This window comes from Mycobacterium sp. IS-1590 (genome assembly GCF_001500025.1).
In the GTDB taxonomy this organism is placed as follows: Bacteria; Actinomycetota; Actinomycetes; order Mycobacteriales; family Mycobacteriaceae; genus Mycobacterium.
On record NZ_LQIW01000023.1, the window covers coordinates 286526 to 341976 of the forward strand.

Annotated in this window: 59 protein-coding genes, 1 pseudogene and 1 riboswitch (2 of these 61 running past the window's edge); of the genes and pseudogenes, 29 read left to right on the top strand and 31 right to left on the bottom strand. The window is 67.5% G+C overall.

What is annotated here, in order from left to right:
- Positions 1 to 448 carry the 3' portion of an alpha/beta fold hydrolase gene (locus AU197_RS16090; RefSeq protein WP_064403660.1) on the top strand. It extends 338 nt beyond the left edge of the window, so 448 of the gene's 786 nt are visible here — the last part of the coding sequence; the start codon falls outside the window, past its left edge; the stop codon is at positions 446 to 448.
- Here the strand turns inward: AU197_RS16090 and AU197_RS26070 are convergent.
- A complete protein-coding gene (locus AU197_RS26070; RefSeq protein WP_082696704.1) occupies positions 422 to 676 on the bottom strand; it encodes a hypothetical protein in 255 nt (84 codons plus the stop codon). The two genes, AU197_RS16090 and AU197_RS26070, sit on opposite strands and share 27 nt — an antisense overlap.
- A 71-nt stretch (positions 677 to 747) precedes the next feature.
- Between AU197_RS26070 and AU197_RS16100 the strand changes: the two genes are divergently transcribed.
- Positions 748 to 1743, top strand: a complete 996-nt coding sequence (locus AU197_RS16100) for a GlxA family transcriptional regulator (protein WP_064403662.1) — start codon at positions 748 to 750, stop codon at positions 1741 to 1743.
- A gap of 17 nt (positions 1744 to 1760) precedes the next feature.
- On the opposite strand, the gene AU197_RS16105 is transcribed toward AU197_RS16100, so the two are convergent.
- Positions 1761 to 2636 carry an iron-sulfur binding domain-containing protein gene (locus tag AU197_RS16105; RefSeq protein ID WP_064403663.1) on the bottom strand — a complete coding sequence of 292 codons (876 nt, stop codon included), beginning with the start codon at positions 2634 to 2636 and terminating at the stop codon, positions 1761 to 1763.
- Here AU197_RS16105 and AU197_RS16110 point away from each other — a divergent pair.
- Together AU197_RS16110 and AU197_RS16115 are read left to right on the top strand one after the other, a co-directional pair.
- On the top strand, positions 2635 to 3255 hold the full coding sequence (locus AU197_RS16110; protein WP_064403833.1) for a carbonic anhydrase: 621 nt from the start codon (positions 2635 to 2637) through the stop codon (positions 3253 to 3255). The genes AU197_RS16105 and AU197_RS16110 overlap by 2 nt on opposite strands.
- 84 nt (positions 3256 to 3339) lie before the next feature.
- Positions 3340 to 4101 carry a hypothetical protein gene (locus tag AU197_RS16115; RefSeq protein ID WP_064403664.1) on the top strand — a complete coding sequence of 254 codons (762 nt, stop codon included), beginning with the start codon at positions 3340 to 3342 and terminating at the stop codon, positions 4099 to 4101.
- A 14-nt stretch (positions 4102 to 4115) separates the two neighbouring features.
- Here AU197_RS16115 and disA read toward each other — a convergent pair whose 3' ends face one another.
- The 3 genes from disA to AU197_RS16130 all read right to left on the bottom strand — a co-directional run bounded on the left by disA (position 4116) and on the right by AU197_RS16130 (position 7288).
- Entirely contained in the window at positions 4116 to 5234 is a 1119-nt protein-coding gene (gene disA / locus AU197_RS16120; protein WP_064403665.1) for a DNA integrity scanning diadenylate cyclase DisA, read from the bottom strand.
- Positions 5235 to 5264: 30 nt separating this feature from the next.
- Complete coding sequence (radA, locus tag AU197_RS16125; protein WP_064403666.1) at positions 5265 to 6656, bottom strand: DNA repair protein RadA; 1392 nt, start codon at positions 6654 to 6656, stop codon at positions 5265 to 5267.
- A gap of 65 nt (positions 6657 to 6721) precedes the next feature.
- A complete protein-coding gene (locus AU197_RS16130; protein WP_064403667.1) occupies positions 6722 to 7288 on the bottom strand; it encodes a copper chaperone PCu(A)C domain-containing protein in 567 nt (188 codons plus the stop codon).
- A 263-nt stretch (positions 7289 to 7551) separates the two neighbouring features.
- On the opposite strand from AU197_RS16130, the gene carD reads away from it, so the two are divergent.
- The 4 genes from carD to rlmB all read left to right on the top strand — a co-directional run bounded on the left by carD (position 7552) and on the right by rlmB (position 10973).
- Positions 7552 to 8040 (top strand): RNA polymerase-binding transcription factor CarD, encoded by a 489-nt coding sequence (gene carD / locus AU197_RS16135; RefSeq protein ID WP_003888533.1) that lies wholly within the window; start codon positions 7552 to 7554, stop codon positions 8038 to 8040.
- A gap of 5 nt (positions 8041 to 8045) precedes the next feature.
- On the top strand, positions 8046 to 8525 hold the full coding sequence (gene ispF, locus AU197_RS16140) for a 2-C-methyl-D-erythritol 2,4-cyclodiphosphate synthase (protein WP_064403668.1): 480 nt from the start codon (positions 8046 to 8048) through the stop codon (positions 8523 to 8525).
- Positions 8526 to 8627: 102 nt separating this feature from the next.
- Positions 8628 to 10028: a cysteine--tRNA ligase gene (cysS, locus tag AU197_RS16145; RefSeq protein WP_064403669.1), complete on the top strand. Its 1401-nt coding sequence runs from the start codon at positions 8628 to 8630 to the stop codon at positions 10026 to 10028.
- The gene (gene rlmB / locus AU197_RS16150; RefSeq protein WP_064403670.1) at positions 10029 to 10973 is read left to right on the top strand and encodes a 23S rRNA (guanosine(2251)-2'-O)-methyltransferase RlmB; all 945 of its coding nucleotides are present in this window, start codon (positions 10029 to 10031) and stop codon (positions 10971 to 10973) included.
- On the opposite strand, the gene AU197_RS16155 is transcribed toward rlmB, so the two are convergent.
- From AU197_RS16155 to mrf, 3 genes are all read right to left on the bottom strand, one after another.
- Entirely contained in the window at positions 10970 to 12208 is a 1239-nt protein-coding gene (locus tag AU197_RS16155; RefSeq protein WP_064403671.1) for an SLC13 family permease, read from the bottom strand. The genes rlmB and AU197_RS16155 overlap by 4 nt on opposite strands.
- Positions 12199 to 13119 (bottom strand): MBL fold metallo-hydrolase, encoded by a 921-nt coding sequence (locus tag AU197_RS16160; protein ID WP_064403672.1) that lies wholly within the window; start codon positions 13117 to 13119, stop codon positions 12199 to 12201. The genes AU197_RS16155 and AU197_RS16160 overlap by 10 nt, the downstream gene beginning before the upstream one ends.
- Before the next feature lie 110 nt (positions 13120 to 13229).
- Positions 13230 to 14411, bottom strand: coding sequence for a ribosome hibernation factor-recruiting GTPase MRF (gene mrf / locus AU197_RS16165; RefSeq protein WP_064403673.1), 1182 nt, complete (start codon positions 14409 to 14411; stop codon positions 13230 to 13232).
- A gap of 223 nt (positions 14412 to 14634) precedes the next feature.
- On the opposite strand from mrf, the pseudogene AU197_RS26075 reads away from it, so the two are divergent.
- The 5 genes and pseudogenes from AU197_RS26075 to AU197_RS16185 form a co-directional block, all read left to right on the top strand.
- Positions 14635 to 14874: pseudogene (locus AU197_RS26075) on the top strand (WhiB family transcriptional regulator); the annotation flags it as partial.
- Positions 14865 to 14988: riboswitch (cobalamin riboswitch) on the top strand. (Overlaps the previous pseudogene by 10 nt.)
- 21 nt (positions 14989 to 15009) lie before the next feature.
- A complete protein-coding gene (locus tag AU197_RS16170) occupies positions 15010 to 16056 on the top strand; it encodes an ABC transporter substrate-binding protein (RefSeq protein WP_231744962.1) in 1047 nt (348 codons plus the stop codon).
- Positions 16053 to 17123, top strand: a complete 1071-nt coding sequence (locus AU197_RS16175; protein WP_064403675.1) for a FecCD family ABC transporter permease — start codon at positions 16053 to 16055, stop codon at positions 17121 to 17123. Before AU197_RS16170 ends, AU197_RS16175 begins: the two co-directional genes overlap by 4 nt.
- Positions 17120 to 17902 (top strand): ABC transporter ATP-binding protein, encoded by a 783-nt coding sequence (locus AU197_RS16180; RefSeq protein ID WP_064403676.1) that lies wholly within the window; start codon positions 17120 to 17122, stop codon positions 17900 to 17902. The genes AU197_RS16175 and AU197_RS16180 overlap by 4 nt, the downstream gene beginning before the upstream one ends.
- On the top strand, positions 17899 to 18549 hold the full coding sequence (locus tag AU197_RS16185; protein ID WP_064403677.1) for a (2Fe-2S)-binding protein: 651 nt from the start codon (positions 17899 to 17901) through the stop codon (positions 18547 to 18549). Before AU197_RS16180 ends, AU197_RS16185 begins: the two co-directional genes overlap by 4 nt.
- Position 18550: 1 nt before the next feature.
- Here the strand turns inward: AU197_RS16185 and AU197_RS16190 are convergent, their stop codons facing one another.
- Entirely contained in the window at positions 18551 to 19309 is a 759-nt protein-coding gene (locus AU197_RS16190; protein ID WP_064403834.1) for a LamB/YcsF family protein, read from the bottom strand.
- On the bottom strand, positions 19306 to 19977 hold the full coding sequence (gene bluB / locus AU197_RS16195; protein WP_064403678.1) for a 5,6-dimethylbenzimidazole synthase: 672 nt from the start codon (positions 19975 to 19977) through the stop codon (positions 19306 to 19308). Before bluB ends, AU197_RS16190 begins: the two co-directional genes overlap by 4 nt.
- Positions 19978 to 20084: 107 nt before the next feature.
- Here bluB and AU197_RS16200 point away from each other — a divergent pair, with 107 nt between their 5' ends.
- Genes AU197_RS16200 through AU197_RS16215 form a run of 4 tightly spaced genes read left to right on the top strand, consistent with a single transcriptional unit; the run spans position 20085 to position 23815 of the window.
- Positions 20085 to 21026 (top strand): metal ABC transporter solute-binding protein, Zn/Mn family, encoded by a 942-nt coding sequence (locus tag AU197_RS16200; protein ID WP_064403679.1) that lies wholly within the window; start codon positions 20085 to 20087, stop codon positions 21024 to 21026.
- The gene (locus AU197_RS16205) at positions 21013 to 21816 is read left to right on the top strand and encodes a metal ABC transporter ATP-binding protein (protein WP_064403680.1); all 804 of its coding nucleotides are present in this window, start codon (positions 21013 to 21015) and stop codon (positions 21814 to 21816) included. Before AU197_RS16200 ends, AU197_RS16205 begins: the two co-directional genes overlap by 14 nt.
- A complete protein-coding gene (locus tag AU197_RS16210) occupies positions 21816 to 22682 on the top strand; it encodes a metal ABC transporter permease (RefSeq protein WP_064403681.1) in 867 nt (288 codons plus the stop codon). Before AU197_RS16205 ends, AU197_RS16210 begins: the two co-directional genes overlap by 1 nt.
- 32 nt (positions 22683 to 22714) lie before the next feature.
- On the top strand, positions 22715 to 23815 hold the full coding sequence (locus AU197_RS16215; RefSeq protein ID WP_064403682.1) for an Rv3575c family transcriptional regulator: 1101 nt from the start codon (positions 22715 to 22717) through the stop codon (positions 23813 to 23815).
- Here AU197_RS16215 and AU197_RS16220 read toward each other — a convergent pair.
- The 3 genes from AU197_RS16220 to kstR are packed head-to-tail and all read right to left on the bottom strand — an operon-like array spanning position 23812 to position 26151.
- A complete protein-coding gene (locus tag AU197_RS16220; protein WP_064403683.1) occupies positions 23812 to 24750 on the bottom strand; it encodes an aminoglycoside phosphotransferase/kinase family protein in 939 nt (312 codons plus the stop codon). The genes AU197_RS16215 and AU197_RS16220 overlap by 4 nt on opposite strands.
- 2 nt (positions 24751 to 24752) lie before the next feature.
- A complete protein-coding gene (otsB, locus tag AU197_RS16225; RefSeq protein ID WP_064403684.1) occupies positions 24753 to 25505 on the bottom strand; it encodes a trehalose-phosphatase in 753 nt (250 codons plus the stop codon).
- Between the two features lie 40 nt (positions 25506 to 25545).
- Positions 25546 to 26151 carry a cholesterol catabolism transcriptional regulator KstR gene (kstR, locus tag AU197_RS16230; protein WP_197415570.1) on the bottom strand — a complete coding sequence of 202 codons (606 nt, stop codon included), beginning with the start codon at positions 26149 to 26151 and terminating at the stop codon, positions 25546 to 25548.
- Between the two features lie 272 nt (positions 26152 to 26423).
- On the opposite strand from kstR, the gene AU197_RS16235 reads away from it, so the two are divergent.
- Positions 26424 to 28586, top strand: a complete 2163-nt coding sequence (locus tag AU197_RS16235; protein ID WP_064403686.1) for an acyl-CoA dehydrogenase family protein — start codon at positions 26424 to 26426, stop codon at positions 28584 to 28586.
- Between the two features lie 83 nt (positions 28587 to 28669).
- Here the strand turns inward: AU197_RS16235 and AU197_RS16240 are convergent, their stop codons facing one another.
- Together AU197_RS16240 and AU197_RS16245 are read right to left on the bottom strand one after the other, a co-directional pair.
- The gene (locus AU197_RS16240; protein WP_197415557.1) at positions 28670 to 29215 is read right to left on the bottom strand and encodes a hypothetical protein; all 546 of its coding nucleotides are present in this window, start codon (positions 29213 to 29215) and stop codon (positions 28670 to 28672) included.
- 40 nt (positions 29216 to 29255) lie between these two features.
- Positions 29256 to 30314 carry a ferredoxin--NADP reductase gene (locus AU197_RS16245; RefSeq protein ID WP_064403836.1) on the bottom strand — a complete coding sequence of 353 codons (1059 nt, stop codon included), beginning with the start codon at positions 30312 to 30314 and terminating at the stop codon, positions 29256 to 29258.
- A 233-nt stretch (positions 30315 to 30547) separates the two neighbouring features.
- Between AU197_RS16245 and hsaA the strand changes: the two genes are divergently transcribed.
- From hsaA to hsaB, 4 genes are read left to right on the top strand one after another with little or no spacing between them, the layout of a single operon-like run.
- Entirely contained in the window at positions 30548 to 31732 is a 1185-nt protein-coding gene (gene hsaA / locus AU197_RS16250) for a 3-hydroxy-9,10-secoandrosta-1,3,5(10)-triene-9,17-dione monooxygenase oxygenase subunit (RefSeq protein ID WP_064403687.1), read from the top strand.
- 12 nt (positions 31733 to 31744) lie between these two features.
- Positions 31745 to 32659, top strand: coding sequence for a 4,5:9,10-diseco-3-hydroxy-5,9,17-trioxoandrosta-1(10),2-diene-4-oate hydrolase (gene hsaD / locus AU197_RS16255; RefSeq protein ID WP_064403688.1), 915 nt, complete (start codon positions 31745 to 31747; stop codon positions 32657 to 32659).
- Positions 32656 to 33555, top strand: coding sequence for an iron-dependent extradiol dioxygenase HsaC (gene hsaC / locus AU197_RS16260; RefSeq protein WP_064403689.1), 900 nt, complete (start codon positions 32656 to 32658; stop codon positions 33553 to 33555). Before hsaD ends, hsaC begins: the two co-directional genes overlap by 4 nt.
- Positions 33556 to 33574: 19 nt before the next feature.
- Positions 33575 to 34141: a 3-hydroxy-9,10-secoandrosta-1,3,5(10)-triene-9,17-dione monooxygenase reductase subunit gene (gene hsaB / locus AU197_RS16265; protein ID WP_064403690.1), complete on the top strand. Its 567-nt coding sequence runs from the start codon at positions 33575 to 33577 to the stop codon at positions 34139 to 34141.
- Between the two features lie 2 nt (positions 34142 to 34143).
- Here the strand turns inward: hsaB and AU197_RS16270 are convergent, their stop codons facing one another.
- On the bottom strand, positions 34144 to 34911 hold the full coding sequence (locus AU197_RS16270) for an alpha/beta fold hydrolase (protein ID WP_064403691.1): 768 nt from the start codon (positions 34909 to 34911) through the stop codon (positions 34144 to 34146).
- 10 nt (positions 34912 to 34921) lie between these two features.
- Complete coding sequence (locus AU197_RS16275) at positions 34922 to 35878, bottom strand: LysR family transcriptional regulator (protein ID WP_064403692.1); 957 nt, start codon at positions 35876 to 35878, stop codon at positions 34922 to 34924.
- 70 nt (positions 35879 to 35948) lie between these two features.
- On the opposite strand from AU197_RS16275, the gene AU197_RS16280 reads away from it, so the two are divergent.
- The 3 genes from AU197_RS16280 to AU197_RS16290 are packed head-to-tail and all read left to right on the top strand — an operon-like array spanning position 35949 to position 39951.
- Complete coding sequence (locus AU197_RS16280; protein ID WP_064403693.1) at positions 35949 to 37313, top strand: MFS transporter; 1365 nt, start codon at positions 35949 to 35951, stop codon at positions 37311 to 37313.
- A complete protein-coding gene (locus AU197_RS16285; protein ID WP_064403694.1) occupies positions 37310 to 38056 on the top strand; it encodes a 3-hydroxybutyrate dehydrogenase in 747 nt (248 codons plus the stop codon). The genes AU197_RS16280 and AU197_RS16285 overlap by 4 nt, the downstream gene beginning before the upstream one ends.
- On the top strand, positions 38053 to 39951 hold the full coding sequence (locus tag AU197_RS16290; RefSeq protein ID WP_064403695.1) for an acetoacetate--CoA ligase: 1899 nt from the start codon (positions 38053 to 38055) through the stop codon (positions 39949 to 39951). Before AU197_RS16285 ends, AU197_RS16290 begins: the two co-directional genes overlap by 4 nt.
- On the opposite strand, the gene AU197_RS16295 is transcribed toward AU197_RS16290, so the two are convergent.
- From AU197_RS16295 to fadD3, 8 genes are read right to left on the bottom strand one after another with little or no spacing between them, the layout of a single operon-like run.
- Positions 39932 to 41212, bottom strand: a complete 1281-nt coding sequence (locus AU197_RS16295) for an HNH endonuclease (RefSeq protein WP_064403696.1) — start codon at positions 41210 to 41212, stop codon at positions 39932 to 39934. The genes AU197_RS16290 and AU197_RS16295 overlap by 20 nt on opposite strands.
- A 46-nt stretch (positions 41213 to 41258) precedes the next feature.
- Positions 41259 to 42425, bottom strand: a complete 1167-nt coding sequence (locus AU197_RS16300; RefSeq protein WP_064403697.1) for an MFS transporter — start codon at positions 42423 to 42425, stop codon at positions 41259 to 41261.
- A gap of 14 nt (positions 42426 to 42439) precedes the next feature.
- Positions 42440 to 43594 (bottom strand): pyridoxal phosphate-dependent aminotransferase, encoded by a 1155-nt coding sequence (locus AU197_RS16305; RefSeq protein WP_064403698.1) that lies wholly within the window; start codon positions 43592 to 43594, stop codon positions 42440 to 42442.
- Complete coding sequence (locus AU197_RS16310; protein ID WP_064403699.1) at positions 43591 to 44322, bottom strand: PhnD/SsuA/transferrin family substrate-binding protein; 732 nt, start codon at positions 44320 to 44322, stop codon at positions 43591 to 43593. The genes AU197_RS16305 and AU197_RS16310 overlap by 4 nt, the downstream gene beginning before the upstream one ends.
- Before the next feature lie 36 nt (positions 44323 to 44358).
- A complete protein-coding gene (gene ipdE2, locus AU197_RS16315) occupies positions 44359 to 45300 on the bottom strand; it encodes an acyl-CoA dehydrogenase IpdE2 (protein WP_064403700.1) in 942 nt (313 codons plus the stop codon).
- Positions 45297 to 46253 carry an acyl-CoA dehydrogenase family protein gene (locus tag AU197_RS16320; protein ID WP_064403701.1) on the bottom strand — a complete coding sequence of 319 codons (957 nt, stop codon included), beginning with the start codon at positions 46251 to 46253 and terminating at the stop codon, positions 45297 to 45299. The genes ipdE2 and AU197_RS16320 overlap by 4 nt, the downstream gene beginning before the upstream one ends.
- 4 nt (positions 46254 to 46257) lie before the next feature.
- A complete protein-coding gene (locus AU197_RS16325; protein ID WP_064403702.1) occupies positions 46258 to 47382 on the bottom strand; it encodes an acyl-CoA dehydrogenase family protein in 1125 nt (374 codons plus the stop codon).
- Positions 47382 to 48950 (bottom strand): 3-((3aS,4S,7aS)-7a-methyl-1,5-dioxo-octahydro-1H-inden-4-yl)propanoate--CoA ligase FadD3, encoded by a 1569-nt coding sequence (gene fadD3 / locus AU197_RS16330; RefSeq protein WP_064403703.1) that lies wholly within the window; start codon positions 48948 to 48950, stop codon positions 47382 to 47384. The genes AU197_RS16325 and fadD3 overlap by 1 nt, the downstream gene beginning before the upstream one ends.
- A 47-nt stretch (positions 48951 to 48997) precedes the next feature.
- Here fadD3 and ipdE1 point away from each other — a divergent pair, with 47 nt between their 5' ends.
- Positions 48998 to 50146, top strand: a complete 1149-nt coding sequence (gene ipdE1 / locus AU197_RS16335; protein WP_064403704.1) for an acyl-CoA dehydrogenase IpdE1 — start codon at positions 48998 to 49000, stop codon at positions 50144 to 50146.
- Entirely contained in the window at positions 50143 to 50937 is a 795-nt protein-coding gene (gene ipdF, locus AU197_RS16340; protein ID WP_064403705.1) for a (5R,7aS)-5-hydroxy-7a-methyl-1-oxo-2,3,5,6,7,7a-hexahydro-1H-indene-carboxyl-CoA reductase, read from the top strand. The genes ipdE1 and ipdF overlap by 4 nt, the downstream gene beginning before the upstream one ends.
- Here the strand turns inward: ipdF and AU197_RS16345 are convergent.
- The 5 genes from AU197_RS16345 to AU197_RS16365 are packed head-to-tail and all read right to left on the bottom strand — an operon-like array spanning position 50934 to position 53110.
- Positions 50934 to 51530 (bottom strand): hypothetical protein, encoded by a 597-nt coding sequence (locus AU197_RS16345; protein ID WP_064403706.1) that lies wholly within the window; start codon positions 51528 to 51530, stop codon positions 50934 to 50936. The genes ipdF and AU197_RS16345 overlap by 4 nt on opposite strands.
- Positions 51530 to 52021, bottom strand: a complete 492-nt coding sequence (locus AU197_RS16350; protein ID WP_064403707.1) for a hypothetical protein — start codon at positions 52019 to 52021, stop codon at positions 51530 to 51532. The genes AU197_RS16345 and AU197_RS16350 overlap by 1 nt, the downstream gene beginning before the upstream one ends.
- On the bottom strand, positions 52021 to 52479 hold the full coding sequence (locus AU197_RS16355; protein WP_064403708.1) for a hypothetical protein: 459 nt from the start codon (positions 52477 to 52479) through the stop codon (positions 52021 to 52023). Before AU197_RS16355 ends, AU197_RS16350 begins: the two co-directional genes overlap by 1 nt.
- Before the next feature lie 6 nt (positions 52480 to 52485).
- The gene (locus tag AU197_RS16360) at positions 52486 to 52797 is read right to left on the bottom strand and encodes a DUF2563 family protein (RefSeq protein WP_064403709.1); all 312 of its coding nucleotides are present in this window, start codon (positions 52795 to 52797) and stop codon (positions 52486 to 52488) included.
- 49 nt (positions 52798 to 52846) lie between these two features.
- Positions 52847 to 53110, bottom strand: a complete 264-nt coding sequence (locus AU197_RS16365) for a hypothetical protein (protein WP_156434439.1) — start codon at positions 53108 to 53110, stop codon at positions 52847 to 52849.
- A 354-nt stretch (positions 53111 to 53464) separates the two neighbouring features.
- On the opposite strand from AU197_RS16365, the gene kstR2 reads away from it, so the two are divergent.
- Positions 53465 to 54049: a TetR family transcriptional regulator KstR2 gene (gene kstR2, locus AU197_RS16370; RefSeq protein WP_064403837.1), complete on the top strand. Its 585-nt coding sequence runs from the start codon at positions 53465 to 53467 to the stop codon at positions 54047 to 54049.
- A 7-nt stretch (positions 54050 to 54056) separates the two neighbouring features.
- Entirely contained in the window at positions 54057 to 55214 is a 1158-nt protein-coding gene (gene fadA6 / locus AU197_RS16375; protein WP_064403711.1) for a steroid 3-ketoacyl-CoA thiolase FadA6, read from the top strand.
- Here the strand turns inward: fadA6 and AU197_RS16380 are convergent.
- On the bottom strand, positions 55211 to 55451 hold the 3' end of the coding sequence (locus tag AU197_RS16380) for a hypothetical protein (protein ID WP_064403712.1). It continues 647 nt past the right edge of the window; 241 of the gene's 888 nt are visible here — the last part of the coding sequence; its start codon lies beyond the right edge, outside the window; it ends in the stop codon at positions 55211 to 55213. The genes fadA6 and AU197_RS16380 overlap by 4 nt on opposite strands.

Consider the following 55451-nt stretch of genomic DNA (forward strand, 5'->3'; position numbering starts at 1 on the left):
GGTCGAGGACATGGCACCGGACTTTCGCGGCCGCACCACCGGCCCCTGGGAACCCTGGCTGCACGCGTTACCGGTCGAATTCGACTCGGCACAGCGGGTTTACGACGAGTTCGGCCCGGTGGCGGGCCAGTATTTCCTCGAAGCATTCGACCGCATTCCCGGCGGCTGGCGGTTGCACGGCCGTACGGATGTCTGGATCGAGATCGCCGCGGAGTGGGGCACTCGCGACTACTGGCGCGAGTGGCGGGCCGTCCGCGTGCCCGCGTTGTTGATCGAAGCGGGCAACTCGGTCACCCCGCCGGGGCAGATGGCCCGGATGGCGGAGTCCGGACCCCACACGACCTACCTGCGGGTGCCCGATGCCGGTCACCTCGTCCACGACGATGCTCCGCAGGACTATCGGCGGGCGGTCGAGTCGTTCCTAGCGACGCTCTCCCACCGCACCTGACGAGGGCCAGACGGGGTGGCGCTCGAAGCGGGTGCGGATCGCGTCGAGGTCGTGTTCGAGGCGCAACAGGTCGCGGTCGTCTTCGAAAACCCGGCCTGCCATCGGCGCGGCCATGCGGAATTGGTCACGGTGCAACCGCAGGTGCCCGGAGCGGCTGGCGGCCCAGGCGAGCGCGGCCGCCACCGCGGCCGGGGAAACGAGAACCAGAAGTGCCAGTAAAGTGCTCATGGCAGTAACTATTCGTCAGATAAAATTCCGCCAACAGTGGCAGCAATGACACTTTGCGATAAAATACTGCCATGCCAATCAAGAGCGTATCGACTCTCGTCCTGGACGGACTGGCGATCTTCGAGTTCGGCGTCATCTGCGAGGTCTTCGGCATCGACCGCTCCGGCGACGGGGTCCCCAACTTCGACTTCAAGGTGTGCGGTCCGGTTCCGGGGAAGCCGCTTCGCACCTCGGTCGGTGCGACACTGACCCCCGAGCACGGCCTCGACGACCTCATCGGGGCGGACCTGGTCGCCATCCCCGCAATCGGAGGGTCGCAGTACCTGCCCGAGGCGCTGGCAGCCATCCGGGCCGCCGCCGAGTCGGGATCGATCATCCTGACCGTGTGTTCCGGCGCGTTCGTCGCCGGTGCCGCCGGGCTCCTCGACGGCAGACCGTGCACGACGCACTGGATGCACGCCGAGGAACTCGCGCGCAAGTATCCGACGGCCAAGGTTGACCGCAACGTGCTGTTCGTCGACGACGGAAACCTGATCACCAGCGCGGGCACCGCGGCGGGCATCGACGCGTGCCTGCACCTGGTCCGACGCGAACTGGGCAGCGAGGTGACCAACAAGATCGCACGCCGCATGGTGGTGCCGCCCCAACGTGACGGCGGTCAGCGCCAGTACATCGACCAGCCGATCCCGGTTCGGTGTTCGGAACGCTTTGCGCCGCATCTGGATTGGATACTGGCCAATCTCGACAAGCCGCACACGGTCGCCACGCTGGCCGCCCGCGCCCACATGTCGGCGCGCACGTTCGCTCGGCGGTTCGTGGAGGAGACGGGTCGCACGCCCATGCAGTGGGTGACCGATCAACGCGTGTTGTACGCCCGAACCCTGCTGGAGGAGACCGACCTCGACGTCGACCGCATCGCCGAGCGCAGCGGCTTCGGGACAGCGACTCTGTTGCGGCACCACTTCCGCAGGATCATCGGGGTGACACCGTCGGACTACCGGCGCCGGTTCGCTTGTGCCACGTGTGAACCCGAGCCCGACGCCGACTCCGAAATGGCCTCGGCCTGACCTCATGCCGTGCGCGCTCAGCCGCCCTCTCCGGCGAGCGCGAACCGGCCGTCGGCGGTCTGCTCGATGAGGCCGTCCACCAGAAGCGAGTCCAGCGCACGGTCGCGTTGCGCCGTGTCGGACAGCCACACGACGTCCAGCTGCGCCCGGGTGACGGGAGAGTCGTTGTCCCGCAGCACATCGAGTAGCTTGCCGCGGACCTGACGGTCGGTGCCCGCATAGCGTTGGACGCGCCGCGCGGGCGAGCCCGACACGGGAAAGCCTAGGGACCGCCACGCGCACGTGCTCAGCGGGCACACCCCGCACCGGGGCGCACGCGCGGTACAAACCGTCGCGCCCAACTCCATCAGGGCGATCGAGAATGTCGGTGCCAGAGCGTGTTCGGGCAGTAGTGCCTCGACATCGGCGAGGTCGCGCAGCGTCGACGATGCGGCCGCGTCCGCGCGCCCGTGTACGACCCGGGCCACCACCCGCCGAACGTTGGTGTCGACCACCGGCACTCGACGCCCGTACGCGAAGCAGGCGATGGCCCGCGCGGTGTAGGCCCCGACGCCGGGCAGCGTCAGCAGCGTCTCGACGTCGGACGGGACGACATCGTCGTACTGGCCGGCGATCACCGTCGCGCATTCGTGTAACCGCTTGGCGCGGCGTGGATAGCCGAGCTTGCCCCATGCCCGCAGGATGTCTGCGGCGCCGGCCGCCGCGGTCGCCGACGGCGTCGGCCATCGCTGTACCCACGCGAGCCAGACCGGCTCGACCCGAGCGACCGGCGTCTGCTGCAGCATGAACTCGCTGACCAGGATCTGCCACGGGGTGATTCCCGGCCGGCGCCACGGCAGATCTCGCTGTTCGCGGTCATACCAATCGACCACCTGGTGCACAATGTCGGTCATGCCCAACACCAGCCCAGTGACCGCTTGGAAAGCACTCAAAGAGGGTAACGAGCGCTTCGTCGCCGGAAAGCCCCAACATCCGAGCCAGGGGGTTCAGCATCGCGCAAGTCTGACCGGCGGGCAGAAGCCGACCGCGGTCGTGTTCGGCTGCGGAGACAGCCGGGTGGCGGCCGAACTGATCTTCGACCAGGGCCTGGGCGACATGTTCGTGGTGCGCACCGCCGGTCATGTCATCGACTCGGCGGTGCTGGGTTCCATCGAGTTCGCGGTCTCGGTGCTCAACGTGCCGTTGATCGTCGTGCTGGGCCACGACAGCTGCGGCGCCATCAAGGCCTCACTGTCCGCTCTCGACGAAGGTGTGGTGCCCGGTGGTTACGTGCGCGACATCGTCGAGCGGGTGATGCCGTCGATACTGCAGGGACGCCGCGAAGGGTTGGGCAGGGTCGACGAATTCGAGGCCCGCCATGTCACCGAGACCGGCACGCAGCTGATGGCCCGCTCGACGGCGATTGCCGAGCAGGTGGCGGCCGGCGACCTCGCGATCGTCGGCGCGACCTATCGCCTCGCCGACGGCCGGGTGATGTTGCGGGACCACATCGGCGACATCGGCGAAGGCTGACCTGGCCCCGTTGCTGTCCGCTCATTGGGCGACACGCCGAGCGACCTCGACCGATAAGGCGTGACCTGGCCTTACCGTGAGGTTGTGCTGGATCTGGAACCGCATGGCCCGCTACCGACGCAGATTTACTGGCGTCGCAGGGCATTGGCGTTGGGCATAGCGGTCCTCGTGATCGGCGTGATCGCGGCCATCGTGGTCGTGGTCGTGAAGAACACCGGGGGCTCCGACACGGAGGGTGCCGAGGCGTCCGCTCCCGCCGCGGCCGGCGCGCCGACGCCGCTGCCGGGGGAGAACCCCGAGGTGAAGACGCCGGTGATGCCGCCGGCGCAGGACGCACCGCCACCTACCCCGACGCCCACCGCGGCCGTCACGCCGCCGCCGGTGCTCAACGAGGGCGACGACTGCCCCGACTCGACGCTGGCGGTCAAGGGCATCACCAACCAACCGCAGTACGTCGTCGGTGAGCAGCCCAAGTTCACGATGGTCGTCACCAACATCGGGCTGGTCGGCTGCAAACGCGACGTCGGCGCCGCCGTGCTGGCCGCCTACGTCTACTCGCTGGACAACGCCCGGCTCTGGTCCAACCTCGACTGTGCGCCGTCGAATGAAACCCTGGTCAAGGCGTTTCAGCCCGGCGAGCAGGTGACCACCGAGGTCACCTGGACGGGCATGGGGTCCGCGCCGGGTTGCCCGCTGCCGCGCCAGCCCATCGGGCCGGGCACCTACAACCTCGTCGTCCAGCTGGGCAACCTGAGGTCGGCCACGGTGCCGTTCATCCTGGCCGCGCCGCAGTCACCGGAGCACGGTCAGGGCGTCGCCCCGCCGCCGGGACCTGTCCCGAACTGAGGTTCGGCGCACGCTCAGGCCAGCCGGTCGGCAATCGTCGACTCGGCCAGCTGCGAAAGGCCCTCCCGGATGTGGCGCGCCCACATCGAGCCGATGCCCTCGACCGACTGCAGATCGCCGGCGCTGGCGGCCAGCAGGCCCTGTAGCGACCCGAACGAGCGAACCAGCAGGTCGACATGTGCGAACTGCAGGCGCGGGATACCGGCCATCGCGCGGTAGCCCCGCGAGCTCATCGCCGAATCCTGCGCCTCGATGGTCGACGGGTAACCGTAAACCCTTGCCAGCGTCGTGAAGTCCAGCAGTTCGCTGTCGGAGAGGCCGTCGAGCTCCTCGAGGGTGGCGCTCACCTGCGCCGCCGAAGGCGGGTCCGGGTTGGCGTGATAGTCGCGCACGATGAGCTCACGGGCGGTGTCGTTGTCGCCGACCAGCTCATCGAGCTGGAGTTTGAGCTGACGGCCGTCGGTGCCGAGTTCGACCACGTATGAATCGATTTCGAGGCTGATTCGGCGGACCATCTCGAGTCGCTGCACCACGGTCATCACGTCGCGCAGCGTGACGAAATCTTCGATCTCGGCCGTCGACAGCTGTCGGCTGACCTCGTCGAGGCGCGTCTTGTAGCGCTCGAGGGTGTCGATCGTCTGGTTCGCGCGCGACAGGATCGTCGCCGAGTCGGGCACCACGTGCCGCTCACCGGCAACGTAGACGGTCACGATGCTCATCGAGTGACTCACCGAGATCACCGGGTAGCCGGTCTGGATCGCCGTGCGCTCGGCGGAGCGGTGCCGGGTTCCGGACTCCTCGGTCGGAATCGACGGGTCGGGAACCAGCTGCACGTTGGCCCGCAGGATGTGGGCGCCGTCGCTGGACAACACCACCGCGCCGTCCATTTTCGAGAGCTCGCGCAGGCGTGTCGGCGCGTAGCGGACATCGAGGGAGAAGCCGCCGTCGCAGATGGCCTCGACGCTCTCGTCGTAGCCGATCACGATCAGGGCGCCGGTACGGCCGCGCAGGATGCGCTCCAGGCCGTCACGCAGCGCCGTTCCCGGGGCTAGGCGAGCGATCGTCTCGCGCATGGTGGGTCGCGCCAACGGCACCACCGTGCGTCCCGATCTGCCACCCGACTTCACGGCCATCGCCCCTCCCTAGGATCGGCCGCCATTGCACTATCTTTGCTGATCTTTGCTGATATCGCGCAAAACCCGCAACGCCGACCCGATGTCGTGGGCGGTGATCGCCCGCAGACCGGCAGGTACCGACGCCACGCCGGGTGGCACGACCGCCGAGGTGAAGCCGAGCCGGGCCGCTTCGGCCAGGCGGCGGTCCATGCCGGCGACCCGGCGCAGATCGCCGGCCAGGCCGACCTCGCCGATGGCCACGGCGGCCGCGGGCACGGGCAGGTCCATCTTCGAGGACGCGATGGCCACCGCGATCGCCAGATCGGCCGACGGATCGGTCAGGCGCATGCCGCCCACCGTCGACAGGTAGATGTCGTGGGCGCCCACCGACAGGCCGGCGTGCTTGTCCAGAACCGCGGTGATCATCGCGGCACGTGAGGAGTCGATTCCGCTGACGGCGCGACGGGCCGTTCCGTTCGCGGGCGCCCCGATCAGCGCCTGCACCTCTCCGATCAACGGACGCTTACCGTCCAGGGTGACCGTGATCGCGGTTCCGGCAACGGGTTTGGGCCGTTGGTCGCGGAACAGGCCGGAGGGGTCGGCCACGCCCTCGATCCCGTTGTCGTGCAACAGGAAACAGCCGACTTCGTCCGCGGCGCCGAAGCGGTTCTTGATACCGCGGACCATTCGAAGCGACGATGCGCGGTCACCCTCGAAGTGCAGAACGACGTCAACGAGATGCTCGAGCGAGCGCGGCCCCGCGATCGCGCCGTCCTTGGTGACGTGGCCGACGAGGATCAGCGCGACGCCGGATGTCTTGGCCGCCATCGTCAACGCGGTGGTCACCGCGCGTACCTGGGTGACACCGCCGGTGACGCCGTCGGCCTCGGTCGTGGACATGGTTTGCACGGAGTCGACCACCACCAGGCTTGGCTGCACCTCGTCGATGTGGCCGAGCGCTGTGGCCAGATCCGACTCCGCGGCCAGGTACACCTCGTCGTGGGTGCAGCGCATGCGTTCGGCCCGCATCCGGATCTGGCCGGCGGACTCCTCACCCGAGAGGTACAGCGCGCGCTTGCCTGCCGTCGCCCAGCGGTGAGCGACCTCCAACAACAGCGTCGACTTGCCGACACCCGGGTCACCGGCGAGCAGCGTCACCGATCCGGGAACCAGACCGCCGCCGAGGACCCGGTCCAGCTCGGCGACGCCGGTGTGGGTGTGGCGGGTGCGCCCGGGATCGATGGAGCTGATCGGGACGGCCGCGCTGGACGGGGCCACCGAACGCCGGGTTCCGGCGCCGGCCACCGCGGACAGCACGGCCACCTCGTCGACGGTGCCCCAGGTGCCGCACTCGGGGCAGCGGCCGACCCATTTGAGGGTGACGTGATGGCACTCCGAGCAGCGGTACTGCGAGCGCGTTTTGGCGCCACCTTTGGCCACGAAGTGACGGTAGCCGTCAGCGCCGACAGATACTCAGCGGTGAGGGGTCGTGTCGCGGACCTCGCTCAGTGTCCGCCCCCGTGCCCGCCGGCTTCGGCGGCTTCGCCGCGACGCGGTGCCTCACCGGCAGAGATCGGCACCCGCACGGTGATCTCGCCTGCCTTCTCGAACTTGAAAGTGAAGTCGTAGAGCAGGCCGTTGGTGATCGGCTTGCTCAAGGCGACGCTCGCTTCGGCGGCTTCGGCGGCCTCGACGCTCTCCAACGGCGTGATCTGGCCGTCCGGTGCGCCGACCGTGAGCATGCCGCCGGCGGGCACCGTGGTGTCGCCGGTCAGGGTCACCGCGCCGACCTCGGCGGTGACCGACTCCAGCTTGTCGTCTTGTTCGGGCGAGGTGTTGGCCGCCACGAAGATCAGCTCGACGTCTTTGCCGGGCCGAACGAAGTCGGTCACTTGTTGGGCCCGCAGGTGCACGTTGCGCAATGCGATTTCGCCGACGTTCGCGCTGGTGCCGTTGACGGCCGGCTCCTGCGTGGTCATCTGGGAGACCTGTCCCGAACTGCAGCCGACGAGCGCCCCGCCCACGACAAAGGCGGCGGCCAGCCCGCAGGCGGCCAGTTTGAAGCGGTCCACTCTTGCCTCCTGCTCGGGCCGTCGAAGCGACCGATCCGATCGGTCGCGGCATTCGACTATGCAGAGTAGTAGGTGCGTGCGGGCGGCGGTAGCTGAGGTCCGCTCAGCTACCCCACGGACTTCTCGAAGACCCTTGAGCCATGCATGGATTCGTCGGCGTGTCAACCCCCAACGTCCACGTGAGGTGCCCCTGACCTGCACCGTTGGTCCACCCCCGTCTGGGCACCGTGCTAGCATTGAGGGGTGAAAGGGGCTCGAAACTGATGATTTTCAAGGTCGGAGACACCGTTGTTTATCCCCACCACGGTGCTGCGTTAATCGAGGCGATCGAAACCCGGACCATCAAAGGCGAACAGAAGGAATACCTCGTCTTGAAGGTCGCCCAGGGTGACCTCACGGTTCGAGTGCCAGCCGAGAACGCAGAGTATGTCGGGGTGCGCGACGTCGTCGGACAGGAGGGCCTGGACAAGGTTTTCCAGGTGCTCCGCGCCCCCCATACCGAGGAACCGACCAACTGGTCGCGGCGGTACAAGGCCAATCTCGAGAAGTTGGCCTCGGGTGACGTGAACAAGGTCGCCGAAGTGGTCCGCGACTTGTGGCGACGCGATCAGGAGCGTGGCCTGTCGGCGGGTGAGAAGCGGATGCTGGCCAAGGCGCGGCAGATCCTGGTGGGCGAGCTGGCTCTCGCCGAGAACACCGATGACGAGAAGGCCGCGACCATCCTCGACGAGGCACTCGCCGCCGCTTCCTGAAGCCGATGACGAGCCTGCCAAGGGTCGGGCTCGGCACCGACGTACACCCCATCCAGGCGGGTCGGCCGTGTTGGTTGCTGTGCCTGCGGTTCGACGGCGCAGACGGGTGCGCAGGCCACTCCGATGGTGATGTCGCGGCGCACGCACTGTGCGATGCGCTGCTTTCCGCGGCCGGTCTCGGCGACCTCGGTGAGGTCTTCGGCACCGGTCGCGACGAGTGGCGTGACGCCGGCGGTGCCGACATGCTTCGGCATGTTCACCAGCTCGTCTCCGCTCGGGGCTTCCGGATCGTCAACGCGGCAGTGCAGGTGATCGGCAACCGGCCGAAGGTCGGCCCGCGCCGCGGCGAGGCGCAGAAACTCCTGTCCGAATTGCTCGGCGCCCCGGTGTCCGTCGCCGCGACCACCACCGACGGTCTGGGTCTGACCGGCCGTGGTGAGGGTCTGGCCGCGATCGCTACCGCGTTGGTGGTTGACGGCGATTAGGCTTGTAAGCTGGCCCGTCGTGAGCTGGGCGAACAATCGCTGTCGTGATTGGGGCGAACGATTGGGTGGCGTGAACCAGACGATCGCTTGGGCGGTCGGGGCGTGACCGACCTGCGGCTGTACGACACCATGAGCGGTGCCGTGCGCGACTTCGTTCCCGTGCGCCCTGGGCACGCCTCGATCTACCTCTGCGGTGCCACGGTTCAGGGGCTGCCCCACATCGGGCACGTGCGCAGCGGAGTCGCGTTCGACGTGCTTCGGCGCTGGTTGATGGCCAAGGGTTACGACGTCGCCTTCATCCGCAACGTCACCGACATCGACGACAAGATTCTCAACAAGGCCGCCGATGCCGGAAGGCCGTGGTGGGAGTGGGCCGCCACCTACGAACGCGCGTTCTCGGCCGCCTACGACGCGCTCGGGGTACTGCCGCCGTCGGCCGAACCGCGCGCCACCGGCCACATCACCCAGATGGTCGAGCTGATCGAGCGGCTGATCGAGCGGGGCCACGCCTACGTCGGTGACGGCGATGTCTACTTCGACGTGCTCAGCCTGCCCGGCTACGGCAAGTTGTCCGGCCACCGGATCGACGACGTGCACCAGGGTGAGGGCGTCGCGACGGGCAAGCGTGACGACCGCGATTTCACCCTGTGGAAGGGCGCCAAACCCGGTGAACCGTCCTGGCCGACGCCATGGGGGCGCGGAAGGCCGGGCTGGCATACCGAGTGCGTCGCGATGTGCCAGGCTTATCTCGGCGCGGAGTTCGACATCCACGCGGGCGGCATGGATCTGGTGTTCCCTCATCACGAAAACGAGGTCGCGCAGGCCGAGGCGGCCGGCGAACCGTTCGCCCGGTACTGGCTGCACAACGGCTGGGTGACCATGGGCGGCGAGAAGATGAGCAAGTCGTTGGGCAACGTGCTGGCGATTCCCGCTGTGCTGCAGCGCGTCCGGGCCGCGGAGTTGCGGTATTACCTGGGCAGCGCGCATTACCGGTCGATGCTGGAGTTCTCCGAGACGGCGCTGCAGGACGCCGCGAAGGCCTATTCCGGTATCGAAGACTTCCTGCACCGCGTCCGCAACCGGGTGGGCGCCGTCGTCCCCGGCGAGTGGACGCCGAAGTTCGGCGCGGCGCTCGACGACGACCTGTCCGTTCCGATCGCGCTGGCCGAGGTGCACGTCGCCCGCGCCGAGGGCAATCGTGCGCTGGACGCCGGCGACCACGAGACGGCCCTGACGCAGGCGATGTCGATCCGCGCGATGTTGGGCATCCTCGGCGCGGACCCGCTCGACGAGCGCTGGGAATCCAAGGACGAGACGTCGGCCGCACTGGCCGCGGTCGACGTGTTGGTTCGCGCGGAGGTCGAGCGGCGCGAGGATGCCAGGGCACGGCGGGACTGGGCCGAGGCCGACGCGATCCGGGATCGGCTCAAGGAAGCCGGGATCGAGGTCACCGACACCGCCGATGGCCCGCAGTGGACGCTGCTCGACGGGCACACGAAGTAGATGGCCGGCAACTCGAGGCGCAGGGGCGCGGTCCGTAAGCCGGGAACGAAGAAGGGGCCGACGGTCGGATCGGGCGGTGTGCGGCGCCGGGGTCTGGAAGGCCGCGGCGCCACTCCGCCCGCGCACATGCGTCCCAACCATCCAGCCGCGAAGCGGGCGGCCAGGGCGGCGAAAACCCAGCCGCGCCGGCAGGGTAAGAAGACCGACGACACCGAGGTGGTACTCGGGCGCAATCCCGTCCTGGAGTGCCTGCGCGCCGACGTGCCCGCGACCGCGTTGTTCGTCGCACTGGGCACCGACGCCGACGAGCGGTTGACCGAATCCGTGCAGCTCGCCGCCGACGCGGGCATTTCGATCCTCGAGGTGCCGCGCCACGACCTCGACCGCATCGCCGCCAACGGTCTGCATCAGGGTGTGGCGCTTCAGGTTCCGCCGTACTCGTACGCCCATCCAGACGATCTGCTCGCAGCCGTCACGGCCGATGGCGGACCGGCGCTGCTGGTGGCGCTGGACAACATCTCCGATCCGCGCAATCTCGGTGCGATCGTGCGTTCGGTCGCCGCGTTCGGCGGCCATGGAGTCCTGATTCCGCAGCGGCGCTCGGCGTCGGTCACCGCGGTCGCGTGGCGAACCAGTGCAGGTGCCGCCGCCCGGATTCCGGTTGCGCGGGCCACGAATCTCACTCGCACACTGAAGAACTGGGCCGACGCGGGTCTGCAGATCGTCGGCCTGGACGCCGGCGGAGACACCACGGTCGACGGACTGGACGGGTCCGGGCCGATCGTCGTCGTGGTCGGCTCCGAGGGCAAGGGGTTGTCGCGTCTGGTAAGGGAGACCTGCGACGCGGTGGTGTCCATTCCGATGGCGGGACCCACGGAGTCGCTGAACGCCTCGGTGGCCGCGGGTGTCGTGCTCGCCGAGATCGCCCGCCAGCGCCGAGGTTAGGGGCCGAACAGCCGCAGCCCCGCCCACAGACCGGCGACCGCAGCCACCAACGTGACCGGAACCGTGCACAGCCCGACCCGACTGAATTCGGTTGCGCTTGTCGTCATCTCGCGGCGTACGACACTGCGCCACAGCAGGTTGGCCAGCGAGCCGACGTAGGTGAGATTCGGGCCGATGTTCACTCCGATCAGCACCGCCAACACAGCGCCGGGCCCGGCCGCCGACACCAACGGCAGCAGCACCAGCACCGCGGGCAGGTTGTTGACCACGTTGGACAGCACCGCGGCGACGGCCGCGATCCCGAGCAGGGCCAGCATTCCGTGACCGCTGGGCAACAGGCCGCGCATCGCGCTGTCGAGACCGTTGACCATCACCGCGTCGACCACGATGCCCAGACACAGCACGAACAACAGAAACGGCACATCGGCTGCGGCTGCCATCCGGGCCACGGTCGTATGACGCCGGGCCAGGCTCCGGCCGCCGAGCACGATGACTCCGCCGAGCGCCGCCCAGGCCGGCGAGACTCCGAGCATCGAGGTGACGACGAATCCGGCCAGCGTCAAACCCAATACGACAAGGGGGAACACGGGAACGTGCACCCCCTCCGCGGGCACCGGCCGGGGTGCGACCGACAGCTGATCCCTGAAAAGCCAACGCAGCAAGATGAATTCGACGAGGATGGCCGACAGCCACGGCAGCGTCATCAGCGCGGCGAAGTGCAGGAAGGTGATGCCCGCCGCGGTGAACGCCAGCAGGTTGGTCAGGTTCGACACCGGCAGAAGCAGCGACGCGCTGTTGGCCAGGTGTGCGGTCGCATAGGCATGCGGGGTGGCGGGCACCGACAGCATGCGGGTGGTCGCAAGCACGACGGGGGTCAGCAACAGCACGGTGGCGTCCAGGCTCAGGATCGCCGTCGTCGCCGCCGCGATCGCGAAGACCCCTGCCAGCAAGCGGTTCTGGTTGCCGTCAGCGGCACGCGCCAACACCGCACCCGCGGCGCGGAACACCCCCTCGTCGGCGCACAGTCGCGCCAACACCAGAACGACCGCCAGAAAGCCGACCACCGGCAACAGGCGGCCGACCTCCGCCGCGGCGTCGCTCAGTGAGATGACGTCGGTGCCGATCAGCAGCGCCGCCGCGGGAACCGCCACCACGGCTTCCGGCCACTTGTGCGGGCGCGCCACCGCGAAGACCAGCACGACCGCCAGGGCGGCCACGGCCAGGATCAGGTCCACGGATCGGCACGCTGCCACAGCGTGGGCAGGTGCAATGCGACCCCGTCGTCGTGGGCCAGCCGCGACAACACCTGCATCGAGACATCGAGGTCGTCGGCCGCGTAGGGGAGCGCGCGCAGTGGTTCGTGCAGCGGACGAAAGAAGTCGTCCCAGTGGATGAGCACCACGCGGCGCGCGCCCACGGTCCGCACGGTTTCTCGCCAGTAGTCGACGAGGTAGCGCTCCGATTGCAGGCCGAGCTGGCCGACTCCGAGGTATACGATGTCGGCGCGTCGTCCGGTCAGCGCGCCGGGAACAAACCCGGCACTGCCCACGATCAGCAGGCGACGATCCGACGGGCGGTGGTGAACCAGCGTGGACCACGCCTCACCGCACCGGTATGCCGACACCTTGACCGGCGGAATGACCGGCCGCGTGATCACCCCCGGAAACCGGTCGGGCGGACAGTGATTGCCCTCGACGAGCGTGACGTCATAAGGACCCAGCTCGACGGTGCCGCCAGGGCGGGCGACCACCAGCCGGTCCTCCGGCAACCCGTGTCCGCGGCCAACGTGGGCGGCCGACTGGCCGCCGACGAGACGTGCGCCGGTCCGCTCGGCGACCACCGCGCTGTCCATCGCGTGGTCGTAGTGTGTGTGCACGGGAACGACGGCCTCCAGCCGGTCGATCTGCAGGCGGGTGAGGCAGCCGTCGATGCGCGGCTCCGACGGTGACAGCCGCCGAAAGCCCACGTCGCGCAGGCTTGGGCGGGAGAAGAAGCCGTCGGTCAGCAGCGCCGATTCACCGTCGTCGATGAGCAGCGTCGTGACACCCGCCCAGGTGACCGTCACCGGCGTGCTCGGCGTGGCCGTAGGCGTGTCGAAGTAGTTCTCGTAATCCGTCAGGTTCGGCCGGCCGAGCTTCAGACGCATGCGGCCACTCTAGGCGGGGCGATTCCGGTAGCGGCATCGGAATTCCTCCACCCCCTCCCCGCAGTCGGATCGTCGGGCGAGCCAGCAAGGCGTCGGCGATGGTGCCGTTTTCAACGGTCCTCTCCGTCGTGGCGGGTGGGGACTCCGCCGGCGTGGTCAGTTATGCCGTCACACGGGTCTTCGTGCCAGTCGCCGAAAGGATCGGTGTAACTCGACCATTCGGCGGGTCGACTCCATTCCGCGTCGGTGAGCAGCGCGGAGCGCAACGCGTCGACGATGTTCTCCGGTTCAGCCCCGCACACCAGCACGGTGATCGACACATGCCGGTCGCCGAGACGGTCGTGCCAGTCGGCGGCGGCCAGCGCCGCGCGTTGGGGGTCGGTGTAGGCCTGTTCCGCGGCACTCATCGCCGCCAGCCAGCGTCCCGCGTATTCGAATCGCATTCCACCGCCCGATGATTCGAGCCACATCACGTCGTCGAACCGGTTGGCCAACCACAGCCTCCCCCTTGTGCGCACCACACCGTCCAGCAGCACGTCAAGAGCCGCATGCAGGCGCTCTGGTTGAAACGGACGGCGTGCGGAGAACAGCAACAACCCGACGTCGCCGTCGGCGTCCAGCGACGGCTGGCCGGCGAGCAGCGGATCGTGTGGACTGGCACTGCGCCCGCGCCTGCTGTCGGGATCGAGGTTGTCCAACGCCACCCCGACACGATGGGCCCCGACAGTCAGACGCGACCGAGGTGCCAGACGTCGCAACACTTTCAGCGTTTGCGCGTGCGGTTCGTCGAGTACGAGTGCGTCGGCGAACTCGGCCTGCCCGACCACCACCTGTGCCGCGGGCCGCCCGTCCGCAAGGTCTTCGTCGCCAGTGGCCTGATCCAACCAGAGTGCGGCATCGATTGCCGTGACCACCGCGTCGATCCGGACCTCGAGTGCCGCTGGACCGTCGATGTAGCCGGGGCCCACCCGAACACGAACATTGTCGATCGCCCAGCAGAGGGGCTCGGGCTCGAGCCATGGCATGAGTTGCACCGCAATGCGATTGACATCGCCGCGGCGGTGGAGGCGGCGCAGCAGCACCAGCAGGTCCTCGCGCACGGTGCAGGTCACGCAGCCGCGGAGCAATTCGATTGGCCATTCCGAGGTCTTTGACGACGTCGTGACGCTGCGCACGACAACCTGACCGTCGTAGCGGTGCCGCACCACCACCGTTCCACTCGCACGCGCCAGTGCCTCGGCGATGCCGTCGGTGTCGCCTTGTCCGCAGATCAGCACGACCGGAGTGCGCACACAACCTCCTGATGTTGAAAATGATTTTCATTAACGTTAGCGTACCGAGAGACCAAGGTCGTCGGAAACGAACAACGCGCCCGTGCGGTGGCTCGCTACGCCGAGTGCCGCGCCGAGTGCAATTCGCAGGCCGGCGTGGGCCGTTCAGGAATTCGGGAGATGTATGGAGACGAGAGAAACGCAACGCCACCGACATACCCGGCGGCCCTGCGCAGAGGATTTCGAGTGGCAGTTGTACGCCAGATGTCGCGGGCTGCCCACGGAGATGTTCTTCGCTTCCGACGGCGAGCGCGGCCAAGTCAGAGCGGCTCGTGAGGAGCGCGCGAAGAATGTCTGTCGGTCGTGCCCGGTGCAGCGGGACTGCCTGCGGTACGCCGTGACCTCGGTACAGGCCTGGGGCGTGTGGGGTGCGACGACGCCACGGGAGCGGCAAGTCGATGTGTGGCAGGATCACGTGTCATAGGCGACGGCGACCCGAGGAAGCCGGTGTGAATCCGGTGCGGTCCCGCCACTGTGACCGGCGAGGTCTTTGAGATCGAGCCGGGAGCCAGATACTCACCGCGGTCGCCTCCTCATGAGACTGGGGCGGATTTCCCCGGTGAGGCTGATCTCGGCGTACCGAGAGCGCTTCCCGTGGTGTCCGCGCACGACGGAAGGCACGGGAATGGCGCAGCGTCGACATCGGCTGGCGGCTGTGATCCTGGTACTGCTGCTCCCTTCGTGCGGTACCGCGACCCGGCCAGCCGGCACCACCGCTGACGGCGCGGTGGCCGGATTCCCCGTGACCGTCACCAATTGCGGCATCACCACGACTTACCACCGTCCACCTCGCCGGGCGGTGGCACTGAACCAGCACTCGGTCGAGACGATGCTGGCGCTGGGACTGGAGAAATCGATGGTGGGCACCGCATTCCTCGACGATCAGGTGCTGCCCGAATATCGGGACGCCTACGAGGCCATACCGGTGATAGCCGAGGAATACCCGTCATACGAGACTCTGCTCACCGCCGAACCCGACTTCGTCTACGGCGGTTGGGCCAGCGCCTTCGACGAGAAGGAGGGGCGCGGGCGGGAACGATTGAGGGATGTCGGCATCGACACCCACCTCAACATCGAGAACTGCTCTGCCGAACCGATGACGTTGTCTGGGGTGGACGACGAAATACGCACTGTCGGAGAGATATTCGGCGCCCGCGACCGAGCCGACCGGGAGGTCGAACGGCAACGGCGGATCCTGCAGGAAACCCGCCACCGAGTCCGCGACGTGGTGCCGGTCGACATAGCCGTCTACGACAGCGGTGAGGCCACGGTGTTCACCTCGGGCGGGCAGGGTATCGGCAACCAGATCATCGAAGCCGCTGGTGGGCGCAACCTGTTCGGCGACGTGCCGAAGGTATGGGCCGACGTCTCATTCGAACAATTCGCCGAGCGGGTACCCCAGGTCATCCTGATCTACGACTACGGCGATCAATCGGTCGAGCAGAAGAAGCGCTTCCTGCTGGACAATCCGGTGCTGCAGCGGGTGCCCGCCGTCCGCGATCAACGCTTCGCGGTCCTGCCGCTGTCGGAGATCACCGCGGGCGTCCGGGTAGGCCGCGCCGTGAAATCACCTGCCCAGCAGCTGTATCCGGAGTCGACCGGATGACGGCCGTCGCCCTGGCCAGGCCGGTGCGGTCCGCGCCACCGCGCCGCCAACGCGTTCCTTACGGCCTCGTGCTGACGATGCTCGTGGCGCTGCTTCTGGTGTGCGTGACCGCGGGGGTCACCGTCGGATCGGCTGCCCTTCCACCCGGTCAGGTCTGGCAGATCCTGCTGCACCGACTCAATCCGCTGTTCGTCGATCCGACATGGTCGCCGGTGCGGGCTTCCATCGTTCTGGACGCACGGCTCCCCAGAGTTGCGCTGGCCGCGGTCATCGGGGCCGGCTTGGCGAGCGCCGGAATGGTGTTGCAGGCGGTCGTGCGCAACCCCCTGGCCGACCCGATGCTTCTGGGGGTGTCATCGGGGGCGTCGGTGGGTGCGGTGGCGGTGCTGGTGGCCGGCGCCGGGCTCGGCTTGTTCGTGCTGCCGCTGGCGGCGTTCCTCGGAGCCTTGGCCGCATTGGTCGCCGTCTACCTGCTCGCGCGTACGGATGGCCGGATGACCACGCTACGACTGATACTCGCCGGTGTCGCGGTCGCGGAGGTGCTGTCGGCCCTGGCCAGTCTGTTGATCGTCACCTCCGACGACCCGCACAAGGCTCAGTCCGCGGTGCGCTGGATGCTGGGCGGCCTCGGTGGAGCGACCTGGTCGACCGTGTGGATCCCGGCTCTCGCCGTGGCTGTCGGCAGTGCGGTGCTGCTCGCGGTCACCCGGTCGCTGAATCTGCTGTACACCGGTGAAGAGGCCGCTGCGGCACTGGGTTTGGATGTTCACCGCTTCCGCGCGGCCATGTTCGTGGTGGTCGCGTTGATGGTGGGCGCCATGGTTGCGGTCAGCGGTGCGATCGGCTTCGTGGGCCTGATCATGCCGCACATCGTACGGATGCTCGTCGGCGCCGACCACCGTCGCGCCCTTCCCGCGGCCGCGCTGCTGGGCGCCTCGTTCCTCATCGTGTGCGACATTGCCGCCCGCACCGTCGCCGCACCGGAGGAACTGCCGGTCGGCGCCCTCACCGCGCTGGTGGGAGGCCCGTACTTCCTGTGGCTCATGCGGCGCAAGGTTTCGGCGTGACCGGCGGAATCCACCTCGACGACGTGACCGTGTCGAAGGGGCGAAAGACGATGATCCACAACGTGTCCCTGCGAGTGCAGCCCGGCGAGATGGTGGCTGTGGCCGGACCCAATGGCGCTGGCAAGACCACGCTGTTGCGCACCCTCTACCGCGCTCAACGGCCGACGTCGGGGCGCGTGCTGGTGGGCGGTGAGGATCTCTGGCAGATGTCGGCCAAGCGTGCGGCCCGCCGGATCGCGGCCGTGTTGCAGGACGCCCCCGGCGATTTCGCCCTGACCGTGTACGACGTGGTCGCGATGGGCCGAACCCCGTACAAGCGCGCATTCGATGGCGACGACGCCGACGATCGCCGCATCATCGCCCGCGCGCTCGGGGCCGTGAACGTAACCGGTCTGGCGAACGAACCGTTCGACCGGCTCTCGGGCGGTCAGAAGCAGCGGGTGATGATCGCGCGCGCACTGACGCAGCGGACGGACACGATCGTGTTGGACGAACCCACCAACCACCTCGATCTGCGCCACCAGCACGATGCCCTGCACCGGCTACGGACAACAGGCGCCACCGTCGTGGCGGCATTGCACGATCTCAATCTCGCTGCGGCATACTGCGACCGGATCTGCATCCTCGATTCGGGCGGCCTCGTGGCGATCGGCACCCCCGCGCAGGTGCTGACCGTTGACATGCTCGCCGAGGTCTACGGCGTCACAGCCCGGGTCGGACTCGACACGAACACCGACCGGATACGGGTCGATGTGACACCGAGGGAGCCGGCCCGGTGAGAATCGACGGTCACCTCGCCGAGATCGCCCGCTTCGGGGGGTTCTTCGCCATCGCCCACGGGCCCGCCGAACCCGGTTGGCGGGCGGTGACGGACCATTACGCCGACGGATACCAGGACCTCATCGAGGCGACGGCCGCGCGCTACCGTACCAGCGATCTTCGCATCAGCGCGTCGGCGGTGCAGTTGAGCCACGCGTCGAGGCTGTGGTCGCCGGTGCTCGCGTGCGCCCTCGCACACGGCGTCGTGCCCGATCTCACGGGTCTGCAGCGAGCGCCGGACAGCCCGGCGCTGAGACTGCCTGTCCCCGAGGGTGACCGGCTGAACGGTGACCGATCGGCCATGCTGTACCGCATCGTCGTCGAAGATCACCTGGAGCGGATGGCCGACGGGCTGCGCGTCAAGGTCGCGCCCGGCCTGCTCTACGGCAACATCGCCTCGGCGTTGGTGGCCGCGACCCGGGCGCTGTACTCGGTGCGGCCCCCGTTGCGCGATTCGGCGACCGTGCTGGCACGATCGCTGCTGGCGACCGGCAAGCTCGCCGGCACCGGAACGGTCAAGCACAACTTGGCGTTTCGTCGCCGCAGCTGTTGTCTTTACTACCGCGTGAGCGACGGATCGAAGTGCGGGGATTGTGCGTTGCGATGACTCAGGTGAAGGGTGCGATCTCGACATCCTCGGCCAGCAGCCGCTCCCGCACCGCCGTGGCGATCTGCACGGCGCCGGGCGAATCTCCGTGTACGCAGATCGAGTCGACGGTGATCGGGATCGTCGAGCCGTCCACCGCGTCCACTCGACCCGACAGCACCATTGACGCGATCCGGTCGGCGATGACGTCCGTGTCGTGCAGGACGGCGCCGCGCTGACGGCGGTCCACCAGCCGGCCGTCGGGGCGATAGGCCCGGTCGGCGAACGCCTCGGGGACAGTGCGTAATCCGAGCTGTTCGGCCTCGCGGAAGAACACCGAGCCGGTGAGCCCGAGCACCGGAAGGGTGGGATCGACGGCGTGCACGGCCTCGGCGACGGCGCGGGCCTGGTCGGTGTTCGTCACGATCGCGAAGTACAGCGCCCCATGGGGTTTGACGTAGGTGACGGTGGTGGCGGCGGCATGCGCGATCGCCTGTAGCGCACCGATCTGGTAGATCACGTCGGCCTTGAGATCCTCGGGCGTCGCGTCGATGAACCGGCGACCGAACCCGGCCAGATCGCGATAGCTCACCTGCGCGCCGATCCGCACGTTGCGCTCGGCCGCCGCCCGGCACGCCCGCAACAGCAGGGCCGGGTCACCGGCGTGGAAGCCGCAGGCCACGTTGGCGCTGGTGACGATGTCGAGCATGGCGTCGTCGTCACCGAGCCGCCAGACCCCGAAACCCTCACCCAGGTCGGCATTCATGTCGACTGTTCTCATCTCGACGACCTCGTGGACAACGATGACGGCCACCGGTTTTCGGCAACGAATTCGGCCAGGGGGCGGCCGGTCGTCCACTCGTCGATTTCGAGTTGAGGCCGGTCGGGAAACTCGGGGACCGGTCCGAGGCACAGAATCGCGACGGGCTCGGCGCCATTGGGCATGCAGAGCAATTCGGCGAGCCTGTCCGGTTCGAAGATCGACACCCAGCCCATACCGAGCCCCTCTGCGCGCGCGGCGAGCCACAGGTTCTGTATCGCGCACGAGACCGAGGCCAGGTCCATGTGTGGAAGGGTGCGACGTCCGAACACGTGCTCTCCTCTGCCGTCGCCCAGCGCGACGACCAACAGTTCGGCGCACTCGAGGATCCCTTCGACCTTGAGTGCCAGAAACTCCTCGCCGCGTGGCCCCAACGCATCGGCGGTTCGCTCACGCTCCTCGTCGACGAGGTCGTGGATGCGTCGCCGCAGCCGGTCGTCGGTTATCCGGATGAACCGCCATGGCTGCATGAGGCCGACACTCGGGGCGGCGTGTGCGGCCTGTAGCAGCCGCACCAGCACGTCCTCGGGTATCTCCGCGCCGGGCGTGAACCGGCGCATATCCCGGCGTTCGGCGATCACCCGATAAACCGCGCGGCGTTCTTCGACGTCGAACGCGTGCTGGTCCACGCGGCCAGCTTAGGCCGCAGGCTGCCCGCCATGATGCGAGCGACATGATGTGAGCGACGCGGTCCAGGAAGCGGCCGCTATTGGAAACGGTTATCGTTATCGGTGTGATGACTGTCCGGATTGCCCGCACGATCCTTGCCGGTGCGGTGCTGGCTGCTCCGCTCGGCGTGGCGGCATGCTCCAGCGGTGGCGATCGAGCCCAGGAGACGAGCGCCGCTCCGTGTCCGGTTCGGCCGGTCGACGTGGTTGTGAGCGTCGACCAGTGGGGCGACATCGTCTCCCAGCTCGGCGGCGCCTGCGCCGAGGTCGCCACGGTGCTGGCCGCCTCGGCGGCCGACCCCCATGACTTCGAGCCCGCGCCGTCCGACGCTGCGAAGTTCGAAGGGGCTCAACTCGTGGTCCTCAACGGTGGCCACTACGACGAGTGGGCGGTCAAACTCGCCGCGAGCACGGCTCCGGACGCGCCGGTCGTAGAGGCGATGGCCACCGACCACCACGGCGACGTCGGCGAGGGCGACGCCAATCCCCATGCCTGGTACGACCCCGCCGCGGTGACGGCCCTCGCCGACGCGGTCACCGCCCGATTGCGTCAACTCGCGCCCGGGGCGGCGGCGTATTTCGACGAACGGCGCAACGCGTTTGCGCAGGATCTCAAGCCGTACCATGAGCTCATCGACTCCCTGAAGGCCAAAGCCTCCGGTAAGAGCTACGCCGCGACCGAGACGTCATTCGATGACATGGGCGCGGCGCTCGGCCTGGCCAACCACACCCCCGGCGGCTATCAGGTCGCATCGTCCAACGACTCCGAGCCGTCCCCGGCCGACCTCGGTGCCTTCCTGCAACTGCTGTCCGATCGCGGCGTGGACGTCCTGATCTACAACGCGCAAACCGAAGGCTCTGTCCCGCAACAGCTTCGGACCGCAGCCGAACAGTCGGGTGTCCCGGTGGTCGAGATCACCGAGACCCTGCCGCCGGACGCGGACTCGTTTCAGAGCTGGCAGGTCGACCAGTTGATCGCACTCGGCGAGGCTCTCGGTGTCGGAACCTGATTCCGAAGGTGATGTCGAACCCGACGTCGAGCAGGCGGCGCTGACCTTCGAGGACGTCAGCGCGGCACGTGGCGGGCGGCTGATCTGGTCGGAGGCGACGTTCGAGGTCCCCGCTGGTGGCATCGTGGCCGTCATCGGGTCGAACGGGGCCGGAAAGACCACGCTGCTGCAGATCGTGCTCGGTCTGGTGCCGCCGGCGTCCGGACACGTCCGCGTCTTCGGCCAACCGGCCGGCGCGCTCAACAAGTCGATCGGTTACGTCCCGCAGAACTACGCGTCGGCCTCCGGCGAGGCGATCCGCGCCCGCGACGCCGTGATGCTCGGACTCGTCGGACACCGGTGGGGTTTCGGGTGGCCGAGTCGCGAGGACAACCATCGCGTGGACGAGGTGCTCTCCGCTGTCGACGCGACCGCGGTGGCCCACAAGCGGTTGTCGCAACTCTCGGGCGGCCAACGCCAGCGGGTGGCGCTGGCCGAGGCGCTGGTCTCCAAGCCCCGCATGCTGATTCTCGACGAGCCGTTGGCCGCACTGGATCTGCGCAGCCAGCGCGAGATCGTCGCCGTGCTCGAGCGGATCAGCAAGGAGTTCGGCGTGACGATCCTCGTCGTCGCGCACGACCTCAACCCATTGCTGGGCGTGTTGACCAGCGCCATCTACCTGCTCGACGGGCATGCGCACTTCGACACCTTCGACGGCCCGGTCGACGAGACGCTGCTGAGCCACCTCTACGGCGCCAGGGTGGAAGTCGTGCACACGCCGCAGGGCGATCTGTACATGCGGAGGACGTGATGAACACGACGATGGTCGCGCTTGGCTACCAGGACAATTGGTGGCAGATCCTCACCTCGGCCTTCATGCGCAACGCCTTGATCGGGGGCACGATCGTCGCCCTGGCCGCCGGCCTGATCGGTTACTTCGTCGTCGTGCGCAACACGGCCTTCGCCGCCCACGCGCTGGCTCACATCGGGCTGCCGGGCGCGACTGGGGCGGTGCTCGTCGGCGTGCCCGTCGGGGTGGGGCTCGGCGTGTTCTGCATCGGCGGGGCCCTGGTGATCGGGGCGCTGGGCCGCCGGGCGGCCGACCGCGAGGTGGCCACGGGAACCGTACTGGCCATGGCGACCGGTCTCGGGTTGTTCTTCAACTCGCTGGCGACCAAGAGTTCGGGCACCCTGACCAACGTCCTGTTCGGCAACCTGCTGGCCATCTCGGCCCAGCAGATCACGACGTTCGCGGTGTTGGTGGCGGTGTTGGCGGTGTGCATCGCGCTGATCTACCGGCCGCTGCTGTTCACCTCCGTCAACGCCCAGGTGGCCGATGCCAAGGGGGTGCCGGTGCGCGCTCTTTCGGTGGCGTTCATGGCGCTGCTCGGCCTGGCGGTCACGATGGCGGTGCAGGCGGTCGGCACACTGCTGCTGTTCGCGCTCGTGGTCAGCCCCGCCGCCGCGGCAATCATGCTGACGCCGCGACCGGGCCGCGCGATCGCCCTGTCCACGGGTTTCAGCCTCGCTGCAGTATGGGCGGGTCTGGGCCTGTCGGCGATGTTCAACGCACCGCCCAGCTTCGTCATCGTGACGGTCGCGTGCAGCGTGTGGGCCGTGGTGTGGGCCGGGCAGCGCGGGCTGCGACGAACCGCCGATCGGGTGCTGGTCACCTGAGCCCGAGGCGTGGTCGGCTACCCTCACCGAGCATGCCGAGGAGTCCCACGCCGCGACGGCGTGCCACGCTGGCTTCCCTGGCGGCCGAACTGAAGGTCTCCCGGACCACCATCTCCAATGCCTACAACCGCCCGGACCAGTTGTCGGCCGAACTCCGCGAGCAGGTACTGGCCACCGCGAAGCGGTTGGGATACCCGGGCCCCGACCCGGTGGCGCGCTCGTTGCGCACCCGCAAGGCCGGTGCCGTCGGCCTGATGATCACCGAGCCACTCAACTACTCGTTCAGCGATCCGGCCGCACTCGACTTCGTGGCGGGCCTGGCCGAGTCGTGTGAAGAGGCCGGGCAGGGTCTGTTGCTTGTGGCGATCGGTCCCAATCGCAGCGTCAGCGACGGTACGGCCGCGATCCTCGCCGCCGGGGTGGACGGTTTCGCCGTCTATTCGGCTTCCGACGATGACCCCTATCTGGCCACCGTCCAGCAGAGGCAGCTTCCGGTGGTGGTGATCGATCAGCCCAAGGACGTACCCGGTGCCTCTCGCGTGTGCATCGACGACCGGGGGGCGATGCGCCGACTCGCCGAACACGTTGTGCAGCTGGGTCATCGGGAGATCGGCCTGCTGACGATGCGGCTGGGCCGCGACCGGCCGCGGGGCGTACCGGGCCCCACGGTGGCCGATCCGGAACGGCTGCAGACTCCGCACTTTCACGTGCAGCGCGAGCGCATCGCGGGGGTCCGCGACGCGATGAACGCCGCAGGGCTCGATCCGGAATCGCTGACCGTGGTGGAGAGCTACGAGCACCTGCCGACGTCGGGCGGGGCGGCCGCGGAGGTCGCCCTCGGCGCCAACCCACGGCTGACCGCGTTGATGTGCACCGCGGACGTGCTGGCCCTGTCGGCGATGGATTACCTACGGGCGCGGGGCATTTACGTTCCCGGTCAGATGACGGTCACCGGGTTCGACGGGGTGCCCGAGGCGCTGCGGCGCGGCCTGGCCACCGTCGCGCAGCCCAGCATTGAGAAGGGCCGCCGGGCGGGCCGGCTGCTGCACCACCCGCCACGATCGGGTCTGCCCGTCGTGGAGGTGCTCGACACCGAAGTCGTCCGGGGCCGCACGGCCGGGCCGCCCGCCTAGATCTCGGTGATCGGTTGGCAGGCCCGCCACTGCTCCACCATCGGCGCGACGCTGTCGGCGAGCATCGGCAGCTCAGGGGCCATCGCCAGCGCCGCGATCATCGCGAGCCGGCCGGCCGCCTCGGTGATCCGCAGGACACGGTCATCGGTCGGCCGCAACCCCAGTGAGACCGCCGCCGCGTCATAGGCGGCCAGCGCGTCGGGGCCCACCATCGCCAGATCGGATTCGACCGCACCCACGGTCACGAGTTCGAAGTCCGACCACAGCTCCCCGGCGGGTGTGGCGATCATGTTGTGGTACGGCGCATCACCGTGAATGGGCTGCACGCCGACGCCGGGGAACGCGGACTCGAATGCCGTGCGCGATGCCAGCACCGCGCCGATGACTTCCCATTCACGTTGCGCCCGTTCCAGATCCGATACCGAGACGAGATCGGGGAGATTCTGCAACGCCGCCAGCCCCTCCGGAATGTAGGAGCCGAACGGCGCCCAGAAATCCAGGTCTCCGTCGTAGTCGCGCAGTGCGGCGTGTAGTTGCGCCGTCTGTTCCATGCGCCGCACCGGGTCCGGGTCCAGATCCGGGATCTGCTCCACGAACTGCCAGAACGTCATCGAGAACCCGTCCCGGCGAACAGGTTCGGCGGGCACCAGCGGGCTCGGCGCCACCACGGGATGCCCGCGTTCGGCGAGCCACCTGGTGACGGCGAGTTCGGCGCGCTGTTGTCCGGTCTGCACATCCGGGTTTCTTCTGTAGGACGGCGGCAGCACCGTGGGCACCCGGACGACGACGGGTTCGGGGTGAAGGTGGACGATCACGGAGAACATGTCGTAGAGCACTCGGGGATCGTCGCTGCGGAGGCCGAGGTCGGCCCCGGCGGCGGTGGCGGCGGCGACTGCGGAAGCGGTCCGCTCGGCGATCTCGGCGTCGGTCAGCACCGTCAACCCGACCGCGAGCGGCGCGTGTCGAGCAGGTGAAGCAATGCCGCGGCGACATCTTGCGGCGATTCGACGCGATAGTTCGCCAACGTGTCGCCCGGGCCCACCTTCACACCGACATCGTCACCGTGCAGACGGCGGAACGCCTTCTCGTCGGTGACGTCATCGCCGAAGAACACCACGGCGGTCGCGTTCTCCTGCTGCCGCAGAATGTCGACCGCCTCGCCCTTGTCCGTCTGGATCACCGCGAACTCCAGCACTTGCTTGCCTTCGGTCAGCTGGGCATTCCAGTCGGTCGCGGCCTCACGGGCCGCGGACAGCGCGGCCGCGCCGTCGCCCGCCGAGGCGTTGCGCACGTGCAGCGCGACGCTGGCCGGTTTGGTCTCGACAGTGACACCCGGCTTGCCGGATGCGATCTCGCGCAGTTCCGCCGTGATGCGTTGCAGGAGAACGTCGTCGATGTCGTGTGTGAAGCCCGTGTCGAACTCGGCGCCGTGGCTGCCGACCAGATGCACCGCGGGTGGCATTCCCGACAGATCGCGCAGCACCTCGAGCGCGCGTCCGGAGATCAGCGCGCAGGCCGTGTCCGGAAGACCGGCGAGCGCGATCAAGGCGTCTGCGGCATCGGCGAGTGGCCGGGCGTCGGCCGGGTTACTGACGATCGGTGCCAGCGTGCCGTCGAAATCGGCGGTGATCAGCAGCCGTGGCGCCGCGGCGGCCGAGGTGAGCGCGCGCTGCAGATCCGCTGGAAGCACTAGACCATCATCCCGGGTCGCTTCGCTCCTGCCCTCCGAATCAGATCTTGGGGTGCTCTCCGTCGCCGATCAGCAGCCGCACCGCGAGATCCAGCCGCTTGCTGACGTCGGTTGCCGAGGCCCGCCTGGTCAGCCAGGCGAGCAGGTTGGACAACCAGACGTCGGAGATGACGCGCGCGATGTGGTACTGGTCCTCGGTCGGCTCGCCGTCGCTCATGGCGCGGGCGAACATCGAGTCCATCAGCTTGCCGACGTGGTCGACCTCACCGGCCGCTGACGCGTCGGCGAACACGAATGCGCGGGTCATGGCCTCGGTCAGCAGCGGATTACGTTGCATGGCGCGGTTGAGCTTGCCCACCATGATGTTCAGGCGCTGGTACGGCGTACCACCCGACAGCGACGCCCGGTCGGTCTTGGCGTCGATGCGCTCGAACTCGCGCCCCAGCGCGGAGACCAGCAGGTGCACCTTGGACGGGAAGTACCTGTACAGGGTGCCGACCGCGACATCGGCCCGTTCGGCGACGGCGCGCATCTGGACGGCTTCGTAGCCGCCCTTGGAGGCGATGGCCAGCGTGGCGTCCAGGATGCGCTTGCGGCGCTCGCGCTGGGCCTCCGAGCCGAGCTCCGACTCGGACAGGACCGCCACGTTCATCACCTGACGCGGTCGAGATTCCGACTGCGAGCCCGGATTGGCGGCTGCTTGTTGAGACGGGCCGGACATGCGGCGGGTTCTCCTTCGCTATGCGTTCTCGTCAGAAACGATACGCATGCCGATGCACTTTTTCTCACCCCGATGTCCCCGATGGCACCGACGTGTCCTGCTGTAATGGCGGTCGACTTGACGGTCGGTCGCTGGCACTATTAGAACACGTTCTAGTGAGGAGCACCGCCTTCTCACCCAATAGCTAGGAGTGGACGGTGTCGCTCGCATCCCCGGGAACCATTGCCGACGATCAGGCCGCCGTGCGGGAGCTGGTGCGCGACTGGGCGAGCGCTTCGGGCGTCGTCGCGGCGGCGCGAGACGTCGAGCAGGGGCAGGCCGACGCCTGGCGCCGGGCCTATACGGGCCTGGCGGAACTCGGGATCTTCGGGGTGGCACTGCCCGAGGAGCACGGCGGCGCCGACGGCACGGCCGACGACCTGTGCGCGATGGTCGACGAGGCGGCGGCCGCGCTGGTGCCGGGCCCGGTCGCCACGACCGCACTGGCCACGCTCGTGCTCGACGCGCCGGACGTGCTGCAGGCGCTGGCTTCGGGTGAGCGGGTCGCCGGGGTGGCGTTGACGGCAGACGTGCGGTTTGCCGACGGCCGCGCCTCGGGCACCGCGGACTACGTGCTCGGCGCCGATGCGGCGGGAGTGCTGTTGTTGCCGGCCGGGGACGTCTTCGTGATGGTCGACGCCGGTGCGGACGGCGTCTCCGTCGAACCGCGCAAGGCCACCGACTTTTCCCGGCCGCTGGCGCGCGTGGTGCTCGAGTCCGCGCCGGCCGAGGCGGTCAGCGCTCCCGCACAGCGAGTGATCGACATCGCCGCCGCCGTCATGGCGGCCGAGGCCGCGGGTCTGGCGCGCTGGGCGTTGCAGACCGCGACCGAGTACGCGAAGGTGCGCGAGCAGTTCGGCAAGCCAATCGGCAGCTTCCAGGCCATCAAGCACATGTGCGCAGAGATGCTGCTGCGGTCCGAGCAGGCCTCGGTGGCCGCCATGGATGCGGCAAGGGCGGTCGCGGAGGGCGTCTTATCCGGTGACGGCGACGACAACCAACTCTCGATCGCCGCGGCGGTGGCCGCCGCCGTCGGGATCGAGGCCGCCAAGGCCAACGCCAAGGACTGCATCCAGGTGTTGGGCGGCATCGGGATCACCTGGGAGCACGACGCGCATCTGTATCTGCGTCGCGCCTACGGCATTTCGCACTTCCTCGGCGGAGCGCCGCGCTGGTTGCGCCGAGTTGCGGCGTTGACGCAACAGGGTGTGCGCCGTGACCTGCGCATCGATCTCGAGTCGGTTGCCGACCTGCGCCCCGAGATCGCCTCTGCCGTCGCGGAAGTCGCAGCGTTGCCCGTCGAGAAACAGCAGGCCGCGCTCGCCGATGCGGGCTTGCAGGCACCGCACTGGCCCAAGCCGTACGGCCGCGGGGCCGGCCCCGCCGAGCAGTTGTTGATCGACCAGGAGTTGGCGGCCGCCGGAGTCACCCGGCCGGACCTGGTGATCGGATGGTGGGCTGCGCCAACGATTCTCGAGCACGGCACCCCCGAACAGATCGAGAAGTTCGTACCCGCGACGCTGCGGGGCGAACTGCAGTGGTGCCAGCTGTTCTCCGAGCCGGGCGCCGGATCGGATCTGGCGGCGCTGCGCACCAAGGCGGTTCGTGTGGACGGCGCGACCGCGAGCGGGGCAGACAAACCGGGCTGGAAGCTGACCGGTCAGAAGGTGTGGACCTCGGCGGCGCACAAGGCCGCCTGGGGTGTCTGCCTTGCCCGCACCGATCCGGATGCGCCGAAGCACAAGGGGATCACGTACTTCCTCGTCGACATGAAATCGCCGGGCATCGACATCCGCCCGCTGCGCGAGATCACCGGGGACAACCTGTTCAACGAGGTGTTCTTCGACGAGGTGTTCGTGCCCGACGAGATGGTGGTCGGCCAGGTCAACGACGGATGGCGGCTGGCGCGCACCACGCTGGCGAACGAGCGGGTCGCGATGGCTCACGGCACCGCGCTGGGCAACCCGATGGAGGAGTTGCTCAAACAGGTCGCCACGCTGGACTTCGACGTGGCCGGCCAGGACCGGTTGGGTTCGTTGATCGTGGCGGCTCAGGTTGGCTCACTGCTGGACCAGAAGATCGCCGAACTGGCTGTCGGAGGCCAGGATCCCGGCCCGCAGGCCAGTGCGCGCAAGCTGATCGGCGTGCGCTACCGGCAGGCGCTCGCCGAACTGCGGATGGAATTGTCCGAGGGCGGCGGCGTGGTGGAGAACTCGACTGTGTTCGACTTCCTCAACACCCGGTGCCTGACCATCGCGGGCGGGACCGAGCAGATCCTGCTCACCCTCGCAGGCGAACGACTGCTGGGGCTGCCCCGTTAGCTCAACGGGCCGGGTGGCCTAACGGGTTGATCGCACGCAGCTGGTGCTTGTAATCAACCCGTTAAGCGCGCCGGGCTGCCCCGTCAGCTGAACGCGGCCTGCGCGCACGCGTCCGGCGAGGTGATGTTGACCCCGCCGTAGACCACCTGGATGTGCGAGCACACGATCAGTGGAACGTCGGTGCGGGGCGCGCCGGTGCGCTGATCGACCGGCCAGGCGATCCCGCGGAACTGGAACTTCTCGGGCGGTCCGCCCCCGAAGTAGATGGTCGTGAATTCCACGTCGGTGAGCGACTTGAACGAGCGGGTGTTGGGCGCGTCGAAGTTGAAGTTGATATACACGCTGCGGTCCAAGGTGCGCAGCGTGGTGGTCTGGCGGGCCCACAGATCAGGGAAGCCGAGAACGTCCGGGCCGCGGCGCAGATTGGCGTTGGCGTCGAACAGGCACTTGGCCTCGGCTGCGATGCAGTTCGCGGTCACGTGCATCTCGAGGTTGGTGCCGGGATCGACCGGCACCGAGGAGTCCGCGGTGTCCACGGCCGCGGCCGCCCTCGGGGTGGGCGCCATGAGCGTCAGCGCCAGCAGCACCGTCGAGATCGCCGCAGCGACGCCGGTCAACCGGTTCGTCACGTTGCTCCCCTTCCACGTGCGGCGAATGCTAGCCCGCGCACTATTCGTCATAGGTGACTTCGACCGAATCCGACCGGGGCAGGGCTTGGCAGCCCAGGATCAGCCCCTCGTCGAGGTCGGACTGCTCGAGCACGTCGTTGACGTCCATCTCGACGTCGCCGCTCTTCTTCAACACCGCGCACGCGCCGCAATGGCCTTCGCGGCAGGAGAACGGCGCGTCGAGGCCCTTGTCCAGCAGCACGTCGAGCAACTTGGCGTTGCGGGGCCACCGCACCTCGTGGCTTTCTCCGTCGAGCGTGACGATCGCGGTGGCCGGACCCTCGTCGCTGTCGTCCTCCTCGATGACCACCGCGGCGAACGGGTCGGAGTCCAACGACTTGAACACCTCGATGTGCACGCGTTCTGCGGGTATGCCGGCGCCCTGGACGGCCTCCTCGGCCGCGGCCATGAAGGGTCCGGGGCCGCAGATGTAGGCGTCGTGGCTGGTGTAGGGGGCGGCCAGGGCGGCCAGTGCCGCCGCGCTCGGCAGACCCTGCACCGATTCGAGCCAGTGCACGACGACCAGCCGCTCGGGATACTTCTCGCTCAGCTCACGCAGCGCCGAGCCGAAGATCACGGATTTCTCGTCGCGGTTGGCGTAGATCAGCACCACCTTGCCGCTGCCCTCGGCCAGCGCCGACTTGCAGATCGACATCATCGGTGTGATCCCGGAGCCGGCGGCCAGCAGCAGGAAGTCGGTGTCCAGCGTCTTGGGCACGAACGTGCCCGACGGGGCCAGGACGTGGATCTTCATGCCGGGGTGCGCGTGATCGCACAGCCAGTTCGACGCGTACCCGTCGGCGGTGCGCTTGACGGTGACGGTCAGTCGGTCGTCGGTGAAGGGGGAACTGCACAGCGAGTAGCAGCGCGCCACCGAACCCGTCCGGTCGCTGGGTACGCGCAGTGTCAGGAACTGTCCTGGCGCATACCGCAACCGTTCGGCGGGGATATCGGCGCCGGCGGGCACGCTGAACACCAGCGAGCGCGCATCGTCGGTCTCGGTGACGATGTCGGCAAGTTCCAGCTCGAGCACGTGGCTGCCGAGCGGCTCGTCGGTCACTTTCGCGTCCACCTCTCACGTCCGCCAGTCCTGGGCCCAGGGCAATAACTAGAACATGTTACAGAAATGCATGTGTGCAGGTCCAGGTCCTACAGGTATGCCCTACTCGACACGAATCGTAACGTGTTCTAATCTGACGGCTAAGCGGTTCGCGCTTCGCGTGAGTGCTCATCGCAGTTGTGGGCTCTTCGCGCGAGCGCTCATCGCAGTCCGTCCTATCGGGAGGCACATCAGTGACGTCCATTGAACAGCGTGACGCGCAGTCGGTCCTAGCCGGGATCGACGACCTACTGCCGCTGATCGCCAAACGCGCACAGGCGACCGAAGACCTGCGCCGCCTACCCGACGACACGGTCAACGAACTCAACGAGGTCGGCTTCTTCAAGCTGCTTCAGCCCGAGCAGTGGGGCGGGATGCAATGCGATCCGACGCTGTTCTACGAGGCGGTGCGCCGGCTGGCCAGCGCCTGCGGATCGACCGGTTGGGTCAGCTCGATCATCGGCGTCCACAACTGGCACCTCGCGCTGTTCGACCAGAAGGCGCAGGAAGAGGTGTGGGGCGAGGACCCGGCCGTGCGAATCTCGTCCTCGTACGCCCCGATGGGGGCGGGCACCGTCGTCGACGGCGGCTACATCGTCAACGGCTCCTGGAACTGGTCGTCCGGATGCGACCACGCTACTTGGACATTCGTCGGCGGACCGGTGATCAAGGACGGCAAACCGGTGGACTTCGGCAGCTTCCTGATCCCGCGCTCCGAATACGAGATCGACGACGTGTGGCATGTGGTCGGCCTCAAGGGCACCGGGAGCAACACGCTCAAGGTCAAGGACGTGTTCGTGCCGCGGCACCGCTTCCTGTCCTACAAGGCGATGAATGACCGCACCGCGGGCGGCCTTCAAACCAACACCGCACCGGTCTACAAGATGCCCTGGGGCACGGTGCATCCCACCACCATCTCCGCTCCGATCGTCGGCATGGCGTACGGCGCCTACGACGCCCATGTCGAACATCAGGGAAAGCGAGTGCGCGCGGCGTTCGCGGGGGAGAAGGCCAAGGACGACCCGTTCGCGAAGATCCGCATCGCCGAGGCCGCCAGCGACATCGACGCGGCCTGGCGCCAGCTGATCGGCAATGTGGGCGAGGAGTACGCCTTGCTGAAGGCAGGCGAGGAGATCCCGTTCGAGCTGCGCGCACGCGCCCGCCGTGACCAGGTGCGCGCGACCGGCCGTGCGATCGCCTCGATCGATCGCCTGTTCGAGGCCTCGGGTGCCACCGCGCTCAGCAACGACGCTCCGGTGCAACGCTTCTGGCGCGACGCCCACGCCGGACGCGTGCACGCTGCCAACGATCCCGAGCGCGCCTACCTGATCTTCGGCAACAACGAGTTCGGGCTGCCGCCCCAGGACACGATGGTTTAACGGGAAGGCCAGATGACCTCATACATCCAGGAGACCGAGCAGCAGGTCGAGGTCACCTTCGAATCGACGTCTCGGTATGCGCAGGTTCGCGCCGGCGAACGAGACATGCGGCTGCACTACCACGAAGCCGGTGTCGGACACTCCGAGACGGTGGTGTTGCTGCACGGTGGCGGGCCCGGCGCATCGAGCTGGTCGAACTTCTCCAAGAACATCGCGGTGCTTGCCAGGCACTTCCACGTCATCGCCGTGGACCAGCCCGGTTACGGCCACTCCGACAAGCACACCGAGCACGAGCAGTACAACCGCTACAGCGCTAACGCGCTACTCGGACTGTTCGACCATCTGGGCATCGAACGCGCTGCGCTGGTTGGCAACTCGCTGGGTGGTGGGACCGCGGTGCGGTTCGCACTCGACAACCCCAAGCGGGCGGGCCGGCTGGTGCTGATGGGGCCCGGCGGGCTGTCGGTGAACCTCTTCGCACCCGATCCCACCGAGGGGGTCAAGCTGCTCGGCAAGTTCACCGCAGAGCCCACGCGCGAGAACATGGAGAAGTTCCTGCGCATCATGGTTCACGACCAGAGTCTGATCACCGGTGAGCTGATCGACGAACGGTTCGAGATCGCCAGCCAGCCCGAGTCGCTGGCCGCGGCCAAGGCGATGGGAATGTCGTTCGCGGGCGCGGACTTCGAGCTTGGCATGATGTGGCGCGAGGTGTACAAGCTGCGCCAACCGGTGCTGCTGATCTGGGGTCGCGAAGATCGCGTCAACCCGCTCGACGGCGCATTGGTGGCGCTCAAGCAGATTCCGCGTGTGCAGCTGCACGTCTTCGGGCAGTGCGGACACTGGGCTCAGCTGGAGAAGTTCGAGGAATTCAACAAACTCACTGTTGACTTCTTGTCAGACCCTCCTCGGAAAGGTTCGCGATGACCATCAAATCGCTTGGCTACCTTCGGATCGAGGCGACCGACGTCGCGGCGTGGCGCGAGTACGGCCTCAAAGTGCTCGGCATGGTCGAGGGCTCCGGCCAGACCGACGGCGCGCTCTACCTTCGGATGGACGAGTTCCCGGCCCGGCTGGTGATCGTGCCCGGAGAGCACGACCGTCTGCTGCAGTCCGGCTGGGAGACCGCCAACGCCGCGGAGCTGCAGGACATCCGGAAACGGCTCGACATCGAGGGTGTGCCGTACAAGGAGGCTTCGACCGCCGAGCTTGCCGAACGCCGCGTCGACGAGATGATCCGGTTCGACGACCCGTCCGGTAACACGCTCGAGGTGTTCCACGGCGTCGCGCTCGAGCACCGCCGCGTCGTCAGCCCGTACGGCCACAAGTTCGTCACCGAGCAGCAGGGCCTGGGCCACGTGGTGCTGACCACCCGTGACGACGCCGAAACGCTGCACTTCTATCGGGATGTGCTCGGGTTCTACCTGCGTGACTCGATGCGGTTGCCGCCCCAGCTGGTCGGAAGGCCCGCCGACGGCGCGCCGGCGTGGTTGCGCTTCCTCGGCGTCAACCCGCGCCACCACAGCCTGGCATTCATGCCGGGTGAGACGCCGAGCGGCATCGTGCACCTGATGGTCGAGGTGGAAAGCGCCGACGACGTCGGGCTGTGCCTGGACCGCGCGTTGCGCCGCAAGGTGCCGATGTCGGCGACGCTGGGCCGCCACGTCAACGACAAGATGCTGTCGTTCTACATGAAGACACCGGGCGGATTCGATGTCGAATTCGGTTGTGAGGGCCTGCAAGTCGAAGACGACGATTGGGTCGCGCGGGAAAGCACCGCGGTGAGCCTGTGGGGTCACGACTTCAGCGTCGGTTTCAAGTGACGGTGAAGATCACTCGATAATGGCGGCCGAACCGATTGACCCGCGCACATTCCGCAGCGTGCTCGGGCAGTTCTGTACGGGCATCACGGTGATCACGACGATGAACGACGGCGTGCCGGTCGGATTCGCATGCCAGTCGTTCGCGGCGCTGAGCCTGGATCCACCGCTGGTGCTGTTCTGCCCGACGAAGATGTCGCGGTCGTGGCAGGCGATCGAGGCCAGCGGTCATTTCTGCGTCAACGTGTTGCACGAGAACCAAAAGGACGTCTCGGCGCGGTTCGGTTCCAAAGAACCCGACAAGTTCGCCGAAATCGACTGGTACCAGTCGAAACTCGGCTCGCCGGTCATCGAGGGCACGCTCGCTCACATCGACTGCTCGGTGCATTCGGTGCACGACGGGGGCGACCACTTCGTCGTGTTCGGCGCGGTGCATTCCCTGTCGGACGTCCCGCACCGCAAGCCGCGGCCGCTGCTGTTCTACCGCGGGCAGTACACCGGTATCGAGCCGGAGAAGAACACGCCCGCGCAATGGCGCGACGACCTCGAGGCCTTCCTCACCGCAACCACCGACGACACCTGGCTGTAGCGCTACAACAACTCGTCGATGAAGCCGACGATCGTCGCCGCGACTTCCCGGTGCACGGTCTCATTGAGAACGTCGTGACGTGCGCCCTCGAATTCGGCGAGGCGCAACGAGTCGATCTGCTCGGCGTAGGCCCGCACCGCCCCGACCGCAGCGATGGGGTCATTCGTACCGTGCACGGCCAGTGTCGGCACCGCCAGCTTCGGCAGCACGGCGCCGAACCGGTCCCAGGCCCGGTCGAGTTCCCGTGTCAGCGCCACACCGTCGGCATCGACGAACGCCAGCGGGTCGGTCGCGAGCAGGTCGAGGTAGAACGGGTCGTCGGACAGCCAACTGGGCTCGAGCCGCAGTGCGGTGTCGTTGTCGAGCATCGCCGGAATCGGCACCAGCGGAGCGCCTGAGACGACGCCGCCCAGATAGCGGTCGGGCTGATCGAGCAGCCGGAACAGCGTGACGATCGAGCCGAACGAATGCCCCTGTGCGATCAACGGTGTTCCGGGCGTGGCGCTTTCGGCCAGCGAGATCAGGGCATCGGCAAGTGAAGAGCTGTCCTCGGTCGATCCGAAGTCACCGCGCGCGCCCGGGCTGAGCCCGTGACCGAACTGGTCGACCGCCCACAGGTCGAAGCCCGCGGCGTTGAGTGCGAAGCCGAAGCGGTGGTAGAGGCCGCTGTGTTCGCCGAAGCCGTGAAGGAAGATCACGGCCGCGCGTGGCCGCGCCGACGCCCAGTGGCGGTAGTAGGCCCGACCCTTCGGGTGGTCGATGAACGGCATACCGACGACGTTAGCCCTTGCCCAGTAGGACGTCGTGCTGCTCGCGCATCCGATCGCGAATCGCGTCGACGACGGCCGCGACCTCCGGCCGCCGCAGTGTTTCACCTCGGGTGACGAGCCAGTACGTCAGCCGCACCGACACCTCGGCGCGCAGGACGCGTAGCAGATCGGCATGGCGGTCGGCCATGAAGCAGGGCAGCAGGCCGAGGCCGGCGGCCGCACGGGTCGCCTCGACGTGGACGAAAACGTTGGTCGACGTGACGGATTCGCGCATCGCGGGCGCGAAGCTCGTGGCCGCGTCGAGGTCGTCGACCTGCAACATCGAGTCGATGAAGTACACCAGCGGATAACGGTTCAGGTCGGCGACGGCGGTCGGAGTCCCGTGCTCGGCCAGGTAGTCGTGAGATCCATAGAGGCCCAGGCAGTAGTCACCGAGCCTGATCGCCCTCGCCCGATGGACGCGGGGTTCGCCGACGACGACCTCGACGTCCAGCCCGGACCTCTGCTGGGTCGCGCGGCGGGTGGCGGCCACGATCTCGACGGCCACGTTGGGATGCTGCCGTTGAACGCGCGCGGCCGCGGGCGCCGCGATGTAGGCAGAGAAGCCGTCGGTCGCCGAGATCCGGACCACCCCCTCCAGTGCGCGCTCCCCGGCGGGATCGACGGCAAGTGAGCGCACTGCCGACTCGATGGTCTCCGCTGCGGCCAGTGCGTCGCGTCCGAGTTCGGTGAGTTCCCATCCGCCCGCGCCGCGCGCCAGCACGCGTCCGCCCACCGACGCCTCGAGTGCCGCGATACGGCGGGAGATCGTGGTGTGGTTGAGGCCCAGTTCTTCAGCGGCCGCGTTGTACCGGCCCGACCTGCCGACGGCCAGCAGCACCAGGAGGTCGTCGGCGCTCGGTCGTCGTCGAGCCGAGGACAGGGTCATGTGTGCATTTTCGCAGATACCTCCTGCACCTTTCGCCATTGCCCGGTGACCAATCTGCGTGAATACTCACAGGCGACTTGTCTGCCATCACAGCCCGAAGGAGTGTGCGATGGGTGTCACCAATGCCGACAACGGCGCCGCGGCGGTCCCCACCGGGCTCAAACGCGTCGTGGTCGCCTCGATGGCAGGCACCGTCGTCGAGTGGTACGAATTCTTCCTCTACGCCACCGCCGCCACCCTGGTCTTCAACAAGGTGTTCTTCGCAGAGGGCACCAGCGAGGCCAGCGGCCTGATCGCCGCGCTCCTGACCTACGCGGTCGGATTCGTGGCGCGCCCGCTGGGCGGAATCGTCTTCGGTCACTTCGGCGACAAGTACGGGCGCAAGAAGCTGCTGCAGTTCGCGATCCTGCTCGTCGGCGCCGTCACCTTCCTCATGGGGTGCTTGCCGACCTATGCGCAGATCGGCGTGTGGGCGCCGATCCTGCTGGTGGTGCTGCGGTTCATGCAGGGCTTCGCGGTCGGGGGCGAATGGGGCGGCGCGGTCCTGCTCGTCGCCGAGCACAGCCCCAACGACAGGCGCGGCTTCTGGGCCAGCTGGCCACAAGCGGCGGTGCCGGTCGGCAATATGCTCGCCACCGTCGTCTTGCTGGTGCTGACCGCCGTACTGCCCGAGACGGCGTTCCTGTCCTGGGGATGGCGGGTCGCGTTCTGGTTGTCGGCGGTGGTGGTGCTGATCGGGTACTACATCCGCACCAAGGTCACCGATGCCCCGATCTTCGTGGCCGCGCAAGAAGAGGTCGAGCGCGTCAAGGCTGTCTCATACGGTGTCGTGGAGGTGCTGAAGCGTTATCCGCGTGGCGTTTTCACCGCGATGGGCCTGCGGTTCGCCGAGAACATCATGTACTACCTGGTGGTCACCTTCTCGATCGTCTACCTCAAGACGCACGTCGGCGCGGACACCAGCGACATCCTGTGGTGGTTGCTCGTCGCGCACGCGGTGCACTTCGTGGTGATCCCCCAAGTGGGGCGGTTGTCTGATCGGTTCGGCAGACGGCCGGTGTACATCGTCGGGGCGGTCCTCGGAGGCACGTGGGGCTTCTTCGCGTTCCCGATGATGAACAGCGGTTCCTACGCGTTGATCATGGCCGCCATCATCCTGGGGCTCGTCATTCACGCGCTGATGTATTCACCGCAGCCGGCGATCATGGCCGAGATGTTTCCGACTCGTATGCGGTACTCCGGTGTCTCCCTTGGCTATCAGGTGACATCGATCATCGCCGGCTCGCTCGCACCGGCGATCGCCACCTGGCTGCTCGACAGGTTCGGCTCGGCGGTGCCGATCGCTCTCTATCTCGCGGGCGCCTCGGTGATCACCCTGGTGGCGGCGTTGTTCAGCCGCGAGACCAAAGGCCTCGATCTCGCGACGCTCGATGCGGCCGATCGTGAGCAACTCGAAAAGGCCGGTGTCGTATGAGCGATCTCGACGGACGCGCCGCGCTGGTCACCGGCGGTGCGAGCGGGATCGGCGCGGCGTGTGCGCGTGCCCTGGCCGAGCGGGGAGCGACGGTCACCGTCGCGGACCTCGACGAGGCGGGCGCCAAGAAGGTCGCCGACGAAATCAACGGAAAGGTATGGGCGGTAGACCTTTCCGATGTGTCAGCGCTCGAGGACCTTCGGCTGCAAACCGATATCCTGGTGAACAACGCCGGAGTGCAGCACGTCAGCCCGATCCACGAATTCCCGCCCGAGCGCTTCCGATTCATTCTCGCGTTGATGCTCGAAGCGCCGTTCCTGCTGATTCGTGCGGCGTTGCCGCACATGTACGAGCGCAAGTTCGGGCGTGTCATCAACATCTCCTCGGTGCACGGCCTGCGCGCCTCGGAGTACAAGAGCGGCTACGTCACCGCCAAGCACGGCTTGGAAGGTCTGTCGAAGGTGACCGCCCTGGAGGGCGGGCCGCACGGTGTCACGAGCAACTGTGTCGACCCGGGCTATGTGCGGACCCCGCTGGTGACCGAGCAGATCGCCGATCAGGCCCGCACCCACGGCATCGACGAGGATAAGGTGGTCGCCGACATTCTGCTGAAGGAGAGCGCAATCAAGCGACTTGTCGAACCCGAAGAAGTTGCCTCCTTGGTCGCCTGGCTCGCCTCGCCGGCGGCGGTGATGGTGACCGGAGCGTCGTACACCATGGACGGCGGGTGGAGTGCCCGATGACCGCCACTGCTCAATGGACACCCACCGAGGCCGATGTCGACGGAGCGCGGGTCACCGACTTCGCACAGTTCGTGCAGCGCCGCACCGGCCGAAACCACCCAGACTACGAGTCGCTGTGGCAGTGGTCGACCGACGAACCGGATGCGTTCTGGGCCGCGTTGTGGGACTACTTCGACCTCGGTGACCGCCCGGAAAAGGTGCTCGCATCCGCTGAAATGCCTGGGGCGCAGTGGTTTCCGGGAGTACAGCTCAACTATGTCGACCAGGTGATTCGCAATGCCCGGTCGGACCGGCCCGCCATCGTGTACCTGCGCGAGGGCGGGGATCCGGTCGATGTGTCGTGGAGCGAGTTGTTGGGACGTACGGCGGCGTTCGCACAGACGCTGCGTGACCTCGGTGTGAGCGCCGGCGACAGGGTCGTGGGCTATCTGCCTAATATTCCCGAGGCCGTGATCGCGTTTCTCGCAACCGCCAGCATCGGCGCGATCTGGAGTGCCTGCGGCCAGGACTATTCGGCCAAGGCCGCGCTCGACCGTCTCGGGCAGCTCGAACCGACCGTGCTGGTGACCACCGACGGCTATACCTACGGCGGGAAGTTTCACGACAAGAGCGCCGAGATCACCGCGCTGCAGAAGGGATTACCGACGCTGCGCGCGACGGTGATGGCACCCGACCTGGCGGGCAGCAGCAGCAAGGAGCTGACCACGACGCCGGTCGACTTCGCCCACCCGCTGTGGATCCTGTTCTCCTCGGGCACCACCGGGCTACCCAAGGGCATCATGCACGGGCACGGCGGTGTCCTGGTCGAACACCTCAAAGCCGTGAGCCTGCAATCGGACATCGGCCCGGACGACACCTTCTTCTGGTACACCAGCCCCAGCTGGATGATGTGGAACTTCCAGGTGGCCGGCCTGCTGGTGGGGGCGACCATCGTCTGCTACGACGGCAGCCCCAACGCGCCGCGTCCGGATGCGCTCTGGGACATCGCGGCCCGTGTCAAGGCGACCGTGCTGGGGACGAGCCCGGGCTACGTGCTGGGCTGCGCCAAGGCCGGCGCGGTGCCACGCAAGGAGCACGACTTGTCGGCTTTGCGCACGGTGGGCATCACCGGCTCGTCGCTGCCGCCGTCGTCGTCACTGTGGTTGCGCGACAACGTCGGTGAGCATGTCCAGGTGTCGTCGATCAGCGGCGGAACCGACGTGGTGTCCGCTTTCATCGGCGGCGTCCGCACGGTCCCGGTGTGGCCGGGTGAGCTGTCGGCGCCGTATCTGGGGTGCGCGCTGGACTCGTGGGACGAATCCGGCAAGCCGGTGCGCAACGAGGTCGGTGAACTCGTGGTGACCAAGCCGATGCCGTCGATGCCGGTCGAGTTCTGGAAGGATCCCGACGGGACGCGGTACCGCGCAGCGTATTTCGAGATGTTTCCAGGTGTGTGGCGACACGGCGACTGGATCACGATCACCGATCATGGCAGCGTCATCGTGCACGGCCGCTCGGATTCGACCCTGAACCGGCACGGCATCCGGATGGGCAGCGCCGACATCTACCAGGCGGTCGAACGGCTGCCTGAGGTGGCCGAAGCCTTGATCATCGGTGTCGACGAAGCCGACGGCGGATACTGGATGCCGCTCTTCGTGGTTCTCGCCGAGGGCGCCGAACTGACCGACGAGGTGCGCGACCGCATCAAGCACACCATTCGCGAGGAAGTCTCGCCGCGGCACGTGCCCGACGAAATCATCGCTGCGCCAGGTGTTCCGCACACCCGCACGGGTAAGAAGCTCGAGGTGCCGATCAAGAAACTGTTTCAGGGAGCGGACGCCGCGAAGGTGGTCGAGCGCAGCGCCGTCGACGACCCCGATCTGTTGGACTGGTACGTCACGCAGCGTCGAACGTGATCAGGTCGACGCTGAGTCGGCCTTCGATCATGCTGACGGATCGCACGGGTGGCCCGGGCAGCGGCGGTGCGGTCGATCGGTAGGTTGCGCCGGTGGGCGTCGTGAACTCGGCGTTGTGGACACCGTCGCGGTCACTGGTCACCACCGACCAGCTGGGTGCCTCCTTGGCGTAGTTGCAGGCCTCGCATTCGCCTAGCCCGTTCAACGCACTCGTGGGACCGGCTCGGTGCCGCGGCACCGCATGGTCGCGGTGGCGTATCGGTGCGCTGCAGTAAGGGGTGCGGCACGTCTGGTCCCGAATTCCGATGAATGCCGCCAACCCCTTTGGGAAGGTGCGGGCTTGGGACTCCATGGCGACCAGCTGACCGCTGCCCGGATGGCGGTACAGACGACGCAGCATCGCCTTGGCGTCGGCGTCGGCGGCCGCATCACCGACCAGAGCTCTGGCGATCGAACTGGGTAACGGGCCGTATCCGTCGAGCCACGCAGGTGAGTCGTCGTCACCCGTCAGCGTCGTGTCGGCCATGACGAGATTCAGCGCGACCGAGACGGGTTGCTCGGCCGGACGCCCGGTGACCCGCTCAACCAAGGTGTCCGCCATCAACTGGCCGCGAGACCGGTCATCGAACGTGGTGTCGGCGGCGTGCTTCAGGGCCGCATAGACGCTCACGCCCTGGGCTACGGGGAGCAGGGCGGTAACCCACGCCATCGTGTCGGGTGCCGGACGGATGGTGACGCAGCGATCCGCGGCGGCTTTGGCGCTGCGGTCCACGACCGCGGCGACGTCAAGCGCGCACGCGATCTTTCTGGCCTCCGCCGCGATCCGCTTGTCGCCCCAGCCCTCGAGACGCGCTGTGTCTCGGCTCATCTCGGCATCCAGTAGGCGACGATGCCCGACACTCAAACAAGCTGACTCACGCACGATCAAGGTGGCCCGCCATTCCGAGAGCGCTCCCGATTCCAAAGCCGCGAGCGTATAGGGCATCTCGTCGACCAGAGCCGTCGCGAATCCCAGGTGACGGCCGCCCTGCACCGGCGCGTCGCGTCGTGCCAGTGCGACCTCGGTCGCCAGGCCACGGCCGCGACGGCTCACCGGGACACCCGCGGCCTCTTCGGCGGCGCGGCGCTTTGCCCTCCACAGCGCGGTCGCGCGGGCCTGGGCCGCCGCCGCGCGAGACTTCAACCGCTCGAATCGCTCGACCGCGCCCCGCAGGTCTGCGTCCGAGGCGGCCGGATCGATGTCGAACATATTTTCGAACATGCTCCGGACGCTACACGCTGCCCCCGACAAGTGACCGCGTGCCTGGTCAGCCCGGCGGCGTGCGCCTGCGGCCCCGCCCCGCACCGGCCGCGGCCGTGCCGGCCGCGGTGACGATGACGGCCAGACCAACGAATCCGAGTGGTACCGCGGATGCCGCCGCGATGGCTGCGACGATGAGGGGACCCGCGGCGTCTCCGCTCTCCCGCCCGATCTCGGCCGCGCCCATCGTCTGGCCGAGGCGCTGCGCGGGCGTCGTCTGCGCGAGCATCGTGAAAGCCAGCGGCGTGATGACGCCGCAACCCACGCCGATCGCCAGGGCGGCGCACAACAGTCCGGCGAGACCGGGCAGTATCGCACTGGCCAAACCGGCAGCGGTGAGCACGAAACCGCACGACAAGCCGGCCCCAGGCGTGATCCGCCGGGCGTCGAGCAAGCGACCGGCCACGGGCTGTGCAACGGCGGTGGCCAGCGCGAGCACAGAAACGACGGCGCCGGTCGCGGCCGGGCTCAGACCGGCCTGCGTACCGAGGACCGGTAGGAATCCGACACCGGCCGACAGAGCCGCTGTGGCCGCTGCGAGCGCGAGTGTCGGAGTGACGAAGGAGCTTTCGGTAAATCTCCGCAGGGTGTCGAGCAGCGTCTGTCGCGGCCGCGGCTGCACAGTGACGGCGGGTACCGCGGCGGCGGCCCACAGTGCAACGCCTGCGCCGAGCACGGCCAGCACCGCGAAAAGCAATCGCAAACCGCCGAGTGACACGATCAACCCGCCCAGCAGCGGTCCGAGCGTGTAGCCGACGGACTTGTAGGACCCGTACGTGCCGAAGGCGCGGCCGTGGGAGCCCGCCGGAGTCAGCAGCGCGACAAGGGCGGAGGCGGCAGGGGAGAAGGCGGCCGCGCCGATGCCCTGGCCGAAACGGGCGACCCACAGCCACGCCGGAGCGTCGGCCACCACGTATGTCGCCGAGGCCGCGGCAAAGATGACCAGCCCGGCGATGAGCACGGTGCGGGCGCCGATGCGGTCGGCCAGTGTCCCGAACACCGGCTTCAGCACCACCTCCGCCCCGTCATAGATCGCGAGCAGCGCACCGAGCGTCAGCAGTGAGGCGGCGGTGCCGGTGGTGGTCGTGCCGAGCATGCCGGCCACGGCGTGCGCCCCGAATGCTGTGGTGAAGCCGGCTGCCAGCAGTGGTGCGCGCGCAGCGGTGCCGCTCATACCGACTCGCAATCTCAACCCAGCCAAGCGCCGATCCGACGCAGGGCCTCTTCGACGTCCGACGACGGACCGGCGAAAGACAACCGTACGAAGGATCCGCCCCGGGCCGGATCGAAGTCGATGCCCGGTGCGATGGCAACTCCGGTGTCGCTGAGCAGCTTTGAGCAGAACGACAGCGAATCGGACGTCAGATGCGATACGTCGGCGTACACGTAGAACGCCCCGTCGGTCGGCGCCAGGCGGTCGATACCCAGGTCACGCAGACCGTCGAGCAGCATCCCGCGGTTGGCGGCGTAGTGATGCAGCAGCGCATCCGACTCCTCGATCGACTCCGGGGTGAACGCGGCGATCGCGGCATACTGCGGCAGCACCGGTGGACAGATCGTGAAGTTCCCGGTCAGACGGTCCACCGCGCGCTGCAGTTCCCGCGGCACCAACAGCCAACCGAGTCGCCACCCGGTCATCGCGAAGTACTTCGAGAAGCTGTTCACCACAACCGAATCCCGTGATGTCGCCCAGGCGCAACTCACGGCGGGCGCCCCCTCGTAGACCAGCCCGTGATACACCTCGTCGCTGATCAGCCGCGCACCGCGCGACGCGCACCACGAAGCGATCGCGGACAGTTCGTCCGGCGCGATCACCGTGCCGGTCGGATTGGCGGGGCTTGCCACGATGACGCCCTTGACGGGTGGATCGAGGGTCTCGAGCATCTGCACCGTCGGCTGAAAGCGCGTTTCGGGACCACACGGCACCTCGACGACCTGACAGCCCAACGCGGAGAGGATGTTGCGGTAGCAGGGGTAGCCGGGGCTCGCGATCGCGACGCGGTCACCGACGTCGAAGCAGGCGAGGAACGCCAACAGGAATCCACCCGACGATCCTGTGGTGATGACCACGTCGTCCGGGTTCACCTGCAGCCCATGCCGATCCAGATACGAACGCGCGATCGCCGACCGCAGTTCCGGTATTCCGAGCGCGACCGTGTAACCCAGATTCGTGGTGTCCAGTGCTTCCCTGGCCGCCGCGCGAACGGCCGCCGGGGCTCCTGCGCTGGGCTGGCCCGCCGACAGGTTGACCAGGTCGCCGTGGCTGCGCTGTCGCTCGGCGGCGGCCAGCCATACGTCCATCACGTAGAACGGGGGGATTCCCGCCCGCAGAGCGACGCTCATCGAGTGCACTCCCTCAGCTGATCGAGATCGTGGAAGAACCCGTGCACGTCGGCGTAATAGAACGGTTTGAGGGCACCGTACACACCGTTCCAGTCGGGTGCCCAGCCGATCAAGGCGTCGAGAAGCGTTGCACACACGGCCTTGTCGAGCGTTTCCTTGACCAGAACGACCGGTGGTCGGCAGTTGTCATATCGAGCGACGATCCTCGTCGTCGACGCGTTCTCGGGTGTCGTCTGCCATACGTCCTCGAGGACCATCGTCGCCCGGACTTGCCCGGCGACAACGGCATCGACCTGGCCTTGCCACGCGGGAACCGCGACAAAATGCATCGGGGTCGTTCCGCGGCCCGCGAACAGAATCGCGGGAGCGAAGTAGCTCGATGTGCATGACGTGTTGATGTAACCGCATTGGGCGCCGGCCAAGTCGTCCGGACCGGTGGCCGGGTCGTCGCTGCGGACCACGAGCAGGCTGCTCTGGCGGGGCTCGCCGGTGAACTTCGATGTTGCGATCGCCAGGCCGCGGTAATGGCGATCACCGCCTTGAAGAAGCCGGTGCAGGCTGGGTGCCGGGACATAGGCGATGTCGGGTTCATGGTCGGCCAGCGCCCGGTCGATGCCCGCGAGGTCGGTGCTCTCGGATGCGGTGATCCCTGATGCTGCCAGACGCGTGGTCCACGGCTCGTCGCAGGCGGGCAAGCCGAGGTTCTGATCCACGACGAAGCGCAACATTGCCGCGAGCCTACGTCGGAAGCCCAACGGCCAACGCTAGAACACTTCGGATTCGAGGCGGCGCAGGTGATCGCGCGGCGGCCCGAGCAGCTGCGCGCTGCCGTGCGCACGCTTGAAGTAGAGCTGGACGTCGTGCTCCCAGGTGATCGCGATGCCGCCGTGCATCTGCACCGCTTCGGCGGCGACCTTGGTGAACGCCTCGCTTGCCGAGAACCGGGCCAGCGCCGCCGAGGTCGGTGACGGCGCGGCGATCGCCTCGTCGACCACCGCACGCGCGGACTGAACCGCGACGTAGAGGTCGGCCATCCGGTGCTTGAGCGCCTGGAAACTGCCGATGGGCCTGCCGAACTGGACCCGGTCCTTGGTGTACTGCACCGTGAGATCGAGGCAACGCGATGCCGCACCGATCTGCTCGGCTGCCAGCAGCAGCGCGGCGGTGTCGGCCAGTCCCGGGTCGGCCGCGATATCGGTGCTCTCTCGGACCTCGACGCGTGCCAGCCGTCGGGTCAGGTCCATGGCGTCCAGGCGGGTCGCGCTGAACTCTGTCCACCGGGTCAACCGGTCACCGTCTGTCGCGATCATCACGTCGGCGATGTCGCCGTTGATCACGTAGTCGGGGTCGAAGACGACCGTGCCGACCTGGGCCCCCTCCGACATCGCCTCGAGCGATTCGGTGTCCGGCTCGTCTGCGGCCAACAATGCCAACTCAGCGAGGGTGGTTCCCAACAGCGGGGTCGGAACCAGTGCTTTGCCGAGCTCCTCGAGCACGACCGCGGCATCGGCGAGCTCACCGCCCGCGCCGCCCAGCTCCTCGGGCACCACCAGCGCCGCCGCACCGACCTGCTCGCACAACAGCGCCCACAGCGATTCGTCGTATCCGCGTTCGGATTCCATCGCCTGGCGTACGGCGGCGGGCGACGCGTGCCTGTCCACCAGCGCGGCGACGGTCTCGCGCAGCAGTTGGCGTTCTTCACTCATGAGAGGGCCTCCAGTACGCGCCTGCGGTGCACAGCGGGATCCCCCCACGCCGAGCGCAGCGCCTGAGCGCGCAGCAGCCACAACGAAAGATCGTGTTCCTGGGTGAATCCGATCGCGCCATGTGTCTGCAGCGCCGAGCGCGCCGCCAGCAATGCGGCGTCGCCGGCCGCGGCGTTGGCGGCGCTGACGTCGCGGGCCGTGTCGGCGGATCCGTCGGCGAGCGACAGTGCCGCGCCGTACACCAGTGGCCGGGCCAGCTCCACCGCGATGTGCACGTCGGCGAGTTTGTGCTTGATCGCCTGGTAGGTGCCGATGACCTTGCCGAACTGGCTGCGCTGCTTTGCGTATTCGACCGACATGTCCAGCATCGCCTGGCCGGCGCCCACCAGTTGGGCCGCCGTGGCGAGCACACCGAACTCATATGCCCGTGCCACATCGGCCGGGCGACCGTCGCCTGAAGCGCTGATGTCGAACAGCTTTCGGCTCGGGTCGACGGACTCGTGCGGGGCTCCGGTGACCCCGTCACGTACTTCGCCATCCGCGGCCACCAGAATCAGCCCCGCGGTGTCGGCGTCGACGGCCCTCGGCACCTGCGGCGGCAGGGCGACTGTCGCGATCAGTTCGCCGGACGCCAAGCCGGCGCAACGCTCGTCATCTGCGAGCAGAACCGGCGCGACCGCAATCGATTCGACCACCGGTCCGGGAACACACCACCGGCCGAGCCGCTCGGCGGCGACCACCAGGTCGACCGGGTGAGCTTCGATCCCGTCGTACTTCTCCGGCACCAGGAGCGCCGTGACGCCCAGATCGGTCAGCTGCGCCCACACCTTGCGTCCCGGCGACGTATCCCCGGCGGCCCAGGCCCGAACCGCGCCGGGCAGGTCGGCTGCACCGAGTGCGGCGTCGATGCTGGCAGCGAAATCGCGCTGCTGTTCGTCTAATTCGAAGTTCATCTGGTTACTTTCGCGGCAGGCCCAGCAGGCGCTCGGCGATGATGTTGCGCTGAATCTCGTTGGTTCCGGCGTAGATCGGTCCGCCGAGCGAGAACAGCAGTCCTTCGGTCCAGTTGTCGGCGAGCTCCGCGTCGGGACCGCGCATATCCAGGGCGGTCTGGTGGATGGCGACGTCGAGGTCGGACCAGAACACCTTGGTCACACTGGACTCGGCACCCAGTTCGCCCCCCGCGGCAACGCGCGTCACCGTGCCGAACGTGTGCAGGCGGTAGGCCTGGGCCTTGATCCAAGCGTCGGCGACCCGGTCGGCGAAGGCCGGGTCAGGGTTGTCTTTCCACTGCGCCACAAGCCGTTCGGCGGGCGCCAAAAAGCGGGCTGGGCTTCGCAGCGACATGCCGCGCTCATTGCTCGACGTACTCATCGCGGCTCGCCAGCCCTCGTGTACTTCGCCGATGACGTCGTTGTCGGGCACGAACACGTCGTCGAGGAAGATCTCACCGAAACCGGTGTCACCGCCCAGTTGCGCGATGGGTCGGACCGTGACGCCGTCGGCCTTGAGATCGAACATGAAGTACGTCAGGCCGCGATGGCGTTCGGCGTCGGCGTCGGAGCGGAACAGGCCGAACGCCCGCTCGCCGAACGGCGCGCGAGAACTCCAGATCTTCTGCCCGTTGAGCAGCCAGCCGCCGTCGGTCCTGGTGGCCGTCGACCGCAGCGACGCCAGGTCGCTGCCCGACTCCGGTTCGGACCAGGCCTGCGCCCAGATCTCCTCGCCGCTGGCCATTTTGGGCAGCACCCGATCGAGTTGCTCCTCGGTGCCGTGCGCGAACAATGTCGGCGCCAGCATCGACGTGCCGTTGGCGCTGGCACGGCCGGGAGCGCCGGCACGGAAGTACTCCTCCTCGTACACCACCCACTGCAGCAGGCTCGCGTCGCGGCCGCCGTACTTCTCCGGCCAGGTGATCACCGACAGCCCGGCGTCGTAGAGCACCTTGTCCCAGCGCCGGTGCTGTTCGAAACCTTCGGCGGTGTCGTAGGACTTGGTGGGGAAGTTGTCCTTGTTGGCAGCCAGGAACTCCCGTACCTCGGCCTGGAACTCGCGGGTGGCGTCGTCGATATTCAGGTCCATCAGGAAGATCCAGCCCTCTCACGCAGCAGCGGTTTGACTACCTTGCCCCCCGGGTTGCGCGGCAGCGCATCGAGAAACTCGACCGAGCGGGGGGTCTTGAAGTTCGCCAGATGCTGCCGGGTGTAGGCGATTACGGCGTCCTCGTCGAGTTGGGCGCCGGGCTTGATCACGATGTAGGCCTTGCCCACCTCGCCGAGCCGTTCGTCGGGCACGCCGATCACCGCGGATTCCGCGACACCGTCCAGCCTTGCCAGCACCTGCTCGATCTCGGCGGGGTAGACGTTGAACCCGCCGCAGATGTACATGTCCTTGAGGCGGTCGGTGATGCGCAGGTTGCCGTGCTCGTCGACGGTGCCGACGTCGCCGGTGTGCAGCCAGCCGTCGGAATCGATTGCCGCCGCGGTGGCTTCGGGGTCGTCGAGGTAGCCCAGCATCACGTTCGGCCCGCGCAGCAGCACCTCGCCGGCGTCGTCCTCGCCAGGGTTGTCAATGCGCAGTTCGAAATCCGCGATCGGCCGACCCGACGTGGTGGCCACGGTGACCGCGTCGTCGTCGGGACGGCACATCGTGCCGAACCCGCTGGCCTCGGTGAGCCCGTAAGCGGTCAGCACGATGTCGATGTCGAGTTCGGTTTGCATCCGCTCGATCAGCACGACCGGGATGGTCGCGGCGCCGGTGACGGCGAACCGCAGCGAGGCCAGGTCGTAGTCGGCGCGCTTGGGATGGTCGAGCAGCGTCTGGTAGATCGTCGGCGGCCCGGGCAGCACGGTGATGCGGTGCTCCTGCACGGCCGACATCGTCTTTTCGGGATCGAACGTCAACTGCGGGATCAGCGTGGCACCGGTCTGCAGGCAGGCAAGGATGCCCGCCTTGTAGCCGAAGTTGTGGAAGAACGGGTTGATGCACAGATAGCGGTCATCGCTCGTCAGCCGGCCGCACTCGGCCCACGCCGCCGGGGCGTCGAGCGACTGGCGGTGTGCACAGAGCACCCCCTTGCTGCGACCGGTGGTACCGGAGGTGAACAGGATGTCGGACACATCGTCGGGTCGCACGGCGTCGGCGCGCGCATCCACGGCTTCCAGATCGGTGCCGTGCGCGGCGAACTCGTCCCAGGTGCCGTCGTCGCTGTCGACCGGCACCCGGACCACGTGGCGTAGCTGCGGCAGGGCGGCGCGGTCGATGGAGGCGGCCTTGTCGGCGCCGAGGAACTCACCCGATGCGAACAGCAACGGGGCGCCGGTGCGCGAGAGAATGTCGGTGGCCTCGCTGGCGGTGTAGCGGGTGTTGAGCGGTACGACGACGCCGCCCGCGTAGTGGGTGGCCAGGCAGGCGACCACCCAGTGCCAGGTGTTCGGAGACCAGATCGCGACGCGGTCACCGGCGGTGATGCCGTGGTCGATCATGGCCGCTGCCGCCGTGCGGACCTCGTCGCGCAACTGAGCGAATGTGAACGTGCGATCCTGCGTGACCAGCGCATTGTGGTCGGAAAACCGGTCGGCAATCCGGTCCAGGACCCCGGGGATGGTCCGCCCATCATCCCCTGGCCTTCGGCCGTGGCCCCACGTCATCGCTGCTCCTCTAACAAAGCAAGTGCTTGGTAGGTTAGCCTACAAGGGTGATTGAGGTCGAGGAGTTCCGGGCCGAGGTCCGCGACTGGCTCACCGACAACCTGGTCGGGGAGTACGCCGCACTCAAGGGCCTCGGCGGGCCGGGCCGGGAGCACGAGGCTTTCGAGGAACGTCGAGCGTGGAACGAGCATCTGGCGGCGGCCGGATTGACGTGTCTGGGGTGGCCCGAAGAGCACGGCGGTCGGGGCCTGTCGGTTGCGCACCGGGTGGCGTTCTACGAGGAGTACGCGATCGCGAACGCTCCTGCGAAGGTCAACCACTTCGGTGAGGAGTTGCTGGGGCCGACGTTGATCGCGTACGGCACCCCCGAACAGCAGAAGCGTTTCCTGCCGAAGATCCTCGACGTCACCGAGTTGTGGTGCCAGGGCTACTCCGAACCCGGTGCCGGCAGCGACCTCGCCAACGTGTCGACCACCGCCGAACTCGACGGCGACCAGTGGGTGGTCAACGGGCAGAAGGTGTGGACCTCGCTTGCGCACTGGGCGCAGTGGTGCTTCGTCGTCGCCCGCACCGAGAAGGGATCCAAACGTCACACGGGCCTGTCCTATCTGCTGGTGCCGCTGGATCAGCCGGGTGTGGAGATCCGCCCCATCGTCCAGTTGACCGGGGATTCGGAGTTCAACGAGGTCTTCTTCGACGACGCCCGCACCGACGCGTCCTTGGTGGTCGGGGAACCGGGCGACGGCTGGCGCGTGGCGATGGGCACGCTGACCTTCGAGCGCGGCGTGTCGACGCTGGGCCAGCAAATCGAGTATGCGCGGGAGCTGTCCGGTGTTGCGGAGCTGGCGAAACGCACTGGCGCGGCCGATGATCCGCTGATCCGCGACCGGCTGACCCGGTCGTGGGTCGGCCTGCGGACCATGCGGTCGTACGCGCTGGCGACCATGGACGTCGAACAACCGGGCCAGGACAACGTGTCGAAGCTCCTGTGGGCCAACTGGCATCGCGAGCTCGGTGAGATCGCGATGGATGTGCTGGGTCGCGACGGCTTGACGCTGACCGACGGAGACTTCAGCGAGTGGCAGCGGTTGTATCTGTTCTCGCGGGCGGACACCATCTACGGCGGGTCGAACGAAATTCAGCGCAACATCATCGCCGAGCGGGTGCTCGGATTACCGAGGGAACCAAAAGGGTGACGAAGGATCTTTCTGTAGCTCCGAAAGAGATTGAGGGACACGGCCTGCTGACGGGCAAGGTCGTCGTCGTGACGGCGGCCGCGGGCACCGGTATCGGCTCCGCGGTGGCGCGTCGGGCGCTGGTCGAGGGGGCCGACGTGGTGGTGTCCGACCATCACGAACGGCGGCTGGGGGAGACCCGCGATCAGTTGATCGAACTCGGGTTGGGTCGGGTCGAGAGCGTTGTGTGCGACGTGACGTCGACCGCGCAGGTGGACGCGCTGATCGCGTCGACGACGGCGCGGATGGGCCGGCTGGACGTCTTGGTCAACAATGCGGGCCTTGGCGGACAAACACCGGTCGTCGACATGACAGACGAGGAGTGGGACCGCGTCCTCAACGTGACCCTGACATCGGTGATGCGGGCGACACGTGCGGCGTTGCGCTACTTCCGCGAGGCGGACCATGGCGGTGCGATCGTCAACAACGCCAGCGTGTTGGGTTGGCGCGCACAGCATTCGCAGTCGCATTACGCAGCGGCCAAGGCGGGCGTGATGGCGCTGACTCGGTGCAGCGCGGTCGAGGCGGTCGAGTACGGGGTGCGAATCAACGCGGTGTCCCCGAGCATCGCGCGGCACAAGTTCCTGGAGAAGACCAGCAGCGCGGATCTGCTGGACCGGCTGTCGGAGGGCGAGGCGTTCGGCCGTGCCGCCGAGCCTTGGGAGGTCGCCGCGACGATCGCGTTCCTGGCCAGTGAGTACTCCAGTTACCTGACTGGAGAAGTGATTTCGGTGTCGAGCCAGCGGGCTTAGCCGGTGATCCGCCTGTCGGCGGTCCGCCGTGTACCAGCCTTGTAGGCGATCAGATAAAGGATTGGGAAGGCGCCGAGGGTCAGCACCGTCAAGAGCCCGAGTTGTATCTTCTGTCCAGCGGCGATGACCCTGCGGGCCAACGCATCGCGGTATCCGAGCGAGACGGCGATGAACACGGCGATGGCGCCCATGCCAACCGGGAGCCAGGCCGCAGCGCCGTCGGCGACATAAGACACACCGCTTGTAACGAGTATCGCCACCCCCAACACTGTCAGCCACCACGTCTTTGTGGGGGTCAATCCGAGTCCGTAGTCGTCGATCGTGTTCGGGTCGGCGAACAGCGAGAAGGTTTTGCCGCGAATAGAGATGAACTCGGTGTAGACGTATGCCACGCCGGTGATAGCACATGCGGCGAAGAGCGACATCATCAGTCCCGACCCCCAGTCGTGGGGATAGGCCATGAAGAACACCGACACAGTCGTTATGACGGCGCCGGACCAGTAGACGATGCGCCCGATATGCAGGGGCAGCCATCCCGCGACAATCGCGATGGCGAGTCCGCCGAAAGCGACGAACATGAAGAAGTCGTTCATCAATTACCAGCCATTTTCTGATAGATCGTTTCGCCGATCTGCTCGCCGCCGAGGGACTCGATGGAACCCAAAATGAACGCGCCCGCGAAAACACCTACTGGGCCTGCAGGGGCCCCGAGCCATGCGCCGACGGCAGCCATTCCTGAGGCACCCACCATGCCACCACCGGTCTTGGCGGCAACCTCGCCGAGTGGTGTTCCCGTTCGCCATTCGTAGATTCCGACGCCGAAGTCGACGAGGTTCCCTGCCACCCCTAGGTTGCCTCCGACCTTCTTGAGCACTTCGACATCGCTTGGCGAGAAAGTCGTCACATCGGGCTTCCAGTGCTCGCCGGTGGGCAGCGATTGAGCGAGATAGTCAAAAGCCTTCGCCCCACCCGCGATTGGTTTGTTTGCAGCAGATGCCGCGTCCGCGAGATCTTGCGGGACGATGCCCCGCGCCATGCTGTCGGTTGCAGCGGCGGCACCTTCGGACGACATACCGGCCCGCATCAACTGCTCCTGTACGCGGGTATCACCAACTCCCGTGCCAGAGCTTGTGTTTGATTGACCATCGCCGTGGCCTTATCCGGCGGCATCGGTGCCTCCCCGACCAGGCCTTGCTCGAGCTGGGCTTGCATCGCCAACCGAGTCCGTGCCTGAGAGCGGGCGTCACCTCCAAGGATCGGATCGGTCGGCAGCGGACCTTGCGTGATCGAAGTGTGGTAGTCGTCCAGGCGCTGCCCGGCATAACGCACTTGATCCGAACTCGCGGTCGGATCGTTGATGATGTCGTAGTCCCGCAATCGCGCTGCCGCAGCCTGTTTCTCCGGAGTCCATTCGCCACGAGAGTTCACCAACGACTGATCGGCTTCGCGCTGGCGCGAGTAACCCTCGGCCGCCATCTCCAGCCGCGACTTGTCCAGCTGCTCCGAATAGGTATCACGCACCGCCTGAACCGACGCCGTCATGCTCGGTCAGGTGATGGCTTCGCCGGCCGAACGCACCGCCGCCGCGCCGGACTCGTCTCGTTGATCGAAAGTGGTGGCTCCGTCGCTGGCCTTGGTGGCGAAACCGTCGAAGGTGGCGTGGTGCCAACGCATGGTCGCGGCTTGTGCTTCGTGCGCTCGGCCCAAGGCGTTGCGGAACTCGTGCGCGGCGTCGAAGTCACCGAAGATCCCAGCGGGCAGCGACGTAGCCGCGAACTCTTCTGCACCCCGTTTCACGATCTCACCGGCGCTTTTGGCGAAGTCGGCTCCCATCCGCAGCATCTCGGTATCGACGAACATGATTCGAGCCTAAGCGGATGCCACGAGGGTTCCGCGCACAGATTCCGGGTCAACCAATGCGGAAGCCGTAGCGTCTCAGGGGCTCCAGGGGCACGTCGCTGTCGCCCTCGACGACCACGAGCCAATGCTTGCCGTTGTCGTCTACATGAGTGGCATGGCGGTGCGCTGTGCGCATCCCGGCGAGGTCACCGTCGAGGGTGTCCTCGTCGTCGTACGCCCCGATGACGATCGTGTCGATGGTTCCGGGCGCAATGCACGCGACGTAATCGATCGCTTGGGGTAGCGGCGACTGAGGCGGATCCTCCAACACCATACGACTGCCGCAGGCTGCCGTGATCCAAGCAAGGCCGTAGCGAGTGCGCAACGGCGATTGAGGCGCGGCTGTGGCGGTGTCCGACGTGGCGATGGTCTCCGATGAAGAATCGGACCATGGATCCGTGACGTACAGCACGGCCGCTACCAGCAATGCCGCCAATACGATGACGTCGACGAGGACGAGGATCTTCGTGCGCCGGGTCAGTCGGTTCCAGAATCCAGAGGGCTGGCGGGGCGCGTCGATCGCCGCTCATGTGTACCGAACCTCGGGTTGAGAACGCACACGGCAGTAGCCGAGCAAGCGCTTGGTTGATACCCTGTGTCGGTGGATCAAGTGCCACAGAAGCAACCGGTGAGCCAGCCCCCGACCCGCCGGGACGAGTTGCTCGAGCTCGCCGCGACGATGTTCGCCGAGCGGGGCTTGCGCGCGACCACCGTGCGCGACATCGCCGACTCCGCAGGCATCCTCTCGGGCAGCCTTTATCACCACTTCTCGTCGAAGGAGGAGATGGTCGACGAGGTCCTGCGGGGGTTCCTCGACTGGCTGTTCACGCGCTACCAGGAGATCGTCGACACCGAGCCCAACCCGCTGGAGCGCCTCAAGGGCCTGTTCATGACCTCGTTCGAGGCGATCGAGCACCGGCACGCGCAGGTCGTCATCTATCAGGACGAGGCCAAGCGGCTTTCCGGGCAGGAGCGGTTCTCCTACGTGGAGCAACGCAACAAAGAACAACGCAAGATGTGGCTGGATTTGCTCAACCAGGGCGTCGAGGAGGGCTACTTCCGGCCCGACATCGACGTCGATCTGGTGTACCGGTTCATCCGTGACACCACCTGGGTTTCAGTCCGCTGGTATCAGCCGGGCGGACCGCTCACGGCCGAAGAGGTCGGCCGTCAGTATCTCGCTATCGTTCTCGGTGGCATCACTAAACAATGAGGAAACAATGACTCCAACATCGCAGGCCTACGTCATCGACGCCGTTCGCACCGCAGTCGGCAAGCGCAACGGATCGCTGGCCGGAGTGCATCCCGTGGATCTTGGCGCTGCCGCATGGCGCGGACTGTTCGACCGTGTCGACGTGGATCCCGGCGCGGTCGACGACGTCATCGCCGGTTGTGTTGATGCGATCGGTCCGCAGGCCGGCAACATCGCCCGGCTGTCGTGGCTGGCGGCGGGCTTCCCGGAAGAGGTGCCGGGGGTGACCGTTGACCGTCAGTGCGGGTCCAGCCAGCAGGCTGTTTCCTTTGGCGCACAGGCGATCATGTCTGGGACCGCCGATCTGATCGTGGCCGGCGGCATGCAGAACATGAGCCAGATCCCGATCTCGTCCGCGATGACCGTCGCCGAGCAGTTCGGGTTCACCTCACCGACCAACGAGTCGAAGAGCTGGCTGCACCGCTACGGCGACCAGGAGATCTCACAGTTCCGCGGCGCCGAGCTGATCGCGGAGAAGTGGGACATCTCCCGCGAGGAGATGGAGCAGTTCTCGCTGACCAGCCACCAGCGTGCACAGGAGGCGATCCGCTCCGGTCACTTCGAGAACGAGATCATTCCGGTGGACGGGTTCGTCACCGACGAGGGCCCACGCGACACCTCGCTGGAGAAGATGGCCGGGCTCAAGACGCTGGTCGATGGCGGCCGGCTGACCGCGGCTATGGCCAGCCAGATCTCCGACGGCGCCAGCGCCGTGCTGCTGGCCTCCGAGCAGGCCGTCAAGGACCACGGACTCAAGCCCCGTGCGCGCATCCACCACATCAGCGCACGCGGCGCCGACCCAGTGTTCATGCTGACCGGACCGATCCCGGCGACGGAGTACGCGTTGAAGAAGACCGGCCTGTCGATCGACGACATCGACACCGTCGAGATCAACGAAGCCTTCGCTCCGGTTGTGATGGCCTGGCTCAAGGAGACCGGCGCCGACCACGCCAAGGTCAACCCCAGCGGGGGCGCGATCGCGCTCGGCCATCCGTTGGGTGCGACGGGCGCGAAGTTGTTCGCGACGATGCTGAACACGTTGGAGCGCACGGGCGGTCGCTACGGCCTGCAGACGATGTGCGAAGGCGGCGGCACCGCCAACGTCACGATCATCGAGCGCCTCTAGGCTTCCTGCGGCCCCCCGCGCTCACCCGCGAGGTGCTCCCGCATCGTCGCGAACCCGTCGTGGCGGTGCGCACCGAGCGCCCACACCACGGTGATCACGGGCAACAGTGCGAAGGCCGCCCACCAGTTCGCACCTGCCGGAAGCAGATCGGCGATCACTTCCGTTCGCGGAGTCCCGTTCACCGCGGCCGGCAGCCACTCGTTGAGCAGGACCGCCAGCATTCGGGAGGTCTGGAAC

Coding starts and splice junctions, on each gene's coding strand:
- AU197_RS26070 (WP_082696704.1), bottom strand. CDS start 676: ATGAGCACTTTACTGGCACTTCTGGTTCTCGTTTCCCCGGCCGCGGTG.
- AU197_RS16100 (WP_064403662.1), top strand. CDS start 748: ATGCCAATCAAGAGCGTATCGACTCTCGTCCTGGACGGACTGGCGATC.
- AU197_RS16110 (WP_064403833.1), top strand. CDS start 2,635: ATGCCCAACACCAGCCCAGTGACCGCTTGGAAAGCACTCAAAGAGGGT.
- AU197_RS16105 (WP_064403663.1), bottom strand. CDS start 2,636: ATGACCGACATTGTGCACCAGGTGGTCGATTGGTATGACCGCGAACAG.
- disA (WP_064403665.1), bottom strand. CDS start 5,234: ATGGCCGTGAAGTCGGGTGGCAGATCGGGACGCACGGTGGTGCCGTTG.
- carD (WP_003888533.1), top strand. CDS start 7,552: ATGATTTTCAAGGTCGGAGACACCGTTGTTTATCCCCACCACGGTGCT.
- ispF (WP_064403668.1), top strand. CDS start 8,046: ATGACGAGCCTGCCAAGGGTCGGGCTCGGCACCGACGTACACCCCATC.
- rlmB (WP_064403670.1), top strand. CDS start 10,029: ATGGCCGGCAACTCGAGGCGCAGGGGCGCGGTCCGTAAGCCGGGAACG.
- AU197_RS16160 (WP_064403672.1), bottom strand. CDS start 13,119: ATGCGTCTGAAGCTCGGCCGGCCGAACCTGACGGATTACGAGAACTAC.
- AU197_RS16175 (WP_064403675.1), top strand. CDS start 16,053: ATGACGGCCGTCGCCCTGGCCAGGCCGGTGCGGTCCGCGCCACCGCGC.
- AU197_RS16190 (WP_064403834.1), bottom strand. CDS start 19,309: ATGAGAACAGTCGACATGAATGCCGACCTGGGTGAGGGTTTCGGGGTC.
- AU197_RS16200 (WP_064403679.1), top strand. CDS start 20,085: ATGACTGTCCGGATTGCCCGCACGATCCTTGCCGGTGCGGTGCTGGCT.
- AU197_RS16210 (WP_064403681.1), top strand. CDS start 21,816: ATGAACACGACGATGGTCGCGCTTGGCTACCAGGACAATTGGTGGCAG.
- AU197_RS16215 (WP_064403682.1), top strand. CDS start 22,715: ATGCCGAGGAGTCCCACGCCGCGACGGCGTGCCACGCTGGCTTCCCTG.
- hsaD (WP_064403688.1), top strand. CDS start 31,745: ATGACCTCATACATCCAGGAGACCGAGCAGCAGGTCGAGGTCACCTTC.
- hsaC (WP_064403689.1), top strand. CDS start 32,656: ATGACCATCAAATCGCTTGGCTACCTTCGGATCGAGGCGACCGACGTC.
- hsaB (WP_064403690.1), top strand. CDS start 33,575: ATGGCGGCCGAACCGATTGACCCGCGCACATTCCGCAGCGTGCTCGGG.
- AU197_RS16270 (WP_064403691.1), bottom strand. CDS start 34,911: ATGCCGTTCATCGACCACCCGAAGGGTCGGGCCTACTACCGCCACTGG.
- AU197_RS16275 (WP_064403692.1), bottom strand. CDS start 35,878: ATGGCGAAAGGTGCAGGAGGTATCTGCGAAAATGCACACATGACCCTG.
- AU197_RS16280 (WP_064403693.1), top strand. CDS start 35,949: ATGGGTGTCACCAATGCCGACAACGGCGCCGCGGCGGTCCCCACCGGG.
- AU197_RS16285 (WP_064403694.1), top strand. CDS start 37,310: ATGAGCGATCTCGACGGACGCGCCGCGCTGGTCACCGGCGGTGCGAGC.
- AU197_RS16290 (WP_064403695.1), top strand. CDS start 38,053: ATGACCGCCACTGCTCAATGGACACCCACCGAGGCCGATGTCGACGGA.
- AU197_RS16295 (WP_064403696.1), bottom strand. CDS start 41,212: ATGTTCGAAAATATGTTCGACATCGATCCGGCCGCCTCGGACGCAGAC.
- AU197_RS16300 (WP_064403697.1), bottom strand. CDS start 42,425: ATGAGCGGCACCGCTGCGCGCGCACCACTGCTGGCAGCCGGCTTCACC.
- AU197_RS16305 (WP_064403698.1), bottom strand. CDS start 43,594: ATGAGCGTCGCTCTGCGGGCGGGAATCCCCCCGTTCTACGTGATGGAC.
- AU197_RS16310 (WP_064403699.1), bottom strand. CDS start 44,322: ATGTTGCGCTTCGTCGTGGATCAGAACCTCGGCTTGCCCGCCTGCGAC.
- ipdE2 (WP_064403700.1), bottom strand. CDS start 45,300: ATGAGTGAAGAACGCCAACTGCTGCGCGAGACCGTCGCCGCGCTGGTG.
- AU197_RS16320 (WP_064403701.1), bottom strand. CDS start 46,253: ATGAACTTCGAATTAGACGAACAGCAGCGCGATTTCGCTGCCAGCATC.
- AU197_RS16325 (WP_064403702.1), bottom strand. CDS start 47,382: ATGGACCTGAATATCGACGACGCCACCCGCGAGTTCCAGGCCGAGGTA.
- fadD3 (WP_064403703.1), bottom strand. CDS start 48,950: ATGACGTGGGGCCACGGCCGAAGGCCAGGGGATGATGGGCGGACCATC.
- AU197_RS16345 (WP_064403706.1), bottom strand. CDS start 51,530: ATGAACGACTTCTTCATGTTCGTCGCTTTCGGCGGACTCGCCATCGCG.
- AU197_RS16350 (WP_064403707.1), bottom strand. CDS start 52,021: ATGCGGGCCGGTATGTCGTCCGAAGGTGCCGCCGCTGCAACCGACAGC.
- AU197_RS16355 (WP_064403708.1), bottom strand. CDS start 52,479: ATGACGGCGTCGGTTCAGGCGGTGCGTGATACCTATTCGGAGCAGCTG.
- AU197_RS16360 (WP_064403709.1), bottom strand. CDS start 52,797: ATGTTCGTCGATACCGAGATGCTGCGGATGGGAGCCGACTTCGCCAAA.
- AU197_RS16365 (WP_156434439.1), bottom strand. CDS start 53,110: ATGGTGTTGGAGGATCCGCCTCAGTCGCCGCTACCCCAAGCGATCGAT.
- fadA6 (WP_064403711.1), top strand. CDS start 54,057: ATGACTCCAACATCGCAGGCCTACGTCATCGACGCCGTTCGCACCGCA.